Origin of the sequence: Microbacterium sp. JC 701 (assembly GCF_021026215.1) — a bacterium.
Taxonomy (GTDB): Bacteria; Actinomycetota; Actinomycetes; order Actinomycetales; family Microbacteriaceae; genus Microbacterium; species Microbacterium algihabitans.
Window position 1 is genome coordinate 565,786 of record NZ_JAJNCV010000001.1, and the last position, 55,518, is coordinate 621,303.

Annotated in this window: 56 protein-coding genes and 1 pseudogene (2 of these 57 cut by a window edge); 32 read left to right on the plus strand and 25 right to left on the minus strand. The window is 71.2% G+C overall.

Annotated features, from left to right (window positions below):
- From LPW41_RS02735 to LPW41_RS02760, 6 genes are all read left to right on the plus strand, one after another.
- A protein-coding gene (locus LPW41_RS02735; protein WP_230704052.1) for a BCCT family transporter crosses the window boundary here: on the plus strand, positions 1-931 show its 3' portion. 824 nt of this gene lie to the left of the window's left edge; the window shows 931 of its 1,755 coding nt (coding positions 825-1,755); its start codon lies beyond the left edge, outside the window; the stop codon is at positions 929-931.
- A gap of 224 nt (positions 932-1,155) precedes the next feature.
- Positions 1,156-1,779, plus strand: coding sequence for a PadR family transcriptional regulator (locus LPW41_RS02740; RefSeq protein ID WP_144830315.1), 624 nt, complete (start codon positions 1,156-1,158; stop codon positions 1,777-1,779).
- Entirely contained in the window at positions 1,776-3,338 is a 1,563-nt protein-coding gene (locus LPW41_RS02745) for an MFS transporter (RefSeq protein WP_144830312.1), read from the plus strand. Before LPW41_RS02740 ends, LPW41_RS02745 begins: the two co-directional genes overlap by 4 nt.
- A gap of 495 nt (positions 3,339-3,833) precedes the next feature.
- Positions 3,834-4,475, plus strand: coding sequence for a hypothetical protein (locus LPW41_RS02750; protein ID WP_230704053.1), 642 nt, complete (start codon positions 3,834-3,836; stop codon positions 4,473-4,475).
- Positions 4,476-4,485: 10 nt separating this feature from the next.
- Positions 4,486-5,115: a TetR/AcrR family transcriptional regulator gene (locus LPW41_RS02755; RefSeq protein ID WP_186325431.1), complete on the plus strand. Its 630-nt coding sequence runs from the start codon at positions 4,486-4,488 to the stop codon at positions 5,113-5,115.
- Between the two features lie 34 nt (positions 5,116-5,149).
- Positions 5,150-6,436 carry a glycosyltransferase gene (locus LPW41_RS02760; RefSeq protein ID WP_230704054.1) on the plus strand — a complete coding sequence of 429 codons (1,287 nt, stop codon included), beginning with the start codon at positions 5,150-5,152 and terminating at the stop codon, positions 6,434-6,436.
- A 264-nt stretch (positions 6,437-6,700) separates the two neighbouring features.
- Here the strand turns inward: LPW41_RS02760 and LPW41_RS02765 are convergent, their stop codons facing one another.
- From LPW41_RS02765 to LPW41_RS02775, 3 genes are all read right to left on the minus strand, one after another.
- Positions 6,701-7,117, minus strand: a complete 417-nt coding sequence (locus LPW41_RS02765; protein WP_230704055.1) for a GNAT family N-acetyltransferase — start codon at positions 7,115-7,117, stop codon at positions 6,701-6,703.
- Positions 7,118-7,215: 98 nt separating this feature from the next.
- Positions 7,216-7,809 (minus strand): class I SAM-dependent methyltransferase, encoded by a 594-nt coding sequence (locus tag LPW41_RS02770; RefSeq protein ID WP_230704056.1) that lies wholly within the window; start codon positions 7,807-7,809, stop codon positions 7,216-7,218.
- Between the two features lie 9 nt (positions 7,810-7,818).
- Positions 7,819-8,160, minus strand: coding sequence for a hypothetical protein (locus tag LPW41_RS02775; RefSeq protein WP_230704057.1), 342 nt, complete (start codon positions 8,158-8,160; stop codon positions 7,819-7,821).
- Between the two features lie 179 nt (positions 8,161-8,339).
- Here LPW41_RS02775 and LPW41_RS16750 point away from each other — a divergent pair, with 179 nt between their 5' ends.
- Positions 8,340-9,524: an ice-binding family protein gene (locus LPW41_RS16750; RefSeq protein ID WP_269074010.1), complete on the plus strand. Its 1,185-nt coding sequence runs from the start codon at positions 8,340-8,342 to the stop codon at positions 9,522-9,524.
- Positions 9,525-9,643: 119 nt separating this feature from the next.
- Here LPW41_RS16750 and purD read toward each other — a convergent pair whose 3' ends face one another.
- Positions 9,644-10,915, minus strand: a complete 1,272-nt coding sequence (purD, locus tag LPW41_RS02785; RefSeq protein WP_230704058.1) for a phosphoribosylamine--glycine ligase — start codon at positions 10,913-10,915, stop codon at positions 9,644-9,646.
- 287 nt (positions 10,916-11,202) lie between these two features.
- Here purD and LPW41_RS02790 point away from each other — a divergent pair, with 287 nt between their 5' ends.
- Entirely contained in the window at positions 11,203-11,559 is a 357-nt protein-coding gene (locus tag LPW41_RS02790; RefSeq protein ID WP_144830284.1) for a sterol carrier family protein, read from the plus strand.
- Positions 11,560-11,679: 120 nt separating this feature from the next.
- Here the strand turns inward: LPW41_RS02790 and LPW41_RS02795 are convergent, their stop codons facing one another.
- The 6 genes from LPW41_RS02795 to LPW41_RS02820 all read right to left on the minus strand — a co-directional run bounded on the left by LPW41_RS02795 (position 11,680) and on the right by LPW41_RS02820 (position 18,733).
- Complete coding sequence (locus tag LPW41_RS02795; protein ID WP_230704059.1) at positions 11,680-12,612, minus strand: sugar kinase; 933 nt, start codon at positions 12,610-12,612, stop codon at positions 11,680-11,682.
- Complete coding sequence (locus LPW41_RS02800) at positions 12,609-13,259, minus strand: bifunctional 4-hydroxy-2-oxoglutarate aldolase/2-dehydro-3-deoxy-phosphogluconate aldolase (RefSeq protein WP_144830277.1); 651 nt, start codon at positions 13,257-13,259, stop codon at positions 12,609-12,611. The genes LPW41_RS02795 and LPW41_RS02800 overlap by 4 nt, the downstream gene beginning before the upstream one ends.
- Positions 13,249-14,475 (minus strand): D-mannonate dehydratase ManD, encoded by a 1,227-nt coding sequence (manD, locus tag LPW41_RS02805; RefSeq protein WP_230704060.1) that lies wholly within the window; start codon positions 14,473-14,475, stop codon positions 13,249-13,251. Before manD ends, LPW41_RS02800 begins: the two co-directional genes overlap by 11 nt.
- Positions 14,476-14,718: 243 nt before the next feature.
- Entirely contained in the window at positions 14,719-16,119 is a 1,401-nt protein-coding gene (locus LPW41_RS02810) for an MFS transporter (RefSeq protein ID WP_144830271.1), read from the minus strand.
- A gap of 69 nt (positions 16,120-16,188) precedes the next feature.
- The gene (locus tag LPW41_RS02815) at positions 16,189-17,193 is read right to left on the minus strand and encodes an L-idonate 5-dehydrogenase (protein ID WP_144830268.1); all 1,005 of its coding nucleotides are present in this window, start codon (positions 17,191-17,193) and stop codon (positions 16,189-16,191) included.
- 43 nt (positions 17,194-17,236) lie between these two features.
- Entirely contained in the window at positions 17,237-18,733 is a 1,497-nt protein-coding gene (locus LPW41_RS02820) for a mannitol dehydrogenase family protein (RefSeq protein WP_230704061.1), read from the minus strand.
- A gap of 148 nt (positions 18,734-18,881) precedes the next feature.
- Between LPW41_RS02820 and LPW41_RS02825 the strand changes: the two genes are divergently transcribed.
- Positions 18,882-19,850 carry a LacI family DNA-binding transcriptional regulator gene (locus LPW41_RS02825; protein ID WP_144830263.1) on the plus strand — a complete coding sequence of 323 codons (969 nt, stop codon included), beginning with the start codon at positions 18,882-18,884 and terminating at the stop codon, positions 19,848-19,850.
- A 144-nt stretch (positions 19,851-19,994) separates the two neighbouring features.
- The gene (locus LPW41_RS02830; RefSeq protein ID WP_230704062.1) at positions 19,995-20,330 is read left to right on the plus strand and encodes a potassium transporter Trk; all 336 of its coding nucleotides are present in this window, start codon (positions 19,995-19,997) and stop codon (positions 20,328-20,330) included.
- Between the two features lie 6 nt (positions 20,331-20,336).
- Here the strand turns inward: LPW41_RS02830 and LPW41_RS02835 are convergent, their stop codons facing one another.
- Positions 20,337-20,948: a zinc-binding alcohol dehydrogenase gene (locus tag LPW41_RS02835; RefSeq protein WP_230704063.1), complete on the minus strand. Its 612-nt coding sequence runs from the start codon at positions 20,946-20,948 to the stop codon at positions 20,337-20,339.
- Positions 20,949-21,041: 93 nt separating this feature from the next.
- Here LPW41_RS02835 and purM point away from each other — a divergent pair, with 93 nt between their 5' ends.
- From purM to LPW41_RS02850, 3 genes are read left to right on the plus strand one after another with little or no spacing between them, the layout of a single operon-like run.
- Entirely contained in the window at positions 21,042-22,184 is a 1,143-nt protein-coding gene (purM, locus tag LPW41_RS02840; RefSeq protein ID WP_144830254.1) for a phosphoribosylformylglycinamidine cyclo-ligase, read from the plus strand.
- Positions 22,185-22,190: 6 nt separating this feature from the next.
- Complete coding sequence (gene purF, locus LPW41_RS02845; RefSeq protein ID WP_144830250.1) at positions 22,191-23,666, plus strand: amidophosphoribosyltransferase; 1,476 nt, start codon at positions 22,191-22,193, stop codon at positions 23,664-23,666.
- Positions 23,663-24,880, plus strand: coding sequence for a CynX/NimT family MFS transporter (locus LPW41_RS02850; RefSeq protein ID WP_230704064.1), 1,218 nt, complete (start codon positions 23,663-23,665; stop codon positions 24,878-24,880). Before purF ends, LPW41_RS02850 begins: the two co-directional genes overlap by 4 nt.
- A 134-nt stretch (positions 24,881-25,014) precedes the next feature.
- Here the strand turns inward: LPW41_RS02850 and LPW41_RS02855 are convergent, their stop codons facing one another.
- Positions 25,015-25,197, minus strand: coding sequence for a DUF3073 domain-containing protein (locus LPW41_RS02855; RefSeq protein WP_056225789.1), 183 nt, complete (start codon positions 25,195-25,197; stop codon positions 25,015-25,017).
- Between the two features lie 159 nt (positions 25,198-25,356).
- Here LPW41_RS02855 and LPW41_RS02860 point away from each other — a divergent pair, with 159 nt between their 5' ends.
- Positions 25,357-25,872, plus strand: a complete 516-nt coding sequence (locus tag LPW41_RS02860) for a universal stress protein (protein ID WP_144830244.1) — start codon at positions 25,357-25,359, stop codon at positions 25,870-25,872.
- 4 nt (positions 25,873-25,876) lie between these two features.
- Here the strand turns inward: LPW41_RS02860 and LPW41_RS02865 are convergent, their stop codons facing one another.
- The 3 genes from LPW41_RS02865 to LPW41_RS02875 all read right to left on the minus strand — a co-directional run bounded on the left by LPW41_RS02865 (position 25,877) and on the right by LPW41_RS02875 (position 28,099).
- Entirely contained in the window at positions 25,877-26,482 is a 606-nt protein-coding gene (locus LPW41_RS02865) for a PadR family transcriptional regulator (protein ID WP_144830239.1), read from the minus strand.
- Complete coding sequence (locus tag LPW41_RS02870) at positions 26,482-27,327, minus strand: DUF4097 family beta strand repeat-containing protein (RefSeq protein ID WP_230704065.1); 846 nt, start codon at positions 27,325-27,327, stop codon at positions 26,482-26,484. Before LPW41_RS02870 ends, LPW41_RS02865 begins: the two co-directional genes overlap by 1 nt.
- Before the next feature lie 607 nt (positions 27,328-27,934).
- Positions 27,935-28,099: a hypothetical protein gene (locus LPW41_RS02875; protein WP_186325427.1), complete on the minus strand. Its 165-nt coding sequence runs from the start codon at positions 28,097-28,099 to the stop codon at positions 27,935-27,937.
- Between the two features lie 193 nt (positions 28,100-28,292).
- Between LPW41_RS02875 and LPW41_RS02880 the strand changes: the two genes are divergently transcribed.
- The 7 genes from LPW41_RS02880 (at position 28,293) to LPW41_RS02910 (ending at position 34,109) form a co-directional block, all read left to right on the plus strand.
- Positions 28,293-28,562 carry a Rho termination factor N-terminal domain-containing protein gene (locus tag LPW41_RS02880; RefSeq protein WP_144830232.1) on the plus strand — a complete coding sequence of 90 codons (270 nt, stop codon included), beginning with the start codon at positions 28,293-28,295 and terminating at the stop codon, positions 28,560-28,562.
- Between the two features lie 3 nt (positions 28,563-28,565).
- Positions 28,566-29,531, plus strand: coding sequence for a DNA topoisomerase IB (locus LPW41_RS02885; RefSeq protein ID WP_144830229.1), 966 nt, complete (start codon positions 28,566-28,568; stop codon positions 29,529-29,531).
- A 239-nt stretch (positions 29,532-29,770) separates the two neighbouring features.
- Positions 29,771-30,586, plus strand: a complete 816-nt coding sequence (locus LPW41_RS02890) for a hypothetical protein (RefSeq protein ID WP_230704066.1) — start codon at positions 29,771-29,773, stop codon at positions 30,584-30,586.
- A 15-nt stretch (positions 30,587-30,601) separates the two neighbouring features.
- Positions 30,602-30,967, plus strand: a complete 366-nt coding sequence (locus LPW41_RS02895) for a CrcB family protein (protein ID WP_144831935.1) — start codon at positions 30,602-30,604, stop codon at positions 30,965-30,967.
- Between the two features lie 91 nt (positions 30,968-31,058).
- A complete protein-coding gene (locus LPW41_RS02900) occupies positions 31,059-31,988 on the plus strand; it encodes a carbohydrate kinase family protein (protein ID WP_230704067.1) in 930 nt (309 codons plus the stop codon).
- Complete coding sequence (locus LPW41_RS02905) at positions 31,985-32,641, plus strand: class II aldolase/adducin family protein (RefSeq protein WP_154096838.1); 657 nt, start codon at positions 31,985-31,987, stop codon at positions 32,639-32,641. Before LPW41_RS02900 ends, LPW41_RS02905 begins: the two co-directional genes overlap by 4 nt.
- Positions 32,642-32,651: 10 nt before the next feature.
- On the plus strand, positions 32,652-34,109 hold the full coding sequence (locus LPW41_RS02910; protein WP_230704068.1) for an aldehyde dehydrogenase family protein: 1,458 nt from the start codon (positions 32,652-32,654) through the stop codon (positions 34,107-34,109).
- Positions 34,110-34,154: 45 nt separating this feature from the next.
- Here the strand turns inward: LPW41_RS02910 and LPW41_RS02915 are convergent, their stop codons facing one another.
- From LPW41_RS02915 to LPW41_RS02925, 3 genes are all read right to left on the minus strand, one after another.
- The gene (locus tag LPW41_RS02915; protein WP_230704069.1) at positions 34,155-35,411 is read right to left on the minus strand and encodes an MFS transporter; all 1,257 of its coding nucleotides are present in this window, start codon (positions 35,409-35,411) and stop codon (positions 34,155-34,157) included.
- A 17-nt stretch (positions 35,412-35,428) separates the two neighbouring features.
- A complete protein-coding gene (locus LPW41_RS02920) occupies positions 35,429-36,499 on the minus strand; it encodes an alpha/beta hydrolase (RefSeq protein ID WP_230704070.1) in 1,071 nt (356 codons plus the stop codon).
- 143 nt (positions 36,500-36,642) lie between these two features.
- Positions 36,643-37,278 carry a TetR/AcrR family transcriptional regulator gene (locus LPW41_RS02925; RefSeq protein ID WP_154096835.1) on the minus strand — a complete coding sequence of 212 codons (636 nt, stop codon included), beginning with the start codon at positions 37,276-37,278 and terminating at the stop codon, positions 36,643-36,645.
- 56 nt (positions 37,279-37,334) lie between these two features.
- Here LPW41_RS02925 and LPW41_RS02930 point away from each other — a divergent pair, with 56 nt between their 5' ends.
- From LPW41_RS02930 to LPW41_RS02955, 6 genes are all read left to right on the plus strand, one after another.
- Positions 37,335-38,753, plus strand: coding sequence for a flavin monoamine oxidase family protein (locus tag LPW41_RS02930; RefSeq protein WP_230704071.1), 1,419 nt, complete (start codon positions 37,335-37,337; stop codon positions 38,751-38,753).
- On the plus strand, positions 38,753-39,196 hold the full coding sequence (locus LPW41_RS02935) for a hypothetical protein (protein WP_154096833.1): 444 nt from the start codon (positions 38,753-38,755) through the stop codon (positions 39,194-39,196). Before LPW41_RS02930 ends, LPW41_RS02935 begins: the two co-directional genes overlap by 1 nt.
- A gap of 3 nt (positions 39,197-39,199) precedes the next feature.
- Entirely contained in the window at positions 39,200-40,090 is an 891-nt protein-coding gene (locus LPW41_RS02940; RefSeq protein ID WP_230704072.1) for an alpha/beta hydrolase fold domain-containing protein, read from the plus strand.
- 61 nt (positions 40,091-40,151) lie between these two features.
- A complete protein-coding gene (locus LPW41_RS02945; RefSeq protein WP_144830202.1) occupies positions 40,152-40,376 on the plus strand; it encodes a hypothetical protein in 225 nt (74 codons plus the stop codon).
- Positions 40,377-40,407: 31 nt separating this feature from the next.
- The gene (gene crcB / locus LPW41_RS02950; protein WP_144830199.1) at positions 40,408-40,773 is read left to right on the plus strand and encodes a fluoride efflux transporter CrcB; all 366 of its coding nucleotides are present in this window, start codon (positions 40,408-40,410) and stop codon (positions 40,771-40,773) included.
- An 80-nt stretch (positions 40,774-40,853) separates the two neighbouring features.
- The gene (locus tag LPW41_RS02955; protein WP_230704073.1) at positions 40,854-44,015 is read left to right on the plus strand and encodes an efflux RND transporter permease subunit; all 3,162 of its coding nucleotides are present in this window, start codon (positions 40,854-40,856) and stop codon (positions 44,013-44,015) included.
- 487 nt (positions 44,016-44,502) lie between these two features.
- Here LPW41_RS02955 and LPW41_RS17155 read toward each other — a convergent pair.
- The 3 genes and pseudogenes from LPW41_RS17155 to LPW41_RS02965 form a co-directional block, all read right to left on the minus strand.
- Positions 44,503-45,126 (minus strand): annotated as a pseudogene (locus LPW41_RS17155) (DUF998 domain-containing protein); the annotation flags it as partial.
- Positions 45,127-45,369: 243 nt separating this feature from the next.
- On the minus strand, positions 45,370-46,275 hold the full coding sequence (locus LPW41_RS02960) for an aldose 1-epimerase family protein (protein ID WP_230704074.1): 906 nt from the start codon (positions 46,273-46,275) through the stop codon (positions 45,370-45,372).
- Positions 46,272-46,904, minus strand: a complete 633-nt coding sequence (locus LPW41_RS02965; protein ID WP_144830191.1) for an antibiotic biosynthesis monooxygenase — start codon at positions 46,902-46,904, stop codon at positions 46,272-46,274. The genes LPW41_RS02960 and LPW41_RS02965 overlap by 4 nt, the downstream gene beginning before the upstream one ends.
- A gap of 402 nt (positions 46,905-47,306) precedes the next feature.
- Here LPW41_RS02965 and LPW41_RS02970 point away from each other — a divergent pair, with 402 nt between their 5' ends.
- Positions 47,307-49,649, plus strand: a complete 2,343-nt coding sequence (locus LPW41_RS02970) for a DEAD/DEAH box helicase (RefSeq protein ID WP_230704075.1) — start codon at positions 47,307-47,309, stop codon at positions 49,647-49,649.
- 72 nt (positions 49,650-49,721) lie between these two features.
- Here LPW41_RS02970 and LPW41_RS02975 read toward each other — a convergent pair whose 3' ends face one another.
- Positions 49,722-50,828, minus strand: a complete 1,107-nt coding sequence (locus LPW41_RS02975; protein ID WP_230704076.1) for an Rv2578c family radical SAM protein — start codon at positions 50,826-50,828, stop codon at positions 49,722-49,724.
- Positions 50,829-50,959: 131 nt separating this feature from the next.
- Between LPW41_RS02975 and LPW41_RS02980 the strand changes: the two genes are divergently transcribed.
- Together LPW41_RS02980 and LPW41_RS02985 are read left to right on the plus strand one after the other, a co-directional pair.
- Complete coding sequence (locus tag LPW41_RS02980; RefSeq protein ID WP_154096826.1) at positions 50,960-51,652, plus strand: hypothetical protein; 693 nt, start codon at positions 50,960-50,962, stop codon at positions 51,650-51,652.
- A 72-nt stretch (positions 51,653-51,724) separates the two neighbouring features.
- On the plus strand, positions 51,725-52,918 hold the full coding sequence (locus LPW41_RS02985; RefSeq protein ID WP_230704077.1) for a M15 family metallopeptidase: 1,194 nt from the start codon (positions 51,725-51,727) through the stop codon (positions 52,916-52,918).
- Positions 52,919-52,920: 2 nt separating this feature from the next.
- Here the strand turns inward: LPW41_RS02985 and LPW41_RS02990 are convergent, their stop codons facing one another.
- The 3 genes from LPW41_RS02990 to LPW41_RS03000 are packed head-to-tail and all read right to left on the minus strand — an operon-like array spanning position 52,921 to position 54,902.
- Complete coding sequence (locus tag LPW41_RS02990) at positions 52,921-53,943, minus strand: pirin family protein (protein WP_230704078.1); 1,023 nt, start codon at positions 53,941-53,943, stop codon at positions 52,921-52,923.
- The gene (locus LPW41_RS02995; protein ID WP_368858422.1) at positions 53,940-54,344 is read right to left on the minus strand and encodes a GNAT family N-acetyltransferase; all 405 of its coding nucleotides are present in this window, start codon (positions 54,342-54,344) and stop codon (positions 53,940-53,942) included. The genes LPW41_RS02990 and LPW41_RS02995 overlap by 4 nt, the downstream gene beginning before the upstream one ends.
- Before the next feature lie 39 nt (positions 54,345-54,383).
- Positions 54,384-54,902 carry a CGNR zinc finger domain-containing protein gene (locus tag LPW41_RS03000; protein WP_144830170.1) on the minus strand — a complete coding sequence of 173 codons (519 nt, stop codon included), beginning with the start codon at positions 54,900-54,902 and terminating at the stop codon, positions 54,384-54,386.
- Positions 54,903-54,927: 25 nt separating this feature from the next.
- Here LPW41_RS03000 and LPW41_RS03005 point away from each other — a divergent pair, with 25 nt between their 5' ends.
- A complete protein-coding gene (locus LPW41_RS03005) occupies positions 54,928-55,158 on the plus strand; it encodes a hypothetical protein (RefSeq protein ID WP_144830167.1) in 231 nt (76 codons plus the stop codon).
- A gap of 29 nt (positions 55,159-55,187) precedes the next feature.
- A protein-coding gene (locus LPW41_RS03010) for an FHA domain-containing protein (RefSeq protein WP_230704080.1) crosses the window boundary here: on the plus strand, positions 55,188-55,518 show its start. 953 nt of this gene lie beyond the right edge of the window; only the first 331 of its 1,284 coding nucleotides appear in the window; the start codon lies at positions 55,188-55,190; the stop codon falls past the right edge of the window.

Genomic DNA, 55,518 nt, shown 5'->3' on the forward strand with positions numbered 1-55,518 from the left:
CAATCTCGTGCTCGCGGGGTTGCTCATGCTGTTCCTGCTGTTCGTCGGCCCCACCGAGTTCCTCCTGCGAGATGTCGTGCAGTCGATCGGCAACTACATCCAGAATTTCGTGAGCCTGTCCTTCACCACCAGCGCGTACTCCGGTGACGAGGGCGTGGCCTGGCAGGGCACCTGGACCGCGTTCTACTGGGGCTGGTGGATCTCGTGGGCTCCCTTCGTCGGCATCTTCATCGCGCGCATCTCGCGCGGTCGCACCGTGCGCGAGTTCGTTGTCGGCGTCATTCTCGTGCCCACGCTCGTCGGCATCCTGTGGTTCACCGTGCTCGGCGGAACCGCGATCTACGGCGAGCTCACCGGCACGGTCGAACTGGTCGGCGCCGACGGGTCGGTGAACGTCTCGACGGCGCTGTTCCAGATGCTGCAGAGCGTTCCCGGATCGGTGGTGATCTCGGTGGGCTTCCTCATCCTCATCGGGATCTTCTTCGTCACCTCGGCCGACTCCGGCGCTCTGGTGATGGGGATGATCGCCACCGGCGGCGAAGAGGAGCCCAAGCGCTGGGTGCGCGTGTTCTTCACGCTCGCCACCTCGCTCATCGCCTTCGCCCTGCTGCTGGCGGGTGGGCTCACGGCGCTGCAGACCGCGGCGATCAGCATCGCCCTGCCTTTCAGCGTCGTGCTGCTCGCGATCTGCTGGGCCACCGTCGTGGCGTTCCGTCGTGAGATGAAGGCCTATGACAAGGCCGAGCGGGCGCAGCTGCGCGATTCGATCGGCGAGCACTACGGCCTCGAGGTCGAGGAGCCCAACCAGCGCGGGATCTTCGGCATCCCCGCCCGTTGGCGCCAGCGACGCGCGGTTTCGGCGCAGGCCGAGGCACGCGAGGAGGCGCGAGCGGAGGCCGAGACGGTCTCGGGCGACTCGCCGCCGGCCTGAGTCCCGGCATCCGGAACCCCTCCCGAACACGCCGCGTCCGCACCGGGCGCGGCGTGTTCTGCGTCGGGCGCAAGCCCTCCGCGCCGACGACCACCCGGGCGTTGACTGTGCGCGGCGGCGAGGGCGGTGCGATACGCGATGTTCACCCGCGCGAGTTCGCCTCAAGCGCCGCAACAGCGTATAGTCCACGTGGACTAGTCGACACGGACCATGGAGGGGGACGGATGCCGGAGCCCAGCCGCCTCACCCCGGTCGCCGTGATGATCCTCGCGACGCTGCGCGAAGGTGACATGCACACCTACGAGCTCGTTCGGCTGCTCAAGGAGCGTCGGGACGACCGCCTCGTGCCCCTGCAGAAGGGCACGATCTACCACACCGTCGCGCGCCTCGAGCGGGACGGTCTGCTGGCCGAAGTGGGCGTCGACCGCGACGGCAATCGTCCCGAACGCACCACGTACACGATCCGGGATGCCGGGCATCGGGCCGTCGAAGAATGGGTGCGCGCCGAGCTGCCCCAGATCGACCGACCGAGCGACTTCCGCGTCGCGCTGTCGGAGGCCCACAATCTCGACCGCGCCGAGGTGATCGACCTGCTGGACGCCCGCCGCGCCCTGCTCCTCGACTCTCTCGACGAACACCGCGCCGGCCTCGTGAACGCGGCCGAGCGCGAGACCCCCGAACAATTCCTCGTCGAGCTGCAGCGGCAATCCGCTCTGCTCGACGCCGAACTCGCGTGGCAGGACTCCCTGCGTGCGCGCCTCGCCGATCGCTCCCTCGCCTGGGGCATCGCCGAAATCCCCGAACACATCAAGAAGAAGCATCGCGTCTCAAAGGAGACCACCCCATGACCGACTCCCGCGCCGCCTCCGCGGCCTCCACTCGCACCGGGTCGCACAAGACCACCGAACGCAGCCCCTGGCCGGCCCTCTGGGCCCTGGTCATCGGGTTCTTCATGATCCTGGTCGACACCACGATCGTCTCGGTGGCGAACCCCGCCATCAAGGCGGCGCTCGACCCGAACACCAGCAACCTCGACAACGTCGTGTGGGTCACCAGCGCCTACCTGCTCACCTATGCGGTCCCCCTGCTGATCACCGGACGCCTCGGCGACCGCTTCGGACCCAAGAACATCTACCTGACGGGTCTCGCGATCTTCACGATCGCCTCGCTCGCGTGCGGACTCGCCCCCTCGCTCGAAATGCTCATCGTCGCCCGCGCCGTGCAGGGCCTCGGCGCCGCGCTCATGACGCCGCAGACCATGGCCGTCATCACGCGCACCTTCCCGCCGCAGAACCGCGGTGCGGCCATGGGCCTGTGGGGTGCCACCGCCGGTGTCGCGACCCTCGTCGGCCCGCTCGCGGGCGGCCTGCTCGTCGACGGCCTCGGGTGGGAGTGGATCTTCTTCATCAACATCCCGGTCGGCATCATCGGCTTCATCGCCGCGGTGATCCTCGTGCCGCAGCTGCCGAAGACCGCTCACAAGTTCGACATCCTCGGGGTGATCCTCAGCGCCGTGGGCCTCTTCCTCATCGTCTTCGGCCTGCAGGAGGGCGAGCACTACTCCTGGGCGACGTGGATCTGGGTCATGGTCGCCGCCGGTGTCGTCGTGATGGGCGTGTTCATCTGGACGCAGGCGCGCAGCAAGGGCGAGCCCCTCGTGCCCCTCGACCTGTTCCGCGAGCGCAACTTCTCTGTCGCCAACCTCGCGATCGCGACCGTCGGCTTCACCGTGACGAGCATGGCCCTGCCGCAGATGTTCTACCTGCAGCTCGCGCGGGGTCTCACCCCCACCGAGTCGGCGCTGCTGCTCATCCCTCTCGCGATCCTCTCGGGGGTGCTGGCACCCTTCGCCGGCAAGCTCCTCGACCGCACCGACCCGCGCTTCCTGCTCGTGCCGGGCCTGCTGCTGGTCGGCGGATCGCTGGGCCTCTACCTCGCGCTGATCCTCAACGACGCGCCGATCTGGGCCTTCCTCATCCCCTCGGCCCTCATGGGCGTCGGCAACGCCGGAATGTGGGGCCCGCTCGCCACCACTGCGACGCGCAACCTGCCGCCGCGTCAGGCGGGCGCCGGCGCCGGCATCTACAACACCACCCGCACCGTCGGATCGGTGATCGGCTCGGCATCCATCGCCGCGTTCATGCAGGCGCGCCTCGAAGCGAACCTGCCCGGTGCCGCCGACGCGTCGGCGAGCTTCGGCTCGGGTGCGCTGCCGCCGCAGGTGGTCGCGGGCTTCTCGACGGCCATGGGTGAGTCGCTGATCCTTCCGATCTGCGTCATCGCCGTCGGTCTCGTCGCGGTGCTGTTCATGAAGCGCCCCTCGGTGATCCGCCCGCACGGCGCCCCGCGCGATGCGGCACCCGCGCAGCAGGCGGCCCAGGCCGCCCCGGCGGCCGCGGGGGAGTAACCCTTCCGTGGCAACGCCGTCGTCCCCTCGTTCGGGGGCGGCGGCGTTTCGCGTTCATCGGGAGGGATGCTCGCGGATGCCGCGGACTCGATCCTGCGCCCGGGGAAGAAGGTCCTGAACGCGTTGTCCCGGGAGCAGGTTCTCCACATCGCCGGGATCGCCTCGACGCACGTGGTTCGATCGCGCCAGCGTCGCAATCGGGGTGGTGACGCACGAGGGCGGGATGCCTTCCGGTGCGGGTATGGCCGTGACGCTAGCGGCGCTGTTTCGCCGCTACCACTTCGCTACGGTGTGGCCGTAATGAAAACGCGTGAGCGAGGTGGGAGCGGGCGACTTCTGGACAGGATCCGACGACGATCCCACCTTTCGCCGGGTTGGCATGGCGACGACTACTCCTTTCCCTCCCGAGGATTGACCTATACGTGGGTATAGTCATTTCTCGATCGGACCCCTCGTCCCGCTTCCACGCCTTGCCACTCATTGAAGGAGTCACCCGTGACCGCTCCCGCCCCCGCTGTCCGACCGTCCTCGCTTGCCGCCACCGTCCGCCCCTCGTGGCCCCGGGCCGCCGGCATCCTGATCCTCACCGGGGGTGTGCTGTTGACCGCTGCCACCGCTCTCGAGATCGGAACCGACGTCTCGACGGAACCCGGCCCGGCCACCGCCTTCTGGGTGCTTTTCCTCGCCAGTACCCTCGCGCACGTCGCGGCGATGTTCCCGCTCGCCCTCGGGCGTGGTGATGGACGGGGGGCCGTCGGCTCGTCCGTCGCCGGAAAGCTCGCGCTGCTCGGATTCGGGGCGTTCTTCCTCGCGAACCAGAGCCTGTACCTGCTGGCCGGGTACCTGCTGCCGATCTCGGAACCCGTTGACGGCGCGACAGCGTTCCTGTTCGGGATGAGTGCCGTCCAGGGTCTTTTGCTGACGATCGGGGGCATCATGATCGTCCGCGCACGTGTGCTCACGGGCGCGGCGCGGTGGGCGATCCTCGTGCTCTCGCTCGTCGGCTTCGCCCTCGGTGCGGTGATCAACGCCAGCTCCGTCGAGGCGCTCACGAACACCATGTACTTCGTGTCCACCGGCGCGCAGATCATCGCGGGGCTCCTCATCGCCCGGGCAGGCATCACCGCAGCGAAGTAGCGTGTGGGACGTGCCTCGCAGCTATCAGTCCCCCAAGCGGCAGGCCGACGCCGCCGCCACGCGCGCGAACATCATCGAGACGGCGGCCCGGCTCTTCGTGCGCGACGGCTACGTCGCCACATCCATCAAGGCGATCGCCGCCGAGGCGGGGGTGTCGATCCCGACGGTGCACCTCAACGGACCCAAGCACGCCCTGCTCATCGCCGCCTTCGAGCGCACGTTCGCCGGCGACGAGGGGCGGCATCCGCTCACCGAGCGTCCCGAGCTCGTCGCCATCATGAGCGAGCCCGACACGGACACGGCAATCGCGCTGTATGTCGACTTCCTCATCGAGGCGAACAAGCGCTCCGCGGCCATCGTGCGGGCGATGCTCGCCGCCGCAGACGGCGACCCCGAGGTGCGTGCCGCCTATCTCGACCTCGAGATGCGGCGCCACCGTGACATGACGATCGCGGCCGGCTGGTTCCTGCAGCGCGATCGCATCCGCATCGACCAGCTCGCTCTCGCCGCCGACGTCCTCGGCCTGATCACCGGCCCCGACCCGTGGACGCACTTCATCGTCGCCCGCGGGTGGGATGTCGCGGCCTACCGGTCGTGGCTCACCGCACAACTCACCCGCCTCGCCGACAATCTCGCGTGAGCCCTCGGCGGGGCCGTCCTCGAAAGACAGAGACATGACCTCCTCCGCCCTGATCTGCAGCATGCCCGCCGTCGGGCATGTCGGTCCCCTGCTCGTCGTCGCCGCCGAACTCCAGCGACGCGGGTGGGATGTGCGCCTGCTCACGGGCGCCCGCTATCGAGCGATGGTCGAGGCCACCGGCATCCGGTTCCTGTCCCTCCCGCCCGAAGCGGACACGCTCGACGACATCGGCATGGACGGCGACGAACGCGAACGCGGGCTCGCCACGATCAACCGCGGGGTCGAGCGCGCTTTCGTCGAGCCCGCGGCCCCGGCGGCGTCGGTGCTCGAGCGCATCCTGCGCGACGAGCCGGCCGACGTCGTGCTGCACGACATGACCTTTCTCGGGGTGCAGACGCTGTTCGCCCGGCCGCGCTCGCAACGGCCGCTCACCGTCATGTGCGGCATCACCGCGGCCGGTTTCTCGAGCCGTGACGCGCCGCCTTACGGGCTCGGCCTCACGCCGTTGCGTCAGCCCCTGCTCAATCGTCTGCGCAACCGGGCCTTGGGGGTGACGGCCAAGGCCGTCTTGCGCCCCGTGCACCGCAGCCTCGATCGGTTCCTCGCAGATGTCGGCGCGCCACGCTTGAACGGCGCGTTCTTCATGGACGTCCTCTCGCGCAGCGACCTTCTCGCGCACTTCACGGTCGAGGAGTTCGAATACCCGCGCAGCGATGCCCCCACGCACCTGCGCTTCTACGGCCCGATGCCCGCGGCGTCCGCTCGTCCCACCCCGGCGCCGGATTGGTTCGACGACCTCGATCCACGCCTCCCGCTCGTGCACGTCACGCAGGGCACCGTCGCCAACACCGACTACAGCGAGGTCATCCTCCCGACCCTCACCGCGCTCGCCGACCTGCCCGTGCAGGTCGCCGTCACCACCGGCGGCCGGCCGGTCGACACTCTTCCTCCCCTGCCCGCGAACGCCTTCGCCGCGAGCTACCTCCCCTATGACGAACTCCTCGCCCGGACGAGCGTCCTCGTGACCAACGGCGGATACGGCGGTCTGCATCACGCCATGCGCCACGGTGTGCCGATCGTCATCGCCGGGGACTCCGAAGACAAGGTCGAGACCTCCGCTCGCGTGCACTACGCCGGTGTGGGAGTGAACCTCCGCACGGGTCGCCCGACCCCGGATGCCGTGCGCTCGGCGGTTCGGCGGATCCTCGCCGACCCGCGCTACGCGGCGAACGCCCGCCGGATCGGGCAGGCGATTGCCGTTGCGCCGGGCGCTGCGGGCCTCGTCGACGATGTCGAGGCTCTGCTCTCGCCTCGATCCTGACCGCGCATCGCCGCAGCCACGCATCCGCAGAGCGCTGTGCCGAGTCGCGGCACCCGGCCGACGCGGAAATTGGGGGCGCGTCGGCCGGGCGGTCTCGGAGTCCGCACAAGCGGCACATGGGTAAGACGGGGTGACGGGCAGTTTCGTCACGCCGGGTTCGTGATCCGATCGCGCGGGGCGCTCCGGAGGGAATTCGGCGAGGGGAGGACGGATGCCGCGGCGGCGGTCCTCCGCTCGCCGAAACTCCTCCGCTCGGGTGGCGTGTCAGGTCGAGAACTCGCTGGCGCCGAAGTGCGAACGCACCATTCGCCGTTCCATCAGCCCCGTGCCTTCATCGAGCTGCGGATCGCCGAACGAAACGAACCCGTGGCGCCGATAGAAGCGTCTGGCACGCTCGTTGACGTCGAAGACCAGGAGGTGTGCGTCCTCCCGGCCGATCGCCTCACGGAGGAGCTGAACCGCAAGACCCGTTCCACGGACATCGGTGCGGAGGTAGAAAGAACACAGCTCCGTCGAGGGCAGCCCGTAGTGCAGAGGCGTCCCCTTCGAGGTGCTCGCCACCCCCACGATCTCGCTCCCGATTCGCGCGAGAGTCACGTCGCGTTCGCCGGTCGAGATTCGTTCCGTCCACCGTGACGTGCGGTCGGTCGAAGTCGCCGCGAGCATCTCCTCGGCGATCAACCCGCTGTACGTCTGGTCCCACACCATCGTCTGGAATGCGGCGACGGCTGGGGCGTCTGCGGCGGTGGCACGCGCGAATTGCCACGACCCGAACTCGCTCACGCGGCCCGCCGCTCGCAGGTGATCGCACCGACGGGGCGCTCGCCGCGGGTCGAGCGCGTGTGCGTCTCGGTCACGTCGAACCCGGCGGCATCGAGGCGGTCGGCGAGAGCCTCGACCGGCCAGCGCCACGCGGGGGCGACGGCGTGGGCGAACGGCTCGAGAGTCGCGCCGACGAAGAAGCCGAGCAGCAGCGTGCCGCCCGGCCGCAGCACCCGCGCGCACTCGCGCAGCGGGGTGCCGATGTCGGCCGGCGCGTGGTGGATGGTCGAGAACCACGACACGACGCCGGCCAGGGCGGCATCCGGAATCTCGAGGTCGTCGATGCTGCCCAGATCGAACCGGATGCCGGGATGCGCCGCCCGCGCGTGCGTCACGAACCGCGGCGCGAGGTCGACGCCCCGCACGTCGAGGCCGCGTCCGGCGAGGTGCGCGGTCCAGTGTCCCGGGCCGCAGCCGGCGTCGAGGACCGGTCCCTCCACCGCTCGTGCCCACGTGTCGACGATGCCGCGGTCGACGGGGTGCACGGCATCCATCGACCCGAGGGCGGCGATGTACTCGTCGGCCCGGGCGTCGTATGCGGTCGAACTCATCGGTCGAGGCTACGGCGTGATCTCGTCGACGAAGCCGCGGGCCTCGGCGATCAGGGCGGCCCATCGGTCGGGTCCGGCCTCGACCGTCACCTCGGCCCATTCGCGCATCGGTCGCCCCCGCATGACCATCGGCTCGGCATCGCCGGCGGCGGCGAGGTCGCCGACCCGCTTCTCGGGCAGCTTCACGACCAGCGAGCCGTTGTGCACGACGAAGGCGTAGACCTTCGTGCGGATGCGGAGTCCTTCAGTGCCGAACATTCGCCCGATGTCGACGCCGGGCAACGCGCATTCGCGCTCGGCGATCGGGTCGAAGATTGCTCGACCGCGTTCCATGGCGTCCCTGTCGACCATGGCCCATACGTTAGCGGCGCACGTGCCGACGATGCACGCAGGGGCGGTGAACCTGGCAGTTGGTCGCCAATAGCTCCGAATAATCCTATGAGCCAGCTGAGTGCAACATACTTCGAGAACCGGAGATCATGCGTCGTCGACGTTCGCTTATGCCTCTTCGTCATCAGACAGGGGCCACTATGGCCACGTCCCGCAACATCCGCCCTCTCACCCTGGCCATCACCGGTGTGGGCCTCGCTGCACTCCTGGGGGCCGGGTTGATCTCCCAGGCCTCCGCCGCCACCGTCGCCGACGGCCCCATCGACCTCGGCACGGCGATCGACTACGGCGTCTTGGGCGCCAGCGCCGTCACCAACACCGGCCCCACGGTCGTCAACGGCGACCTCGGGATCGCTCCCGGCACATCGATCACCGGCTTCGGCGGTCTGCCCAACGGTGTCGTCAACGGAACGGTGCACCAGACCGACGCCGTGGCCGTGCAAGCGCAGCGCGACGCGCTGACGGCATACGGCACCGCCGCTTCGCTCACACCGACCCGCACCGGGCTCGCCGAGCTCAACACCCTGTCGCTGTCGCCGGGCGTCTACTCGGGCGGGGCGCTCTCGCTGGCCGACACCGGCACCCTGACACTCACGGGTGGCGAGGACTCGGTCTGGGTCTTTCAAGCCGAATCCACTCTGATCATCGGATCGTCGAGTCGCATCGCCATCACCGGCGGAGCGACGGCGTGCAACGTGTTCTGGCAGGTGGGCAGCTCGGCCACCCTCGGAACCGCGGCCGATTTCCAGGGGACCGTCGTCGCCGACCAGTCGGTCACCGTGACCACCGCGGCTCAGGTCGAGGGGCGAGTCATCGCGCTGAACGGAGCTGTGACGCTCGACACCAACACGATCTCCGCCGCCGAGGACTGCCCTCCGCCCGGAACGCCGTCCGAGCCGAGCCCGTCGCCGTCTGAGCCGGGTGCGAGCCCTTCGCCGTCGCCCTCCAGCCCGGGTGCGAGCCCGTCGCCTTCGCCCTCGAGCCCGGGTGCCGGTCCTTCGCCGTCGCCGTCTAACCCGGGTGCTGGTCCGTCGCCGTCGCCGTCGAACCCGGGTGCGAGCCCCTCGCCGTCTGCGCCGGCTGCGAGCCCGTCCCCGTCCACCCCGGGTGCGAGCCCCTCGCCGTCACCGTCTCAGCCCGTCGCGAGCCCCTCGGCGTCGCCGTCGGTGCCTCCCACCTGGTCGCAGCCGAACACCCCGAGCAGCCCGAGTGGACTCGCCGTGACCGGTACCGATGCCACCGTCGCGCTGGCGCTCGCGGTCGGTCTTCTCGTGGCCGGCCTGACCACCGTGTTCATCGTCCGTCGCCGAGCGCGTCGCTCCTGAGCCTCTGAACCGAGACCCCCGGCCCTTGCGGTCGGGGGTCTTCGTCGTGTCGGCGGTCGACCGCTCGTCGGGCTCGGTCGCGCTCTCGAGGGCCGCGATGCGAGTCCCCGCGGGGGCGCTCAGCTCTGGGCGACCCGCGCTGCGATGTCGGTGCGGAACTGTCCGCCCTCGAGGCCGATGCGCTCGAGCCCCGCGTAGGCCGCCTCACGCGCCTCGGCGAAGGTCGTGCCGGTCGCGACCACGCTCAGCACGCGCCCGCCGGTGGCGACGAGCTCGCCGTCACGCAGGGCCGTGGCCGCGTGAGCGACGTGCACTCCGTCGACCTCTTCGGCCGCGTCGATCCCGGTCAGCACGCGACCGGTGAGGGGCGCCTCGGGGTACCCCTCGCTCGCGAGCACCACCGTCACGGCGGTCGCCTCGGCGAAAGCGGGACGCGGCTGATCCTCGAGCGTGCCCGAGGCCGCCGCCAGCAGAAGGCGGGACAGGGGGTCGATCAGACGCGGCAGCACGACCTGCGTCTCGGGGTCGCCGAAACGGGCGTTGAACTCGATGACCTTCACGCCCTGCTCGGTCAGGATGAGCCCGGCGTAGAGGAGTCCGATGAAGGGGGTGCCCTCGGCATCCATCTGCCGGATCACGGGCTCGGCGATCTCGCGCGTCACGAGGGCGACGAACTCGTCTTCGCCACCGAAGCGCTCGTCGAGCCACGGCAGCGGAGAGTACGCGCCCATGCCGCCCGTGTTGGGCCCTTCGTCGCCGTCGCGGAGGCGCTTGAAGTCCTGCGCGGGGCTGAGCGGGGCGACGCGGTCGCCGTCGCTCAGGAAGAAGAGCGAAACCTCGGGGCCCGAGAGGAACTCCTCGATCAGCACGGCGCCGCTCGGCAGGTAGCTCTCGGCGTGGGCGAGGGCGGCGGCGCGGTCGGAGGTCACGATGACGCCCTTGCCCGCGGCCAGCCCGTCGGCCTTGACGACGTAGGGGGCGCCGAACCGGTCGAGGGCGGCTTCGACGGTGGCGCTGTCGTGCGCGCGCACGGCTCCTCCGGTGGGCACGCCCGCGGCATCCATGATGCGCTTCGCGTAGGTCTTCGACCCCTCGAGCTGGGCGGCCGCCTTGCCCGGGCCGAACACGGGGATGCCGTGCGCGCGCAGCGGGTCGGCGACACCGGCGACGAGAGGTGCCTCGGGGCCGACGACGACGAGGTCGATCGCCTCGCTCTTGGCGAACTCGAGCACGGCCGTCGGGTTCATCGGGTCGAGGTCGACCAGGTGAGCCTCGCGGGCGATCCCGGCGTTGCCGGGGGCGGCGAAGATGGCGTGCGAGGCCTCCTCCGAACGCAGGGCGAGGATGATGGCGTGCTCGCGCGCGCCCGAACCGAGGACCAGGATTCTCACGCGGTCAGCCTATCGAGCGCGGGTCCGTGCCTTCGCGCCGCGATGCGGAAGGCGCGCACGCTCAGCGATCTGCGTAACCTCAGCCCGCGGCGGTGGGATGCCACGGAGGTTGTGCGAATCGCTGAGCTCGTGCGCGGGTGTCGGCGTGGGGAAGGCGTCACACCCTCCGTCATCTGCGCAGCCTCAGCCCGCGGCGGTGGGATGCGACTGAGGTTGTGCGAATCGCCGAGGTTCGCGCGCGCCGCGAGACGCAGACCCCCCCCTGCTCCGCGGGTAGCGTGGATGCCATGCCTCCCCGCCGCATCGAGACCGGAGACGGCCGCGCAGCGCTCGCCGCGGTGGCCGCCGGAGACGCCCCGCGCCCGGCGACCGCCACGGCCGTGCGCTACCTGCTGCAGCTGCTCGTCGAAAAGGCCCCGGGCAACTCGGTCGAGATGCGCGTGCCGCCCTTCGGCGCGGTGCAGGTGATCGAGGGCCCCCGGCACACGCGCGGCACTCCGCCCAACGTGGTCGAGACCGATGCGGCGACGTGGATCGCCGTGGCGACGGGGCAAGAGCATTGGGCGGATGCCGTGACCGCGGGCCGCATCGTCGCCTCGGGCGTGCGCGCCGACATCAGCGCGCTGCTGCCGCTGCGGCCGTAGCCCGGGTCGCGGCATCCGCGGCTCTCCGCCGGGTGCACGATCCGCTCGAGATTCCCCGAACGAGCTGCGCAGGATCGCGTGATCTCGAGCGGTGGTCGGGGCAGCGCCGGTCCGACCGCGTCAGCGCCGGACCGGGTCGCCGCCGCCGGTGAGGAAGCGCTTGAGGTCGCGGCGCGTGGGCGCGGCTTCCCAGTCGCCGGGCACGAGACAGGCCATCGCGCCGCAGGCGTTGGCGCGGACCAACGTGTCGGCCACGTCGAGGCCCTCGAGGTAAGCGCTGAGGTAGCCCGCGACGAACGCGTCGCCCGCGCCCACGGTGTCGAGAGGGTCGATGACGAAGCCCGGAGCCTCGGTGGCACCGGTCGCCGTGAAGGCGGCGGCCCCACCCGGGCCGCGCTTGACCACCACGTGCTGCACGCCGCAATCGAGGAGCGACTCCGCGGCATCCGGGCTCATCAGGGCGAACTCCTCGACCCCGCCGAAGACGAGGGTCGACAGCGCCGCGATCTCGCGGAGGATCGGTCCCGCGACCGCGGGGGACGCCAGGGCGGAGCGGTAGTTGACGTCGAAGCTGACCGCGACGCCGGCCGCGCGGGCGCGCTCGACGGCCGAGAGCACGGCGGCGCGAGCGGTGTCGGACAGCAGGGGCGTGATGCCCGTGATGTGCAACAGGTCGGCGTCTTCGATCCATCCCGCCGGAACGTCGTCGGGCGCGAGGCGTGACCCCGCCGAACCGCGGCGGTAGTAGTGCACGGCGGTGGATGCCGCGGACGGGCGCTCCTTGAGCATCAGGCCGGTCGGCGCCTCGGCGTCGACGATCGCGTGCACATCGAGTCCTTCGCCCCGCAGCTCCCGCGCGATGCGCTCGCCGAGCGGGTCGTCGCCGACGCGGCCGAGCCACGCGGCATCGACGCCCAAGCGGCGCAGGCCCACGGCGACGTTGGTCTCCGCGCCACCGATGCCGAGCGCCAGGCCCGCGGCGTGCCGGAGCGAGCCGACCTCGGTCGTGCGGGCGAGCGCCATCGTCTCGCCGAGGGTGACGACGCGGGTCACGCGCTCCGCCCCGCGAGCAGGTCCGACCCCGCGCACACCGCGACGAACCGCTCGGCCCGCTCGCGGAGCGCGCCCAGGTCGCCGCCGCGGAACGCGTCGCCGAGCAGCGGACCGCCGACGCTGACCGCCACGGCGCCCGCCGCGAGCCAGGCGGCCGCGCTGTCGGCATCCACCCCTCCCGAGGGGACGACGGCGATGTCGGGGAACGGTCCGCGCAGATCCTTCAGGTAGCCGGGGCCGACCTGACCGGCCGGGAACACCTTAACCGCCGAGGCGCCCGCCGACCACGAGGCGAACAGCTCGGTGGGGGTGAGGCCACCGGGGATGATCGGCATGCCCGCGGCGACCGCGTGCTCGACCAGAGCGGTCGAGGTGATCGGGGTGACGACGTAGTCGGCGCCGACGGCGATCGCGCGCTCGAGCTGGTCGAGGTTCGCGACCGTGCCGATGCCGAGGTCGCCGTCGAACGACGAACGCAGGTCGGCGAAGGCGTCGAAGGTGCCGGGCGTGGTGAGCGTCAGCTCGACGCTCTGCACCCCCGCCTCGGCGAGCGAGGCCAGCACGGGCGCGTAGTCCGACGCGGCGGATGCCCGGGCGACCACGACGAGCTTCGACGAAACGGTGCGGGCGGGAAGCTCACCAGTCATGGACGGTCCCATCGAGAAGGCGGTTCACGGGCAGGTACGCCTTCGTGTACTCGAACGCGCCGGCGGCCTCTTCGTCGAGCTCGACGCCGAGGCCGGGCTGGTCGCCCGGGTGCAGGAAGCCCTTGTCGAAGGTGAACGAGGTCTGGAACACCTCGAGCGTCTGCTCGTTGTGCGGCATGTACTCCTGGATGCCGAAGTTGTGGATCGCGAGATCGAGGTGCAGGGCCGCCGCCATGCCGACGGGGGAGATGTCGGTGGGACCGTGGATGCCGGAGCGGATGCCGTAGATCGCGGCGAAGTCGAGGAGCTTCTTCATCGCGGTGATGCCACCGGTGTGGGTCACGGCCGAGCGCACGTAGTCGATCAGGCGCTCGGTGATGAGCGTCTGGTAGTCGTACACGGTGTTGAACACCTCGCCGATCGCGAGCGGCGTGGTCGAGTGCTGGCGGATGAGCCGCAGCGCCGTCTGGTCTTCGCCGGGAGTGGCGTCTTCGAGCCAGAACAGGTCGTAGGGCTCGACGTCCTTCGCGAAACGCGCGGCTTCGATCGGCGACATGCGGTGGTGGCCGTCGTGCAGGATGCGCAGGTCGGTGCCGAACTCCTCGCGGATCTTCGAGAAGACCCCGGGCATGTGGTTGAGGTACTGGCGGGTGTCCCAGGTCTCTTCGGCGGGGCGGTCGCCCGAGCGCTTCGCGGGCTCGTAGTCGTACCGCACGCCCGGGCCCGCGGCCGAGACGCCGTAGATCTGCCCGAGGCCGGGGACGCCGGTCTGCACGCGCACGGCGGTGAAGCCGAGCTCGCGGTATCCGGTGATCGCGTTCGAGAGGGCCTCGAAGTCGGTGCCCGAGGCGTGGGCGTAGACGCGCACGCCGTCGCGGCTCGCGCCTCCGAGCAGCTGGTACAGCGGCATCCCGGCCTTCTTGGCCTTGATGTCCCACAGCGCCATGTCGACCGCGGCGATCGCGGCCATGGTCACCGGTCCGCGGCGCCAGTACGCCCCGCGGTAGAGGTACTGCCAGGTGTCTTCGATGCGGTCCTCGTCGCGGCCGATGAGCATCGAGGCGAGGTGGTCGGAGAGGTACGACGCCACAGACAGCTCGCGGCCGTTGACGGTGGCATCCCCCCATCCGACGACACCGTCGCTCGTGGTGATCTTCAGGGTGACGAAGTTGCGGCCGGGGCTGGTGACGGTGACGTCGACGGAGGCGATGCTCATGTGCGGACTTTCTGGCGGAGGGGAGGTGGCGGGTCGAAGCGGGGCGCGATTCGTGGCCCCGGGGCGCTGGATGTGGCAGCGACGCACCCGCAGGGGCGTCAGAGCTGGCCCCGGGGCGTCGAACGTGGACCCGGGGCCACGCTGGGCGCCCCGGGAGGACGCGCGGGAGGGGAGCGATGCCGGGCGGGTCCGCCGTCACGAACCCGCCCGGGTGCGGGGCCGCCCGAGAGCGACCCCGCGGGATCACATCGCGGGGCGGGGATCCCGCAGATCGCGACCGGTCCACTCGGGGGCCACGATCGCGGCGACCAGGGCCGACGCGGTGAAGATGCCCATGAGCACCATGATCGGGACGATGCTGCCGGTGGCGGCGGCCACCCAGGCCGCGGCGACGACGGGGCCGATACCGGTGGCGATGATCGCGGCGACCTCGCGGACGACGGCGGTGAGGGTGTAGCGGTTGCGGGCGCCGAAGATCTCGGGGATCGAGATGTTCTCCATCGACGCCAGGCCCAGCACCGAGATGTTGTGGATCAGGGCGTAGCCGACGAAGATCGCGCCCACCTCGCGGGAGTTGATCATCAGCAGCGCCGGCACGATCAGCAGCAGCGACAGCGCCGACATGACGATGTACATGCGGCGGCGGCCGAACTTGTCGCCGAGGAAGCCGACGAGCGGGATCGTGAGGAAGCCGATCAGCGACGAGACGATGACGATCTCGGGACCGACCTCCTTCGAGATCGCGAGGGTGATCGTGATGAACGAGATGAGGTACGTCTGCACGATGCCGGAGTTGCCGGCCTGGCCGAAGCGCAGGAAGAACGACACGAGAACGGCCTTGAGCGGCTTCTTCTGCAGCGACTCGAGCGTGCGGATGTCGTTGGTCTCGGTGGCGACCTTGTGCAGCTCGGCGCGCGAGAGCGCCTTGCCGTCGACGACGTCGGTGCGCTCCTCGAAGACCGGGCTCTCCTTGAGGTTGAAGCGCACCCACAGGGCGAAGAGCATGATGATCGCGCTGCCGATGAAGGGGATGCGCCAGCCCCAGGCGATGACGTCGCTCTCCATCATCACGGCGAGCAGGATCGCCCAGATGCCCGAGGCGAACAGCGTTCCGCAGTTGGTGCCGAGCGCGACGAGCGAGGCGACGACGCCGCGGCGGTTGTCGGGGGCGTACTCGGCGAGCATGACGCCCGCGCCCGAGATCTCGGCGCCGGCGCCGAAGCCCTGGGCGAGGCGGAGCACCACGAGGAGGATCGGGGCCAGGATGCCGACCTGCTCGTAGGTGGGCAGCACGCCGATGAGGGTGGTCGCCGCGCCCATGAGCAGGATCGTGTAGAACAGCACCTGCTTGCGGCCGATCTTGTCGCCGATGCGGGCGAAGAAGAAGGCGCCGACCGGGCGGGCGACATAGCCCACGCCGTAGGTCGCCATCGCGAGCACGACGGCCATCGCGGCGTCGCCGCCGGCGAAGAAGATCTGGCTGAACACGAGGGCCGCGGCGAGCGAGTACAGCTGAAAGTCCATGAATTCCAGGGCGGTGCCGAGCCAGCCCGAGACGGCGGCGCGGGCGAGGTCGCCGACGGACCGTGTGGCGACGGGCGGCGACGTCGAGGCGTCGACGCCGGGGGCGGATGAGCTGCTCATCGGATTACTCCTTCGTAGGTGATGCGTAGCGGAATCGCTGGGGTGTCGGGGGATGTTCGAGGGGCTTGCTCACAGAGCGAGCAGGACTTTGGCGGATGCCGAGGAGTCCCGTGCAACGGCGAACGCGCTGACCGCGTCGGCGGCGGGGACGACGTGCGACACGACGGTGTCGAGCGCGTCGGTCGAGGCGAGCATCGCGATGGCGTCGTCGATCTCGCTCGAGAAGCGGAAGGCTCCGCGCAGCGTCAGCTCCTTCGCGAGCATCGGGGCGAGGTTCACCCCGAGCTCGGCATCCGGGAGCATGCCCACCTGCACGACGGTGCCGGCGCGGCGGGCGGCGCGGACGGCCTGCGTGAGGGCCACTCCGACGCCGGAGCACTCGAAGACCACGTCGAACGACTCGTTCTCGATCGTGTCGGTGCCCACGAGGAAGGTTTCGCCCGCACCGAGGGCGCGGGCGCGCTCGAGCGGTTCGGGGCGCACGTCGCTCGCGCCGACCAGCTCGGCTCCCGCGTGCACGGCGGCCGCCGCGACGAGCAGTCCGATGGGGCCGGAGCCGATGACGAGCGCGCGTTTGCCGGAGAGGTCGCCCGCGAGGCTCACCGCGTGGATGGCGACGGCGAGGGGCTCGGCGAGGGCGGCGCGCTCGAGCGACAGCCCCTCGGGCAGGACGCGGATCATGTGCTCTTCGACCACGAGCAGCTCGGCGGCTCCGCCCTGTCGGTGCGGGAAGCCCGCGGCGCTACCGAGGTAGTCGCCGCCCGCACGCAGGTGCGGGCGCTCCTCGAGGCCCGGCACCGAAGGGCCGAAGCGCGCGGGGTGCACGGTGACGGGCGTGCCCGGCGCGAGCCGACCCGAGGGGTCGAGGTCGACCTCGGCCGACAGCTCGTGACCGGGGGTCAGGGGCTCGCGCACCGCGTACTCGCCGTTCTTGCCGTGGAAGTAGTAGTGCAGGTCCGACCCGCAGATGCCGACGTAGCGCACGCGCAGCCGCACCTCGCCGTCGCCCGGTTCGGGGGCGGGGCGGTCTTCCCAGCGGATGTCTTCCGCGGCGTGGATCGCGAGAAGCTTCATCGCGTCTCCTTCGAGTCTGTGCGCCCGGGTGGGCGCGGATGGGTCAGGGGGCGGTGGGGGCGAGGGTGCCGGATGCCGAGAGGCTCTCGGCGATCGCACTGTCGACGCCCCGCTCGACGATCGTGTCGAGCAGGTCGCCCACGCGGTCGACGAAGGCGGTGCGGTGCGCGAGGTCTTCGCCGAACAACTGGAGATCGACGATCGCGCGGGCGGCGAGGTCGCGGCCGCCGCGGGTGGCGACGGCGGTGAGGCGCTCGCGCGCCGGGTCGGTCATCGCCGCGGCGTGGGGGCCGGGGTCGAAGCCCGCGGGCGGGGCGATGCAGGCGAGGTATGCGGCCACCGTGAGGGCGATCAGGTGCGGGAACTCCCCCCGCTCGAACGCCTGGGCGACCGGGCCGGGGATGCGCTGGCCGAGCTTGACCGACCCGTCGGAGCCGACCTGGCTCGTGCGGTGTCCGAGCGCGCTGTTGCCCCAGCGGGCGAACAGGTCGCGCTCGTACGCCGCGATGTCGACGCCCCGCGGAGCGGTGACCGAGGGCTCGTACTCGCCCCGCAGGATCGCGGTGGCGGCGGCTTCGACGTCGGCCAGGGCGATGGCATCCGGGATCGTGGGAACCCCGCGCAGGGCGCCGAGGTAGGCGATCAGCGAGTGCGTGCCGTTGAGCAGGCGCACCTTGAGCAGCTCGTACGCGCCCACCTCGTCGGTGAACACCGCGCCGCCGGCCTCCCACGCCGGGCGGCCGCCCGCGAAGCGGTCTTCGATCGCCCACATCGTGAAGGGCTCGGCCGGCACGGGGACCTCGTCGCGCACGCCGAGGAGAGCGGCCACGCGGTCGGTCAGCTCGGGGGTGGTCGAGGGCACGATGCGGTCGACCATGCTCGAGGGGAAGGTCACGGCGCGGTCCAGGTAGGCCAGGGCGTCGGCCGACTCGGCATCCGGAAGCTCCTGCAGGAAGGCCCGCACGAGCTTCTCGGTGTGCGAGCCGTTCGACAGCAGGTTGTCGCAGCTGAGGATCGCGATCGGCTCTCCGCCCGCCGCGGCCCGGCGCTGCAGGCCGCGCGCGAGCTGGCCGATGGTCGAGCGGGGGGCGCCCCCGCGCAGGTCGGCGGCGACGATCGGGTCGGCGACGTCGAGGCGCTGGGTGGCGTTGGAGTAGCTGTAGCCGTTCTCGGTCACCGTGAGCGTCGCGATGCGGATGCGCGGGTCGGCGAGGTCGGCGACCACGCGGGCCGGGTCGTCGGCGGCGACGTACGAGTCGGTGTGCACCCCGGGGATGTCGAGGGTCGTGCCCGCGGGCGAGACCGTCGCGACGGAGTAGAGGTGGTCCTGCGCGTGCAGGGCGTCGACGACCCGGCGCGAGCGCGAGGCGACGCCGACGATGCCCCAGTCGCCGCCCTCGGCGCGCATCGCGGCCGCGGTGTAGACGGCCTGGTGGGCGCGGTGGAAGCTGCCGAGTCCGAGGTGCAGGATGCCGGCGCCCGAGGGGGCGGAGGGGATTGCCGTGGGGAGGCTCGCGCCGCGGCGCAGGATCGCGCTCATGCGCGGGCTCCCGTCGGGGCGGCGGGGCTCGACCGGGTGAGATCGTCGATGATCGGCATGAAAGCAGTGTGCAGTGTTTGTACAAACTTGTCAACAGTTTTCAGGTCGGCATGCACGATGATGGAACGACGGCAGAGAGACGGTGGTGATGGCGGCGAACCTGACCGAGGTGGCACGGCACGCGGGTGTGTCGATCGCCACGGCGTCGCGCGCCTTCGGCGAGCCCGACCGCCTCGCCCCCGCGACCCTCGAGCGAGTGCGCCGCGCCGCGGCCGAGCTCGGCTACGCCACGCCGCAGGCGGCCGTCGGCACCCGAACGATCGCGGTGGTGGTGCCGGATGCCGCGAACCCCGTCTACGCGACCCTGCTCAAGGCGATCCAGGGGCAGGCGTGGCACGGCCGGCATCGCATCGTGCTGTTCGACGCGGACGAAGACCTGCGCCGCGAGCGCGAGGCGATCGAGCTCGGATGCCGCACCGACGGACTGCTGCTGTGCTCCCCGCGCCTTCCCGAGCGCGAAGTGCTCTCGCTCGTGGCCGACACCCCCCACGTCATCGTCAACCGCGTGATCGACGGCGCCGTGTGCGTCGTGATGGACGCCGAGCGCGGGCCGACCCAGGCGGTCGAGCACCTCTCCGCCCTCGGCCACCATCACGTCGCGTACGCCTCCGGCCCGCACGGATCGTGGGCCGACGAACAGCGTGCCGACGCCGTGGCGCGCGCGTGCGAGCGCTTCGGCATCCGCCTCACCCGTCTGAGCAACCACGCTGCCTCGATCCAGGGCGGGCGAGCGGGAGCCGCGGCGGCCGTCGCCAGCGGCGCCACCGCGGTCATCGCCTACAACGACCTCGTCGCCCTCGGGCTCGAAGCCGGCATGGCCGAGCTCGGGCGCGTGTGCCCCGACGACGTCAGCCTCGTGGGCATCGACGACATCGAGCTCGCCGGAGCCGTCACGCCGAGCCTCACCACGGTGCGGATGCCGATCGCCCGCGCCGGGGCCCTCGCCGTCGACCTGCTGCTGCAGGCGATGTCGGGCGCGGCGTCGATCGGCGAGACCGTGCTGCCCTCGCAGCTCATCGTGCGCGGCTCGACGGCCCCGCCCTCCGCCGCGCGCTGATCCGCGGCGGCGTCCCTCGCCGGGCGGAACCGCCGAATCGCCGACGCCGCGCGAATGCGGTCTCGGCGAAGGGGTGCGTCCTCGGCATCCGCCCCCGCGCGAACCCACGACCCGCTGCGCGCCCGGCGGTGGGACAATGGGCCTATGGCCGAGCAGCCCGCCCCCGAACGACCGGTGTACGTCCGCGACGACATCGAGACCGTGACCGTCCGCCGCGCGCCGAAGTACGGCGTCTTCCTGGCCGCGGGTGCCTTCCTCGGCATCCTGGCCGCCCTCATCCTCACGTTCGCGATCGACGGCTCCAACCTCAGCCCCTACACGCAGGTCGTGTACTCCGAGCTGCAGGTCTTCGGCTTCACCGCGCTGATCTGCGTCGTCGTCGGTGTCGTGCTCGCCGCGGTCGTCGCCCTCATCTTCGAGCGCACGCTCGGCGGCCGCACCCGCCAGGTGATGGTCGACCACGAACAGTACGAGGTCTGACCCGCGTCACGCCAGTTCGGCGATGATCGGGTGGATCGCCGTGTCGAACGCGGCGACGTCGCCGCGCAGGCCGTCGGTCACCGCGACCGTGAGCGAGCCGATCCACCACACGCCCCGCTGGGCGAGCGGGAGCACCTGCACGTTGAGTTCGAACGAGTGCGCGCGTCGCCCCACGATGCGCTCGTGCGCCGCGATCGCGCTGGCGTAGGCGCGGTACGACACCCCGGGGCGCGCCGCCGCCTCGCGGGAGTATCGGTCGTGCGACAGGCGCGCGAACTCGACGGCGTCGTCGGCGTGGTCGTCGATCGCCGCCCGCAGTGCCTCGGCTCGCCCCTCGGGGAGGGTCACGAGAGTGTCGAAGCCGTCGATGAGCTCGAGGGGGACGGGGGAGGGGTGCACCTGCGGTTCGACGGTCATGGCCCAGTACTCCCGCCACTCGCGTTCGAGCCGGGCCTGCGCGTCGTCCGACCTCGACACCGTGAGAGGCGTGGGCACGCGGCGCAGCGCCGGGAGCTCTTCGGGGGCCCGGATGCCGATGACCTGACGCAGATAGAGCGCGACGAGCACCGATTGCGCCGCGTCTTCGCGGATCACCCACTCCGGCTGCCCGCCCGTCATGGCGTCATTGTAGGGATTCGCACCGCCTGTGCGACCGGGCCTTGCGTCGACGCGCGGACACCCGCGCGTGTCGAGCCCGGGTAGTCTGTTGCGGTGGCTTCCGCTCCCCACGAAAACCCATACTCCGCCGCAGGCGTCGATACCGCCGCCGGAGATCTCGCCGTCGAACTGATGAAGTCGGCCGTGCGCCGCACGCACGGGCCCGAGGTGCTCGGCGGGGTCGGCGGATTCGCCGGTCTCTTCGACGCCTCCGCCCTGCGCGACTACGCGCGGCCCCTGCTCGCGACCAGCACCGACGGCGTCGGCACCAAGGTCGCGATCGCGCAGGCCATCGACAAGCACGACACGATCGGCGAAGACCTCGTCGGCATGGTCGTCGACGACATCGTCGTGGTCGGTGCGCGTCCGCTGTTCATGACCGACTACATCGCGTGCGGCAAGGTCGTGCCTCAGCGCATCGCCGACATCGTCGCGGGCATCGCGCGCGGCTGCGCGATGACCGGCACCGCGCTGGTGGGCGGCGAGACCGCCGAGCACCCCGGCCTGCTGGGCATCGACGACTACGACGTCGCGGGAGCGGCGACCGGTGTGGTCGAGGCCGACCGCATCCTCGGCGCCGACCGCGTGCGCAGCGGTGACGTCGTGCTCGCGCTGGCCTCCAGCGGCCTGCACTCCAACGGCTACTCGCTCGTGCGTCACATCATCACGGGCGCGGGCATCGCGTACGGCTCGGCCTCGGCCGAGCTCGGCGGCACCTGGGGCGAGGCACTGCTCGAGCCCACGCGCCTGTACACCTCGCCGCTGCTGCGCCTGCTCGACGACGGCGCGGTGGGCACCGGCATCCACTCCCTCAGCCACGTCACGGGCGGCGGCATCGCCGCCAACCTCGCGCGCGTGCTGCCGCAAGACAGCTGGGTCGACGTCGACCGCTCGACGTGGAGCCCGTCGCCGGTGTTCCGCGTGCTCGCCGACATGGGCGGCCTCGAGCTCACGGCCACCGAGGGCACCTGGAACCTCGGCATCGGCTTCCTCGCGGTCGTCGCCCCCGAGGTGGCCGAGGCCGCGATCGCGGCACTGCAGGCGGAGGGCATCGCCACGTGGCAGGTCGGCGTCGTGCGCGACGGCGCCCGCCCCGAGGGCGAGTACGAACAGGGCGCCAAGGGCGTCGACGGCGGCGCCGTGCGCTTGGTCGGAACGTATGCGGATGCCGGCACGCCGGCGAACGGAGCCAGCTAACACCTCATGTGCGGCATCGTCGGCATGGCCGGGCAGGGCCCGGTCAACCAGGAGATCTACGACGCGCTCCTCCTGCTCCAGCATCGGGGACAGGATTCCACGGGCATGGCCACGGCCGAGTCCAGCGGCGTGTTCCACATCCACAAGGCCCGCGGCCAGGTGCGCGAGGCGTTCCGCACCCGCGACATGCGCGCCCTGCTCGGCGACATCGGTCTCGGGCACGTGCGCTACGCCACCAAGGGCACCGCGTCGAACGAAGAAGAGGCCCAGCCCTTCTACGTCAACGCGCCCTACGGCATCGTGCTGGTGCACAACGGCAACCTGACGAACACGCGCGAGCTCACGGGCGAGCTGTTCCACAAAGACCGCCGGCACCTGAACACCAGCAGCGACACCGAGCTGCTCGTGAACATCCTCGGCTCCGAACTGCAGTCCGAGATCACCGGCCCCGACCTCGACCCCGCACAGGTGTTCCGCGCGGTGGCGCGCGTGCACGAGCGCGTCGAGGGGTCGTACGCCTCGATCGCCCTCATCGCCGGCTACGGCCTGCTCGCGTTCCGCGACCCCTTCGGCATCCGCCCCCTCATCCTCGGCAAGCGTCCCGCAGCGCAGGTGCCGGGCGGCGAGCCGCGCGACGAGTACATCGTGGCCTCGGAGTCGTTGGTGCTCGAGAACGCCGGCTTCGAGGTCGTGCGCGACCTGCTGCCCGGCGAGGCGGTGTTCATCACCCTCGACGGGACGCTGCATTCCCAGCAGTGCGCCGAGAACCCCACGCTCGCGCCGTGCTCGTTCGAGTACGTCTACCTCGCCCGCCCCGACTCGGTCATGAACGGCATCTCGGTGTACGAGACGCGCCTGCGCATGGGCGAGCGCCTGGCCGACACCGTGGCGAAGTACACCCCGGCCGGGACCATCGACGTGGTCATGCCGATCCCCGACTCCGCGCGTCCGGCCGCGATGCAGGTGGCCCGCAAACTCGGCATCGAGTACCGCGAGGGCTTCTATAAGAACCGCTACGTCGGCCGCACCTTCATCATGCCGGGGCAGGCGGTGCGCAAGAAGAGCGTGCGCCAGAAGCTCAACGCCATGTCGACCGAGTTCCAGGGCAAGAACGTGCTCCTCGTCGACGACTCGATCGTGCGCGGCACGACGAGCCGCGAGATCATCCAGATGGCGCGGGATGCCGGGGCCAAGAGCGTGACGTTCGCCTCGGCGGCACCGCCGGTGCGCTACCCCCATGTGTACGGCATCAACATGCCCTCGCGTCACGAGCTCGTCGCCCACGGCCGGACGATCCCCGAGATCGCCGAAGAGCTCGGCTGCGACTACCTGGTCTACCAGGAGGTCGACGACCTCAAGGCGGCCATCATGGAGGGCACCGACCTCACCGACCTCGACATGAGCTGCTTCGACGGTCGCTACGTGACGGGGACCGTGTCGGAGGAGTACCTCGCCTGGGTCGAGGGCAGCCAGGAGTCTTGACCCGCCGCAGCGCGGGAACCATCGCCCTCGCCGCCACGGCGATCGTGCTGCTGGCGTTGACGCTGCGCATCGCGGTGGCGTCGTTGTCTCCTCTGCTCGATGCGATCGGTCGCGACTTCGCGCTGCCCACGGCGGTGGTCGGTCTGATCGGCATGGCGCCCCCGGTCGCGTTCGCGCTGTCGGGCATGGTGACGCCCGCGATCGAGCGACGGGTCGGGCTCGAGCGCACGGTGCTGATCGCGGCGATCGTGGCGGCCGCGATGCTCGCCGCGCGGGCGGCCGCGGGCAACGCGTTGACGCTGCTGGCGGCGACGGCCGGGGTGTTCGCGGCCGTCGGGGTGGCGAACGTGCTCATCCCCACCGTGGTGAAGAAGTACTTCCCCGAGCGCATCGGCCTGATGACGACCGTCTACAGCACGACGATGGCGGTGGCGACCTTCACGCCGCCGCTGGTCGCGGTGCCGCTGGCGGGAGCCGTGGGATGGCGCGGGTCGTTCGTGGTGTGGGCGGTGGTCGCGGTCGCGGCGGTGCTGCCGTGGGTGGCGTTGAGCCTGCGTGCCCGCGCGTCGCGCATCGACGCCGTCGACGAGCCGCGGACGGCGGTGCTCTCGCGCCTCGTGCGCGTGCCGCAAACGTGGGCGCTGGTGGTCACGTTCGCCGTCAACTCCTCGGTGGCGTACGGCATGTTCGCGTGGCTTCCGCCGCTGCTGATCGATGTGGCGGGAGTGGATGCCGCGGAGGCCGGCGGACTGCTCGCGCTCTTCTCGTTCATGGGTCTGCCCGTGTCGCTGCTCGTCCCCCTGTTGGTGGCGCGCCTCGGGCGCACGACCCCGTTCTACGTCGTCGCGGTGGTGACCGGCGTCGTCGGAGTGACCGGATTGCTCGTCGCCCCCGGTGCCGCGACCGTGCTGTGGGTCGTGCTCATCGGCATCCCGCCGCTGCTCTTCCCGCTCACCCTCGTGCTGTTCGGCCTGCGGACGCGCCAGCACGAGACGACCGTGGCGCTGAGCGGGTTCGTGCAGAGCGTGGGATACGCCATCGCGGCCCTCATGCCCCTCGCGCTCGGCCTCACGCACGAGATCACCGGGGGCTGGACCACCGGCTTGATCGTGCTCGGCGCGGTCATCGCGTGCGCGGCCCCCGCGGGGATCATCATGGCGCGCAGCGAGAGCGTCGAGGACGCGTGGGAGCGCCGCACCGGCCGCACGTGGTGAGCCGTTCGACGCACACGAACGAAGGGCGGTGACGAGAAACGTCACCGCCCTTCGGCGTATCTGTTCATCGGGGTACGACGATCACCGCTCGGGACCGATACGGCCTCGCGAGGGGAAAGACGAACGCGAAGGCGTCAGGCCTTCTCGTTGTCGTACTCGTCGCTGTACTGGTCGGCCCACTTGTCGACGTACGCGTCTTCACCCGGAGCGGGTGCACCCAGTTCGCGCTCGAGAGCCGAGTAGTTCACCGAATAGGTGTCGTACTTCAGCTCACGGGCGATCTTGGTGTTCTTCGCCTTCTGACGGCCACGCCCCATGCGAGACCCCCTCACGATCGACGTCGAGGGCCGCTTGAGAGCCCTGCGTATTGCGGTTCCGGACCGAGCCGGTAAGAGTAACACCCAGGATATCACGGCGCATTCCGGCCGAGCCGTCGTGGGCTCGCGGGGGAGCGCCCCGTCGCGACAGGAGCCGTCATGACCGATCAGCCCCGCCCCGAGACCGCGACCGGCGCGGTCATCGCCGGTGTCGTCCCCGGGCAGTCGCCGCGGGTCGTGCGCGAAGCGGCCCGGTACGCCGCACTGTCGAAGGCGCCGCTGATCGTGGCGCACGTCGACACCACGCGCTTCGTCGCGTTCGAAGACCCCGACGGCTACGTGCACTCCTCGACCGTCGACGTCGCGGGCGCCGCCGCCAAGGCCGCGCTCGACGAGGTGCGTCGCGCGGCGGGCGAAGCGCTGGCCGGCCGCGACCTCGACTGGAGCGTCCGGCAGGTGATCGGCGACCCCGCCCTCGCCCTCATCCAGCTCGCTGACGAGGTCGACGCCGGGCTGCTCGTGGTGGGCACTCGCAAGCGCGGGATCGGCGAGTCGTTCCGGGAGTTCCTCACCGGTTCGGTCGCCGCGCGGCTCAGTCATCGCCAGCGCCGGCCGGTTCTCGTCGTCCCGCTCGGAGAACCGGCCGCCGCCGATGAGGAGCTGCCCTGGGAGTGAGGCGTCAGCCGCGCATCGCGCGGGTCACGGCCTCGGACGCGTCGCGCAGTGCCGACTCGATCTCGTCGACTCCGGATGCCGCGAGCTCGCCGCCCCGCGCGACGTGGGCGCGCAGTTCGCTGCGCACGCGTCCGCGGAACTCGTTGATCGCCGCGTCGGCGCGCGAGAGCTGCTCGCGACTGCGGGAGCGGGGATCGTCGGCGGGCACCGACTGCGCCTGCTCGCGCTCCTCGCGGGATGCCGCGGCGAGATCGGCGCGCAGACTCCGCATGGCGTCGCGGACGCTTCCGCGCACCTCGTCGGCGATGAGCCGCACGCTGTCGGCGAGGCCGGCCTGGATGCCCTCGAGATCGCCCGAACGCGATGCGACCTCGGCGCGACCGGCATCCGTGATCTCGTACACGGTCTTGCGGCCGTCGACCGACTTGGTGACCAGGCCCTCTTCCTCCAGCTTCGACAAGCGGGGGTAGATGGTGCCGGCCGAGGGGGAGTAGGTGCCGCCCGTGCGCTCGGACAACGCCTGCATGAGGTCGTAGCCGTGGCGCGGGGCCTCATCGAGCAGGCTCAGGATGTACAGGCGAAGATCGCCGTGCGAGAAGACGGGGCTCATCACCACTCCTCCTCTCCGGCGAGTTCCTCGGGACGAAGACCGGAGATGCCGCGGCGCAGCACGGTGATCTCGCCCGAGACGGTGTTGGCACGGACGTCGACGAACTGACCCGCGAGGGCGCCGGTCGAGCCGGTGTAGTTGGTCGGGCCCTTGCCCGAGCGCACCTGGCCGTCGATCTGCACGCGGCCGCTGACCGACCGCGACACGTAGTTGGCGGGCAGCGAGCGGTCGAGGCGGATTGTGCCGGTGCCGCTCACCGAGTTCAGCGAGATGGACTGCGTCGGTCCCATCGAGTCGACGAGCATGGCACCCGAGACCGTGTCGATCGAGGCCTTGGTGATGCGGCCGGTCGCGGCGACGTCACCCGAGACGCTGTTGGCGCTGAGGGCACCGTCGAGCTCGCGCACCTGCACGTCGCCGGAGACGGCGTTGAGGTCGACGTCGCCGACGAGGCCGTCGACGATGATGTCACCCGAGACGGTGTTCAGGCGCACGTCGGTGCGCAGCCCCGAGACCAGTGCGCTCGCGCTGACCACGCCGAGGGTGAGGGCGACGTTGCGGGGGACCGCGACGCTGACCTCGGCCTTCGGGCCGCCGGCGCCGAAGTTTCGGAAGACCTCGAGGAAGTTGTCCCACCGCAGCTGCGGGTGGTCGATCTCGAGGCGGCCGTCGACCATCTCGATGCGCAGGTCTTTCACCGTGACGCCGTGCACTTCGATGCGTGCCTCGGGTTCGTCGTGGGCGATGACGTCGACCTGGCCGCCGACGAGTCCGATCTTGAGCTCGCGCAGCGCGCCGACGTCGATGACGCGGGTCTCGCCGGGGTGGACGATCCATTTCTCCATGGTTGATGCTCCTCACTCGCGATATATCGCGTTAAGTCGAGTATCGCGATATATCGCGAGTGCGTCAACCCCCGCCAGGGATGAGTGGGCTGTGAGGTCGCCGACAGTGAGGTCCCTGAGCCTGTCGAAGGGACCGGGACGCGCGGGTGCCCGAGCGCACGGGGAGGTCCCTGAGCTTGTCGAAGGGACCGGGGCGCGCGGGGGTCCGGTGGCTTCGACAAGCTCAGCCACCTCTGTACGGCCGGTGGCCTCGACAGGCTCAGCCACCTCTGTGCGGCCGGTGGCTTCGACAGGCTCAGCCACCTCTGTACGGCCGGTGGCTTCGACAAGCTCAGCCACCTCTGTACGGCCGGTGGCTTCGACAGGCTCAGCCACCTCTGTACGGCCGGTGGCTTCGACAGGCTTAGCCACCTCTGTACGGCCGGGGACTTCGACGGGCTCAGCCACCTCGGCAGGAGGGGGGTCCCGCGGGGTTCCGGTGGCTTCAACAGGCTCAGCCACCTCTCCTTCTGAAACGACGAATGCCGCGCCCTCGGTGAGGACGCGGCATCCGGAACGGGTGGTACCCGCGTGGTCGTGGGGCGCCCTTGAGGCGCCGGCGCGACGATCAGACGGGCTTGCGACCGCTGATGAGGCGGAACAGCAGCACGATCAGCGCGATGAGGCCGACGATGATGGCGACCCACAGCAGGAAGCTGGCCGCCTGGCTGAGGCCGCTGACGATCGCGATGACGATCGCGGCGATGATGATGATGATCAGGAAGATGTTCATGGGGGGCTCCTTGCTCGCCGCCTCGTGGGCGGCACCTGGCGAGTGGGTTTTGCCCAGCGTGTCACTGTGGGCGCCGCCCGCCCCCGGGCTTGACGCCCCTCGAAATCGGCTGATAGCCGGGCTGTTGTCAACCCCGCGGACCGCGGCGCGAGCGCGGTCGTACGGTCGAGCCATCCGTCGGAAGGAGCCGATCATGCCCCAGGGGCGAGGATCCAACAGCCTGAAAGATCCCGATCTGTATGAGGAGCTGCGCACGCAGGGCGACTCGAAGGAGAAGGCCGCGCGCATCTCGAACGCGGCTGCGGCGCAGGGCCGCGGCACGGTGGGCGCCAAGGGCGGGCACGCCGAGGACTACGAAGACCGCACGGTCGCCGAGCTGAAGCAGCGCGCGAAAGAACTCGGCATCTCCGGGTACTCGGGCAAGAAGAAGGCGGAGCTCATCGACCTGCTCCGCTCGCACTGATCCATGGCGCGACTGATCCGCGTCCGGCCCTATGAGGATCCGGGCTATCGGCGCGTGCGCTCCGGTTCGGGGTTCCGCTTCGTCGACCACACCGGGGCCTCGGTGCCCGAGCGCGAAGCGGAGCGCGCTCGCGGTCTGGTCATTCCGCCCGCGTGGCGCGAGGTGTGGATCGCGAAGGAGCCGAATGCGCACATCCAGGCCGTCGGCACCGACGAGGCCGGGCGGCGGCAGTACACCTATCACGCGGACTGGTCGAAGAGGCAGGACAAGGGCAAGTTCGCCCGCGCCCTGCAACTGGCCGAGGCGTTGCCGCGGGCGCGCTCCCGGGTGACGCAGTCGCTCCGACGGGCCGAGGCCGATCGCGAACGCGTGCTGGCGGTGTCGTTCCGCTTCCTCGACCTCGTGGCGCCGCGCGTCGGCAACGCGCGCTACTTCGTCACCAACGGCAGCCGCGGCCTGACGACCCTGCAGCGCCGGGATGCGACCGTCGAGGGCGACCTCATCCGTCTGTCGTTCCCCGCCAAGAGCGGCAAGCGGGCGGAGCTGTCTCTGCGCGACGCGGAGCTCGCCGCCATCGTCGAAGAGCTCGCGCTCGGGCGCCCCCGGGCGGCACTGCTGACCTTCAAGCGGGGTCGGCGGCGCGTGCCACTGACCCCCGGCGACGTCAACGGGTACGTGCGCTCGCTCACGGGCGGGCCGTTCAGCGCGAAGGACTTCCGGACGCTGCGCGGAACGATCCTCGCGGCGGAGTCCCTCGCGAAGGTCGGCGCCGTCGGTGGCAAGAACGAGCGCAAGAAGGCCGAGGTCGCCGCTGTCCGCGCGACCGCAGAGGCCCTGGGCAACACCCCCGCCGTGGCGCGGGCGAGCTACATCGACCCGCGTGTCTTCTCGCTGTATCGCAAGGGCCGCACGATGGAGCTCGGCGGCTCGAAGGACGCCGCGATCCGGCGACTGATTCTGGGGGAGTGAGAGTGGGCTCGACCCCGGACACTCCCACCAGTCCGCGCGTTTCCCTGTCCCGGGGCGGGGCCGCCGGGCAGGTGGAGGCTCCGACGCGTCTCTTCGGTCTGCTGACGCCGGAGGCCCGCGCGCTGTACCGTATGGTCCCCGGTGCCCAGGAGCTGTTTCGACCGACCGGCGCTTCGCGGGGGGTCCTGCGGCGGGGACTCCGTCAGGACGACGCCTTCCGAAACCTTCTGCGCGCCGCCGTGCAGAACTCCGCTGAGCCGCGCGGGTGGCGGCGCGACGAGTGGACCGACGAAGAGGTCGCTCGACTGGCCGCGGATCCGCGGGTTCTCGCGACAGCCCGGGCCATGTCGAAGAGCACGGCGCCCCGCGGCTGGAAAGCGACGTGGAAGAAGCGTCGGCAGCGTGAGACGGCGGTGCTCGCGGTCATCGCGTATTCGTTTGCGGCCGTCGCCATCGCGTTCGTGACCGGCATCACCTGGCTCGCGCTCATCGGCGCGGCGGGGGTGCTCGCGACGGTGGCGTACGGGATCCGGCGACGATACGTCGAGGGCCGACCCGGTGGCGCGCCCCACCCCTCGGCCGCGGACGACAGCGCTCCGCCACCGGAGGACGGGATCGACCGGCCTCTCTTCGTCGTCGAGCGCGCGCCTTCGCAGCACCTGATCGCCCGCGGCACGGGTCTCGTCTTCCTCGCGGGAGCGGGCGTCCTCGCCGTCACGGAGATCGTTCATGGTGGGCCACTCGCCGTCGTAGGAGTCATCGTGTGGCTGAGCACCCTCGGCGGCCTCGGTGCGGTCATCTTCCTCTGGGCGCTCTCGGCCGGGCGCGCGCGCATCGTCGGCTACGACGATCACCTTCTCGTGCGCCCGGGGCTCCGCCGGTCGCGGAGGGTCGCGGCATCCGAGATCGCATCGTTCTCGTGGCGGTCAGGCGGACGGCTTCGCGGCACCGATGTGCGGGGTCGCACGTTGTTCACGACGATGAGCGTCTTCGACGACTTCCCGGATCTGGTCGCGTGGCTCGAGGCGAGGGTTCCGCAGCCGCCGCGGGCGTAGGGTGGCGCGGTGAGCATGTGGCGTGACGTCGTCCTCGTCGCCGTGGGCGGCGCGATCGGCACTGCCGCGCGCGCGGGGCTGACGCTCGCGTTCGGCGACGACCTGGGGCCTGCTCTCGTACCGATCGTCAACGTCGTGGGGGCGTTCGCGATCGGCATCCTGTTCGGGTGGAGAGCCCGGATGCCGGAGTCGTCGCGCGCCCAGCGGGTGCAGCTGTTCGTCGGTACGGGAGTGCTGGGCGGCTTCACGACCTACAGCTCGCTCGCCGTCGAGTCGGCGGATCTCGGGCTGCTGTGGTGGGGTGTGGCGACGGTCATCGTGGGGACCGCGGCGGCCTGGGTGGGCGTGTTGCTCGGTCGGGGTGGGCGCGCCCGCGTCTGACGCTTGTCGAACCGGTCGAGAAAGTGGTACAAATGTGCCACTTACCGACGTGGGTTCGCCGCGCCGGTGACCCGACCCCGGAGGTTCGACGATGAACGCCGCCCCCCAGATCGTCACGCTCGGCGCCCACGTGCTCGACACGATCGTGCAACCCGTCGACGAGATTCCCGAGGGGCAGGGGTCGCTGCTCGTCGATGAGATCGTCATGTCGGCCGCCGGGCCCGCCGGGGGCACCGCGCTCGTGCTGACCAAGCTCGGCGCGCGAGTCGTCACGAGCGGCGCCGTGGGAGAGGACGTCGCCGGACGCGTGCTCGTCGGTCTGCTGCGCGACGCGGGCGTCGATGTGACCCACCTCATCACGGGTGAGCTGCCCACCTCGGCATCCGTGCTGCCCATCCGCTCCGATGGATCGCGACCCGCCCTGCACGTGGTCGGGGCCAACGCGCTCGCGGCCGACGTCGTGCCCTGGGAGGCGCTCGCCGCCGCCGCGCACGTGCACGTCGGCGCTCCCGAGCTGCTCGGGCCCGAGAACGTCGTCGAGATCCTCGAGTACGCCCATGCTCACGGAGCGACCACCTCGCTCGACTTCCTCATCGGCGGCGAACCCGCCTTCTACGCCCTCATCGAGCCGCTGCTGCCGCACACCGACTACGTGCTGCCCAACGCCGAACAGGCGATGGGGTGGACCGGCGCCGCCGACCTGGTCGCCGCCGCCCGCGCCCTGCACGCGGCCGGAGCCCGCGTCGTCGCGGTGACCGACGGGGGCGGCGACGTCGTGGTGGTCGAGGAGGATGCCGTCGCGTTCGTCCCGATCGTCCCCGCCGAGCCGGTCGACACCAGCGGCGGCGGCGACGCCTTCTCGGCGGGCTTCGTGTACGCCAAGCTCCGCGGGCAGTCCTCTCGCGACGCCGCGCGCTTCGGTTCGGCCACGGCGTCGCAGGTGGTCGCGGGAGTGGGCACCGACCACGGCGTGTACGACGCGGCATCCATCGACGCCCTCCTCTCGGCGGCGGCGCGATGACGGCCGCGACCGTGGGGGATGTGCGCGAGGCCGTGGCGAGCGCGTGCCGCTCTCTCGCCGCACAGGGGCTCGTCAAGGGCACCGCGGGCAACGTGAGCGTGCGGGTCGAGGGCGGCATCGCCATCACCGCGACCGGGGTCGTGTTCGCCGAGGCCGTCGCCGACGACGTGGTGGTCGTCGACGCCGACCGGCGCGTGGTGACGGGCGCGCTCGCCCCCAGCTCCGAACTCGATCTGCACCGGGCGGCCTACACCGACGACGCCGTGGGTGCCGTCGTGCACACCCACGCGCCGGCGGCGGTGGCGGTGTCGCTGGTGTCCGACCGCCTGCCGTGCGTGCACTACCAGCAGATCGCCCTGGGCGGCGAGATCGAGGTCGTGCCGTTCTCGGTGTTCGGCTCGGCCGAGCTCGCCGCCGACACCGGTGCCGCCCTCGCCGGGGCCAACGCCGCGATCCTCGCCCACCACGGGGCCGTGACCACGGGAGGCGACCTCGCCGATGCGGTGGCGAACACCGCGGTGCTCGAGTGGGCGTGCGACATCTACCTCCGCGCCCGCGCGGCCGGCGACCCGGCCGAGCTCACCCCCGAGCAGCAGGCCGCGGTGATCGCCGCGGCCGTGGCGACGGGGTACGGACAGAAGCACGAGGTGTGAGATGGATGCCATGACCACCACGACCTTTTCGTCGACGAGCCCGCTCGACGGCAGCGTCGTCGACACGTTCCCGGTGCACAGCCCGGACGACGTCGACGCGGCGGTCGATCGTGCCCGCCGCGCGGCGGCGTCGTGGCGGGCCCTCGGCTTCGCCGGGCGGCGCCGCGTGCTGCGGGCCTGGCGCCGCGACATCGTGGCGCACCTCGACGACCTCATCTCGCTCGTACGCGCCGAGACGGGCAAGCCTCGGGGCGACGCGCGCCTCGAGATCATGCTCACGCTCGACCACCTCGCGTGGGCGGCCACGCACGCCCCGCGCATCCTGCGCCGACGGCGGGTCGGATCGGGCGTGCTCATGCTCAACCAGCACGCGAGCGTGGGATACGTGCCCTACGGCGTCGTGGGGGTGATCGGGCCGTGGAACTACCCGGTCTTCACGCCCATGGGCTCCCTCGCGTATGCGCTCGCCGCGGGGAATGCCGTCGTGTTCAAGCCGAGCGAGTACACCCCCGGCGTCGGCGCCTGGCTGCAGCGGGCGTTCGTGCGCGCCGGCGGGGCGGCCGACGTGTTCGCGGTGGTGACCGGGTTCGGGCCCACCGGCGCCGCCCTGTGCCGAGCAGGCGTCGACAAGGTGGCCTTCACCGGATCCACCGCGACGGGCAAGGCCGTCATGGCCGCGTGCGCGGAGACCCTGACCCCGGTCGTCATCGAGGCCGGCGGCAAAGACGCCCTCCTCGTCGATGAAGACGCCGATCTCGCGGCGGCGGCCGAAGCGGCCGTGTGGGGTGCGTACTCGAACGCGGGGCAGACCTGCATCGGCATCGAGCGCGTCTACGCCCACGCGAAGGTGTACGACCGGTTCGTCGAGGCCGTCGCCGAGCGCACGCGCGAACTGCGCGCCGGAACCGGCGACGACGCCACGCTCGGTCCGCTCACCATGCCGCGCCAGGCCGACGTCGTGCGTGCGCACGTCGCCGACGCGCTCGCGCGGGGCGCGACGCCGCGCGTGGGCTCCGTCCCGGGCGCGGGCACGACCGTGCAGCCGGTGCTGCTCACCGACGTCGACGAGCGGTCATCGGCCGTGCGGGACGAGACCTTCGGCCCCACCCTGGTCGTCAACCGCGTGGCATCCATGGACGAAGCCATCGAGAAGGCCAACGCCGTGCGGTACGGGCTCTCGGGCGCGGTGTTCTCGAAGCGTCGCGGCCGCGAGCTCGCGCTGCGCCTGCGCGGCGGAATGATCGCGATCAACTCGGTCATCTCGTTCGCCGCGATCCCCGCCCTGCCGTTCGGCGGCGTGGGCGATTCGGGCTTCGGGCGCATCCACGGGACGGACGGCCTCCGCGAGTTCGCGTACCCGAAGGCGCTGACGCGTCAGCGGTTCCCGCTGCTGACGCTCACGACCATGCGCCGCACCGCCACGGTCGACCACATCGTGGAGCGGATCATCCGGGCGCTCTACGGCTGAACCCCGAAGGTGCGGATGCCGCGGGCTCCCGGCATCCGTCGACGATCACCGCACCGAGCGCACCCGCATGATGATGACCGAGCCCAGCAGACCCGCCAGGCCGCTGGCGAGGAAGAGGCCCGCGAACCCGCCGAAGAGCACGACCGCCCCGGCCCCGAGCAGCGGACCGAAGGCCTGCGGACCGGCGAGGGCGATGTTCATGATCCCGACGTCTTTGCCGCGCGTCTCGGCCGAGGGGAGCACCTGCGTCGCGAGGGCCTGATCGACCGCGAAGAAGCACCCCTGGCCGAGGCCGAGCAGCACGGCGCCGATCACGGCGGTCGATTCGGCCGGGGCGACGGCCAGCAGCAGAGCCGAGACGGCCTGCGCCACCCCCGAGGCGAGCACGAACACGCGACGGCGCTGCACGACGTCGCTGAGCTTGCCGAGGGCGACAGATGCCACGATCGTGACGACCATGTAGATCACCGTCGTGAAGACGAGGAAGCCGGTCGGGTCGGCCACGCGCAGCGCGAAGGTGAAGAAGTACAGCAGCATCGTCGTGGCGATGGCGTTGCCGAGGTTGATGAGCACGCGGCTCGCGACCGTCCACGCGAAGTCGGGGTGACGCCGGGGGTCGACCCAGATCGAGGAGAGGATCGTGCGGGCGGTGAGGGGGCCGAGCAGCGCCGCCTCGGCGTCGGTCAGCGGCACGTCGCGCAGCACGAGCAGGAACGGCACCGCGAGGGCGAGATTGCACGCGGCCAGGGCGAGGTAGCCCGAGGCGGTGGTGGTGAAAACCGCGGTCACCAGCACGATCCCGAGCAGGATGCCGAGAGCGTTCGGGGCCGAGATCCAGCCCGAGACGAGTCCGCGCTGACCGGCCGGCACGCTGTCGGCCATCACCGCGGTGAGGGCGGCCGAGGCCATGCAGAAGCCGAGCATCACCGCGGTCCACATGACGACGGTGCCGAGCGTCTCGGTCTGGATGCCGAGGAGGGCGAGTCCGACCGACGCGACCACGACCCCGCCGAAGATCCAGGGTCGTCGCCGGCCGAAGCGGGAGCGCGTACGATCGCTCAGCGCACCGACGATCGGATACGCGACCACCACGAAGGTCCCCGCGACCGCGCTGACCAGGCCGTAGGCGACCAGCGAGACCAGCCAGTCGTCCGACGCGTGCTGGGCCGCGATCTGCAGGGGCAGCAGCACCTGCACCGGCACGAGCTGGGCCATCCACAGCCCGAGCCAGACGCCGGCGAACGCCGCGATCCACCCCGCCCGCACGGGGCGCGTCGGTTCGGCGTAGGCCGTGGGCGTCACGAGCGGAGCGTCGGGGATCACCGGCGGCCGCCCGTCCGCGCGGCCGAGAGCGTGTCGAGGGCCCACCGCCCGGCATCCGCCACCGCCTCCCGGGCGTCGCGCAGCGCTCCGCACGCGTTGAAGAAGCCATGGATCTGGTCGGTGTGCGTCACGAGCCGCGTGGGCACGCCCGCGGCCTCGAGGCGCTCGGCGTACGCGACCCCCTCGTCGCGCAGCACGTCGAAACCCGACACGGCGACGTAGGCGGGAGCGAGGCCTGCGAGGTCGGCGGCTCGCAGGGGAGAGACCAGGGGATCCTCCGCGCGGCCGCCGCCGCTGAGATAGTGCGCGGCATACCAGTGCATCTGCGCCGCGGTGAGGAAGAACCCGTCGCGGAACAGCTCGTACGACCGGTGTTCCCGAGACAGGTCGGTCACGGGGCAGAACAGGATCTGGAAGGCGGGGGCGCCGCCGGCATCGTCGCGCGTCACCGCCGCCACGACCGCCGCCATGTTGCCGCCCGCGCTCTCGCCGCCGACGCCGACGGTCTCGGCGGTCCCGCCGAACCGCGCCGCGTTGTCGCGCACCCACCGGAACGCGTCGACGCCGTCGTGCAGCCCCGCGGGGAAGGGTGACTCGGGCGCCAGGCGGTAGCCGACCGAGACCACCGTCAGGCCCGAGGTCTTCGCGAGCGTGCGGCACGTGGCATCCGCGCTGTCGACCGATCCGAGAACCCAGCCCCCGCCGTGGAAGTAGACGATGGTTCCGGATGCCGCCACGTCGGTGCGCGCGCGGTAGACGCGGCCCGGCACGGTGCCCGCTCGCATCGGGATCTCGATGTCGGAGCGCTCGGCCAGGCGGATGCCGCTGGCGAAGGTCCACGCCTCGAGCTCGATGTGCGCGCGGGCCTCGTCGAGCGGGAGGCGCTCGAAGTGCGCCCCGGGGGAGTCGTTCATCACGCGTAGCGATGCCTGCACCGCGGGGTGCAGGGTGTGGCCGTCGACCACGACGGGGCGGCCGTTCGCGACGCGGAGCGCGGCGCGCGGGAGTGAGCCCAGGGCGCGCGCGCCCCAGCGGAGCAGGTGGTCCTGGGGACGGGGTCGGATCATCGCGGAGCCCTTCTGTCGATCACGGCATCGGGATCGACTATCGGGTCACTTTATTGCACACACGTACCGTTTTGTGTGACGAAGACGTGAATTCGCTCGCGAGGAGCAACGATGCGCGCGAGAAACCTGTACGTTTGTGCCAACTAAGCGGGCGAGTGATCCCCTTCGCCGAGTGACGACGTCGCGGCGAGGGTCACGAACCCCACGATGGCGGCGCGCAGGGCGTGCGCCAGGGACTGGAACTGGACCTCTTCGGAACGGGCGATGCGATGCAGGGCGAAACCGTCGATCAGCGCGACGACCGCAGCGGCGGCGTGCGGATCGGTCACGCCGTTGGTCTGCAGCACGGCCGCGGCGAGCGCCCGCGTCTCGTCGAGGATCTGCGCGACGTGCACGCGCAGCGCCGGATGCCGCGACGCGAACAGGTAGATCTCGAACTGCGCGACCGTGTGGTCCTGCGACTGGCTGCGCACGATCTCGACGAACTCGTCGATCGCCGCCCCCGGACTGTTCGCGCCCGAGACGAGCACGGAGCGGAACTGCTCGAGTCGCTCGAGCTCGGCGGCCATGGCGTGCGCGACGGCCTCGCCGATCATGTCGTCGAGCGAGGCGAAGAAGTAGGTCGTCGACGAGTGCGGCACGCCCGCCGCGGCGGCCACCGCCCTGTGCGTGACGGCGGCGATGCCCCCCTCGGCGATGATCGCGATCGTGGCGTCCAGCAGCAGCTCGCGACGCGCGCGGCCGCGGGCCCGCATCGATCGACTCGTCGTCTCGCTCACGCTGTCCTCCTCGCCGGCCGCACCGGTCGGTGTCGCACCAGAAACGGAGCAAGCCTATGACCGCACCCTCGAGAGCCGTGGACGAGTCGGCCGCTGCCGACGTCGATGTCGTCGTGATCGGCGCGGGCCTGTCGGGTCTGACCGCCGCTCATCGCCTGCGTCAGTTCGGGGCGCGCGTCGCCGTGTTCGAGGCCGCGTCGCGCGTCGGCGGGCGCGTGGCGTCGGCGCGGGTGGGCGGCGTGCACGTCGACCTCGGGGGCACCTTCGTCGGTCCCGGGCAGGATCGCATCGTCGCCCTCGCCGACGAGGTGGGGGTCTCGCGCTTCCCGACATACACGGCGGGGCAGAACGTCATCCGCTGGCGCGGTCAGCATCGCCGCTACCGCGGCACCGTGCCGCCGGTGGGGGCGAGCCTTCTCGACGTCGGGCGCGTGCAGCTGACGCTCGACCGCCTCGCCCGGTCGGTGCCCTGCGGCGACCCCGCGTCCGCGCCGCAGGCCGCGCAGTGGGACGCCGAGAGCCTCGGTTCGTGGCTGCGCCGCTCGCACGCCTCCGCCGCCGCTCGCGACCTCATCGCGATCGCCGGGCGCACGACGTGGGGCTGCGAGCCCGACGAGATCTCGTTCCTGCACGCCCTGCACTACATCCACCAGGCGGGTGGGCTGTCGGCGATGCTCGACACCGCCGGCGGCGCGCAGGAGGAGCACTTCGTCGAGGGCTCGCACGAGATCGCCGTGCGTCTCGCCGCGGGTCTCGGCGACGCGCTGCGCCTCGACTCTCCCGTGCGTCGCGTCGAGGCGGAGGGTGACGAGGTGCGGGTGTCGACCGATCGCGAGACGGTCCGTGCGCGGACGGTGATCGTCGCCGTGCCGCCGTCGCTGCGCACACGCATCGAGTTCTCGCCCGCGCTGCCGCCCGTGCAGACGCAGATGTCGCAGCGCTGGCCCGCGGGAGTGCTGTCGAAGGCCTACGCGGTGTACGACCGTCCGTTCTGGCGCGACCACGACCTGTCGGGTCAGGGGGTGTCCGACACCGGCCCTGCCTTCATCACCTTCGACGCCGGTCCCGCCGGCCCCGACGCTCCCGGCGTTCTGCTCGGCTTCATCGGGGGTGTCTACGCCCGTGAGTGGGACGACCTGCCCCTCGCCGAACGCCGTGCCCGCGCCCTGTCGTCGTTCGCCGACCTGTTCGGACCGACGGCGCTGGATGCCACGGGCTACATCGATCAGCGCTGGGGTGCCGAGCCGTGGGTCGCCGGCGGCCCCACCGCCGCCCCCGGGCCGGGAGCGGTCGTGCCCTACGCGTCCGCCCTCGCCACCCCGGTCGGCCGCGTGCTGTGGGCGGGCACCGAGACCGCGAGCCGGTGGACCGGCTTCATGGACGGCGCGGTGCGCGCGGGGGAGCGCGCCGCGCTGCAGGCCCGCGCCCTGCTCTCCGACCCCTCGACCGACGACGAACAGACGGGAGCCCTGTGATGACCTGGCGCCGCGAATACACGCACCTGACGACCGCCTCCGCCGAGGCGGTGTGGAAGAGGTGGACGACCCCGGCCGACTGGGCCGTCGACGATCCCGACCTGCGCGAGGCCGTCTTCGCGGCGCCGCCGCGCGTGGGCTCGACCGGTCGCGTGCTCAACCACGGGACTCCCGCGCAGCGCTTCACCTTCACCGAGCTGCAGCCGGGTGTCGCGATGAATTTCCGCATCGGTCTGCCCGGGGCGGTGCTGTCGTTCCCGCACCGCATGCGCCAGACGCCGAACGGCCTGTCGGTGACGCACGCCGTGGAGATCTCGGGTCCCCTCGCCGGGGTGTTCGGTCCGCTGGTCGGGCGCAAGATCGCCGCGGGTCTGCCGGCGGTGGTGCGCCTGGTGACGACGAACGCGCTCGCCGACATGGCCGCCGACGCGCGCGAGGGCTAGCGCGTGTCGGTGTCGATGACGCTCACGGCGGGGGCCATGTGGGTGAGTGCGCGGTCGATCCGGCGGGCGCTCGCACGCGACGATTACCTCGACACCCTCGACCCCGATCGGTGGCCCGCGGAGCCGCCCGCGCGCCTTCGCCGGTCGGGTCGCGTGGTCGTCTCGCGCGAGGGCGACCTGCCGGTCTACCGCTACGAGCCGGCGGCGCGCACTCCGGGGCTCGAGCTGATGTACCTGCCCGGTGGGGGACTCGTGAACCCGCTCGTGGCCGAGCACTGGTGGATCGTCGAGCGTCTCGCCCGGGCGACGGGGGCGGCGATCACAGTGGTCTGTTATCCGCTGGCGCCCGAGCGCGGCGCAGACCACACCCTGGCCGTGATCGATGCGCAGTACGAGCGCCTCGCGGCGCGGGCCTCGAGGCTCTGGGTGGCCGGAGACTCGGCGGGCGGCGCTCTCGCCGTCGGTCTGGCCCTGCGCGCCTCTCGTCGCCGCGACGCCCTCGTGCTGTTCTCGCCCTGGCTCGACCTGGGCCTCGAGAACCCCGCGATCGCCCGGCGGGCGCGTCGCGATCCCTCGTTGCGGGTGCCCGGACTCCGCGCGGGAGCGGCTGCCTGGGCGGGCGAACGGGGGCTGGACGACCCGGCGATCGATCCCGCGCGCATGGATCCGACCGGTCTGCCCCCGACTCTGTTGTTCCAGGGCGGCCGTGACATCTTCTTCGACGACGCGGTGGCGTTCACTCGGCGGGCGGATGCCGTCGGAGCGCCGGTGCGCCTGATCACGGCGCCGGCCGGGTTCCACGTCTACGTCGGGGCGTTCTGGACGCCCGAATCTCGCTCGGCGTTCGCCGAGGTGGGTGCTCTGGCCCACGCGACACAGTCGGCGATGACATAACGGTACATATGTGCAACAATCTGCCGAGGGGTGCGACGATGCGCCCACCCACGGAGGAAAAATGGCCGCTCGATACGACCTCGCCAAGATCAAGCTCGGCAAGCTGATGACCGATCCGGATGCCGAGGGCATCATCCTCGACGTCATCCCCGACCTCAAGGCCAGCCCGACCTACCTCGTGGCGCGCACCCTCACCGCGAGCGCCGCCCTCAAGCTCGCCGAAGCGCAGATCGGGGCCGACAAGGCGGCCGAGCTGCGGCGGCGGGTGGAGGCCCTCGAAGCCTGACCGGGCCACGGCGACCGCGTAGATTGGCGGCGTGACACCCCTCCTCTTCCTCGCCGTCGCCGTCGCCGGTGGCATCGGGGCGGCCCTGCGCTACGTCCTCGACGTGCTCATCCGCCGGCGAACGGGTGAGGGGTTCCCCTGGGGGATCCTCGTGGTGAACCTCACGGGAGCCCTGGTCCTCGGCATCCTGAGCGCCCTTCCCGCCGACGAGACGTGGCGCTGGATCCTGGGGACCGGCCTGCTCGGCGGGTACACCACCTTCAGTGCGGTGGCCGTGACGACCGCGCTCCTGGCCGAGGAAGGGCGCACGCGCGCCTCGTTGTCGTACGCCGTCGTCTCATTCGTGGGATCGGTGCTCGCCGCCGCGCTCGGATTGACGGTGGGCTCGCTGTTCTAGAGCGGACCGCCCTCGGAAACCCCATGGGATACTGAGGTTCGATACACACCTGTATCGAATGTGATCTCGGAGGGTCCTTCGTGTCGTACCTGGCCGTTCTCAGCCTGAAGAACCGCGCCCTCATCGCCCTCGTCACGATCGTCGCCGCGATCTTCGGCGGTCTCGCGTTGACGAGCCTCAAGCAAGAGCTCATCCCCTCGATCGAGTTCCCGCAGCTCGCCGTCGTCACGACCTACCCGGGTGCGTCGCCCGAGGTCGTCGAGACAGACGTGTCGACGCCGATCGAGAACGCGATCCGCGGGGTGGAGGGGCTCGAGTCCACCACCGCCACCAGCACCACGAACTCGTCGATCGTGTCGGCGTCGTTCACCTACGGCACCGACCTGGCGGCCGCGCAGCAGAAGATCCTCGCCGCGATCGCCCGCATCAACGACCAGCTGCCCGACTCCGCCGACACGACGGTGGCGTCGGCGAGCATCGACGACTTCCCCGTCATCCAGCTCGCCGTGACGGGCTTCACCGACGCGCAGGCGACGCAGGCGACCCTCCAGACGAGCGTGGTTCCCGACCTCGAAGACGTCGCGGGCGTCAACGGCGCGCAGATCGTCGGCGGCACCGGCGAGCGGGTGACGATCACTCCGGATGCCACCCGCCTGAGCGAACGCGGGTTCAGTCAGCAGGCCATCACCGACGCGCTCGACGCGAACGGCGTGCTCTTCCCGGGCGGCTCGCTCACCGAGAACGACCAGACCCTCACCGTGCAGACGGGCTCGAAGCTCACCAGCGTCGACGAGATCTCGGCTCTCCCGCTCGTTCCGACCGACGCCGCGCAGATCGCGGCCGGCCAGACCACGATCGCCGACGTGGCCGACGTCGCCCTGCAGACCGACCCGGTGACGACGCTGTCGCGCGTCGACGGCAAGCCGGCGCTGACCATCGCGGTGACGAAGCTGCCCGCAGCCAACACCGTCGACGTCTCGCGCGGAGTGCTCGCGGCGCTGCCCGCCCTCGAATCACAGCTGGGTGAGGGGGCGACCTTCACCGTCGTCTTCGACCAGGCGCCCTTCGTCGAGCAGTCCATCGAGGCCCTCGCGCAAGAGGGTCTTCTCGGCCTCGTCTTCGCGGTCGTGGTGATCCTCGTCTTCCTCATGTCGGTGCGTTCGACGCTCGTCACCGCCATCTCGATCCCCACGAGCGTGCTGATCACCTTCGTCGGCCTCCAGGCGTTCGGCTACTCGCTGAACATCCTGACCCTCGGAGCTCTGACCATCGCGATCGGCCGTGTCGTCGACGACTCGATCGTGGTGATCGAGAACATCAAGCGCCACTACGTCGGCGACGCCGACAAGATCCCCACCATCGTGCGCGCGGTGCGCGAGGTGGCCGCGGCCATCACGGCATCCACCATCACCTCCGTCGCGGTGTTCCTGCCGATCGCCTTCGTCGGCGACGTCACCGGAGAGCTGTTCCGCCCGTTCTCGCTCACCGTGACCATCGCGATGGCCGCCTCGCTGCTCGTCTCGCTGACGATCGTGCCCGTGCTGGCGTCGTGGTTCCTGAAGCCCGGCAAGGTCATCCGCGACGACAACGGCGACCCGGTCGATCCCGAGGCCGCCGACGCCCCGCCGTCGCGGCTGCAGAAGGCCTACGTCCCGATCCTCACGTGGACGCTGAAGCACTCGGCGGTCACCCTCGGGGTGGCGGTGCTCATCCTCGGCGGCACCCTCGCCACGTTCCCCCTGCTCAAGACCGATTTCCTCGGCGATTCGGGTCAGAACACCTTCACCGTCACGCAGAAGATCGGCTCGGCACCCAGCCTCGACGCCGAAGACGCCGCGGCCCAGAAGGTCGAGGCCGTGCTGCTCGACACCCCGGGCGTGCAGACCGTGCAGACCTCGATCGGCTCGAGCGGCTCGGCGCTGCGCGACGCCTTCTCGGGCGGCGGCTCGGGCATCACGTACTCGATCACCTCCGAGTCCGGAGCCGACCAGGTCGAGCTCCGCGAGCGCGTGCGCACCGAGCTCGAACAGCTCACCGACGCCGGTGAGATCGAGGTCGCGGCATCCGGGGGCGGCTTCGGCTCCACCGACATCACCGTCGACGTGACCGCCGCCGACGGCTCGTCGCTGCAGCAGGCCAGCGATGCCGTCGTGTCGCAGCTGCAGGGTCGCGAGGGCGTGGGCCAGGTCACCAGCAGCCTGTCGGCCTCGCTGCCCTTCGTGTCGGTGCGTGTCGACCGCGCCGCGGCCGCGGAACGCGGTCTGTCGGAGCGCGCGGTCGGCGCCCTCGTCTCCGGGGCGCAGCAGCCCCGTCAGGCGGGCACCGTCGAGCTCGACGGCCGCGGAGTGACCGTGTACCTCGCCACCGCGAATCCTCCGCAGACGATCGACGACCTGCGCGCTCTCGAGATCCCGAGCGCGAGCGGAGCGGTGCGCCTCGACCAGATCGCGACCGTCGAAGAGAGCCAGACGGCGCCCTCCATCACGACCGCGCGCGGCCTTCGCACCGCGACGATCACCGTGACGCCGACCTCCGACGACCTCGGCAGCTCCTCGGCGACCGTGCGCGACGCGCTCGCCGACGTGCAGCTGCCCGAGGGCGCTACGGCCGAGGTGGGTGGTGTGGTCACCAGCCAGCAGGATGCCTTCGGCCAGCTCGGCCTCGCCCTTCTCGCGGCGATCCTCATCGTCTACGTCGTGATGGTGGCGACCTTCAAGTCGCTGCGCCAGCCGCTCGAGCTGCTCGTGTCGGTGCCGTTCGCGGCGACCGGAGCGATCCTCATGCTCCTGATCACGGGCGTGCCGCTCGGGGTCGCGGGAATGATCGGCGCGCTGATGCTCGTCGGCATCGTCGTGACCAACGCGATCGTGCTGATCGACCTCGTCAACCAGTACCGGGCGCGGGGTCTCAGCGTGTTCGAGGCCACGATCGTCGGCGGAGCGCGACGTCTGCGGCCGATCCTCATGACGGCTCTCGCGGCGATCTTCGCGCTCGTGCCGATGGCGCTCGGCATCACCGGCCACGGCGGGTTCATCTCGCAGCCGCTCGCGGTCGTGGTGATCGGCGGACTCGTGTCGTCGACGTTCCTGACGCTGCTGGTGCTGCCGACGCTCTACAACCTCATCGAAGGAGCGAGCGAGCGCCGCCGTCAGCGCCGCGCGGAGCGAGAGTCCGTGCAGAGCGCGCCGACGGCCCACGACGACCACCCGTTGAGCCGACGCGAGCTGCGCGAGAAGCACTGATCGCAAGCGGGCGAGAGGCGGCGGGGCCCCGAGCGGCGACGTGCGTCCGCGCGGCCGTGGAAGCCTCACCCGCGTTGGCCGTGAGGTGCCGCGCGGCGACGTGAGTCGACGGGCGACCGTCGACACCGCGGCGCGGCGCGGTGCGGGTGTTCGCCGAGGTGAGGACGGTTCCGGATGCCACGACTCCGGTGCGGTCGCTCGTCGGCAGCGAGCGCTCGGTGCGCGCGAGCACCGTCAGGAAGCGCTCGAGGGGCGAGGCGGACAGGGGCGTCCTCACAATGCGACGCGTCTGCGCCGGGCGGGGGAGTGCGCGGGCGGTGCCGAGCGGGCGCAGCGAGGCGCGCGAGCGCGCGGCGACCACCGAGCGGCTCCGGCGGCGCGGGGCGACGTGGGCGACGGCGGGGGCCGCGGTATCCGCCACTTCCTCCACGACATCGCGCGTGGTCTTGGCGGACGCACTCGCGAGGATCTGCGTGAACATGCCCGACCACGCGAACATCGCCGCGCACGAGATCGTCTCGAAGAGGGCGAGGTTGATCGTGGCCGACACGAACAGCGAGATCGAGGCGATCAGCCACACGAGTGCGATGCCCGTGCCGATCGCCATGCGCTTGCCGAGGCGGTTGAGCATCAGCGGAGCGCTGAGCAGCAGCACAAGGAAGCCGAGCACCATGGAGCCGGCGACCTTGTCGTGCAGGTCTTTGTCGGTGTTGAGGGGAATGCAGCCGACCAGGGCGAGATTCACACCGACGCAGTTGAGGCAGAGGAAAGCAACGGTTGCCGCACCGCGGCGCACGGGACCGCGACCAAGACGCGCGATGTCACGACGCACGCAGAAGGCGAAGACCACCACGATCATTCCGCTGACCTTGAGCGTGGTGTTGAAGAATGCGCTGGAAAGATCGCCGAAGATGCCGAGCTGGCTGAAGTGCAGCTGCCACCACAGCGGGTCGCTCGTGGTCGCGATCGCGAGCAGCAGGCCGCCGACCAGCGTGGTCAGTGCGGCAGCGCCGACGTGAAGCGAGGACAACGCCGCGAGTCGACGCGTGAGGCCGGTCAGACGCGGCACCGAGACAGAAACGGGGACGGCGAAGCGGAGCGCGGTGCTCATGATGGGGGATCTTTCCTTCAGACGGAACGGGGATCCCCCCTCATCGCGGGACCCTCGGCCCCCGTCGGCTCGTTCGGGTAGAAGGCAAGGGGAAACCTTGGTCCTCTGCCTCCCCCGGCCTTGACGGAAATCCGTCACCGCTCATGGTAACGTTCGCGCCGCCTTCGTAGGAAAGCCCTTGCCTGGGATTTTCCCTGGTCATATGGCTAATTCTTTGTCCCCCATTTGGGGGACAAGAATGCGTCACGCGGTGAAGCGCACGCCCCATTCCCGGCGCATCGACGACCCGGGTTCGAGCTTTTCGAGGTCGGTTCCCGTGGCGAAGGCGTTGGCGGGGGCCGTCATCGGCTCGATCGCGACGGCGAGCGGGTGACCCGGATACCGGTCGGTCGTGAACACCTGGGCCCAGCGGAAGCCCTCGTCCTGCCAGAGCTCGAGACGGCGCCCGTCGGGAGCGGTGAGCGTGTGGCGCGCGCGTCCCTCGGCGTCGCGCTCCAACCCGCGGTAGCCGTTGTCGAGGCCGGCGTCGCCCAGGCGCTTGCCCGCGCGCAGATCGGTGGCGGCATCGACCGGCACCTCGGCGACGGGGATGTTGCGCTCGTCGACCACGAGCGTCGAGGTACCAGTGGAGTGCACCACGAGATCGGCCGTCGGCACGCCCCCGATCTGCAGGTAGGGGTGCACGCCGAGCGCCACCGGCGCCGTTCGTGCTCCGACGTTCTCGATGTCGTGAGTGACGTGCAGCCCGTCGTCGCGCAGGTCGAAGGTCACGCGCGTGCGCAGGTGGAAGGGATACCCGGTCTGGGGCACGACGTCGGCCCCGAGCACGAGCCGGGCGTCGGTGTGCTCGATCGCCTGGTACATCCCGAACCGCAGCAGTCCGTGGCTGGCGTTGCCGAACTTCGGCTCGCTGATGGCCAGCTGCAAATCTTCGCCCTCGAAGGTGTACTTGCCGTCTCGGATGCGGTTCGGCCACGGCACGAGCACGACCCCGGATGCCGCGGGCGTCGGGGCGTCGTCGGGGTAGCTCGGCACGAGATCGACCTCGTCGACGGTGAGCGCGCGCAGCGCTGCCCCCACCTGGGTGATCTCGGCCGACGAGTGCTCGCCGCGCAGGCGGAAGCGGAATCCGGTGGGGTCGGCGGTCATGACTGTGCCTTTCGCGATCGGCGGGGGCGCTGCAACCAGGGCTGCAGCATGCGGGTGACCCACGGGAGCACCGCGTAGGTCATGACGGGGGTGAGCATGAGGGTCGTCGCGAGCACGCGCAGCACGAGCGGCACCTCGGCGAAGCCCGGAATGAAGCCCAGCAGCCATGACGCCAGCAGATTGGTGGGGAAGAAGCCGACCCAGATCGTCACCGCCTGCTTCCAGCGCGGGGGAGCCGGGGGCACGGGCTGCTGGATCGGCTGGGTTCCGGCATCCGTCACCGTCGCCGCTTCGAGGATCGAGCCGTGCGGGGCGTCGAACCAGCCCTCGATCCCCGTGCGCCGCTCGCTGCGCTCCTCGCGCGCGAACGGGCGGCCCGAGTCGAGCCACCACTGCCGCTGCGGGGAGCTCTCCCACTCCTCGAGCGTCGTGATGTCGCGGAAGCGGTACAGCATGTACCAGAGGTCGCTGTCTTCGCCCGCGCGCACCCAGCCCGAGCCGAGGAAGCCCGGAAAAGCGGTCGCGAGGTCGGTGCCGGCCTGCATCCAGGAGGTCGCTTCGGCGGTGCGCGTCGGGTCGATGCGCCGCTCGATCGCCACCGTGATGGGGTGGGCGTCGGTGTCTGCCATGCGTCTATCTTCCGTCAGCGCAACCCTGAGTCCCTCTCTCCCCGAGATTGTCCCGGTCCCGACCACCCCTGTCCCTCTCTCGACCACCCTCGTCCCACTTTCGGTGGGGTGATGTCCCAGGTATGGCTGTGTGATGCGTCACGAAAGCGCCATAAGTGGGACATGGGTCATCCGAGGGGCATGGATGCCATTCCCAGGCGCCACCTGTAACGTGGTGCGGTCGGCTCTGGACACCGCGCGTGATGCGCGGATGGGTTTGTAGTCCAAGGGGCCGATGGACAGGACGCGATCGCGGCCTCGACCATCACTAGTGAATTGGCCCCCGGCCGACGAGAGTCCGGGTTTCGCACCGCCACGAGCGGTGTCGCTGTTTCGCGCGAACAGAACCCAGGAAGTTTCTCCATGCCCAAGAACAAGAAGCCCGCCGGCGGCCGCGCCGCCAAAAACTTCGAGCCCCGCTACGGCGCCAAGACTTCGTTCCAGGACCGCAAGCGTCGTCCCGGTACCGAAGGCCCCGCCAAGCCCGGCAGCAAGAGCCCCAACCACCGCGGCTACCGCCCCGAGTCGGAGGTCACCCCCGACAAGGGGCGTTGGAACGCCGCCGACCGCGCCGGCCGCACCGAGGCCCGCAACATCCGCACCTCGGCTCGCGACGACCGTCCGGCCCGTTCGTTCGACGATCGCCCCGCGCGTTCGTTCGACCGCAATGACCGTCCCGCGCGTTCGTTCGACCGTGACGAGCGTCCCCGTCGTGACGCCGGTGAGCGTCCCTCGCGTTCGTTCGACCGCAGCGACCGCCCCGCGCGTTCGTTCGACGAGCGTCCCGCCCGCTCCTTCGACCGTGAAGAGCGTCCCCGTCGTGACGCCGGTGAGCGTCCCGCGCGTTCGTTCGACCGCAGCGACCGCCCCGCGCGTTCGTTCGACGAGCGTCCCGCCCGCTCCTTCGACCGCAACGAGCGTCCGGCTCGGTCGTTCGACCGCACCGAGCGTCCTGCGCGTTCGTTCGATCGTGACGAGCGTCCCCGTCGCGACGCCGCTGACCGTCCGGCCCGTTCGTTCGACCGCAACGACCGTCCCGCCCGCTCCTTCGACCGCACCGAGCGTCCCGCGCGTTCGTTCGATCGCGATGAGCGTCCCCGTCGCGATGCCGGTGAGCGTCCCGCCCGGTCGTTCGACCGCAGCGAGCGTCCGGCCCGTTCGTTCGAGGACCGTCCGGCTCGCTCGTTCGACCGCACCGAGCGCCCCGCGCGTTCGTTCGATCGTGACGAGCGTCCCCGTCGCGACGCCGGTGAGCGTCCCGCTCGCTCGTTCGACCGCAGCGACCGCCCGGCCCGCTCCTTCGACGAGCGCCCCCGCCGAAACGACGGCCCGAGCCGTAACGACGGCCCGAGCCGCAGCGACTGGGGCCACGCGCCCGGAGGCTCCGCTCGACGCGACAGCGGCGGGTGGAGTGGGCGTGGGGAGAACAACACCCCGAAGCGCTCCGCCGAGCACGAGCAGCGCGTCGACGTCGTGCACGAGCGCCTGCAGGCCGAGGCCGTTGACGCCGCGACCGTGACCGGTGCCGGCTTCGCCGAGCTGGGTCTGGGCGACAACCTCGTCCGCGCCCTCGCCGGTCTCGGTGCGGCGAGCCCCTTCCCGATCCAGGCGGCCACCGTCGCTCCGATCCTCGAGGGACGCGACGTCCTCGCCCGCGGCCGCACCGGCTCGGGCAAGACCATCGCCTTCGGCGCACCGCTGGTCGAGAGCATCCTGCGTTCGCAGGCGGGTCAGCGTCGTGAGTTCGCTCGCGCCCCCAAGGCGATCATCCTCGCCCCCACGCGCGAGCTCGCCCTGCAGATCGACCGCACCGTGCAGGCGCTCGCGCGCAGCGTTGGCCTGTTCACCACCCAGGTCTACGGCGGCGTGCCCCAGGCGCGTCAGGTCGGTGCGCTCAAGAAGGGCGTCGACATCGTCATCGGCACCCCGGGTCGCATCGAAGACCTGCTGAACCAGGGCAAGCTCGACCTCTCGCAGGTGCAGGTCGCCGTCCTCGACGAGGCCGATCACATGTGCGAGCTCGGCTTCCTCGAGCCCGTGCAGCGCATCCTCCGCGCGACCAAGAAGGGCAGCCAGAAGCTGCTCTTCTCGGCCACGCTCGACCGCGAGGTGGCGGCCCTGGTCGACGAGTTCCTCGTCGAGCCGGCCGTCTACGAGGTCGCCGGTGAAGACCAGGACTCGAGCACCATCGAGCACCGCGTTCTCGTCATCGAGCACCGCGACAAGGCGCAGATCCTCGACTCGCTCGTCGACCGCGCCGGCAAGACGCTCGTCTTCGCCCGCACCCGCGCCTATGCCGAGATGCTCGCCGAGCAGTTCGACGACGCCGGGATCTCGGCCGTCGCCCTGCACGGTGACCTCAACCAGCAGAAGCGCACGCGCAACCTCGAGAAGCTCACCTCGGGTCGCGTGAACGTGCTCGTCGCAACCGACGTCGCCGCCCGCGGCATCCACGTCGACGACATCGACCTGGTCATCCAGGCCGACGCCCCTGACGAGTACAAGACGTACCTGCACCGCTCGGGCCGCACCGGTCGCGCCGGTCGCGCCGGCACCGTGGTCACGCTGATCACGCGCCAGCGTCGTCGTCGCATGACCGAGCTGCTCGACCGCGCCGAGATCGAGGCTCCTTTCGAAGAAACCGCGCTCGGCGACGACGTGCTCGAGGAGCTCTCGGGCCGTCAGCTCTCGAACGTCGACGCGTAATCGTCGTCAGGGAGGCCCTCGTCCGCATCGCGCGGACGGGGGCCTTCGTCGTTCGCCGGTCACGTCGCAACCTCAGAACAGCGTGGGCTCGCTCGCCGGCGCGACACGGGGGCGGGCGGATGCCGGGACCCCGGTCGACCTGATGGGTCCGAGGCTGCTCGCCGGCGTCGGCGTGCGTGCCGCGAGGCCGGGCTGCGGTCGACCGCGCGGGTGGTCGTCTTCGTCCCACCCGTCGAGGCGGTGCATGCGCAGGAGCGGTCGCATGCGTTTGCCGAGCCAGGTGCGGTAGGCCTTCGGGGCGGAGGTCGACACACCGGGGTACAGCCCCCGGTACGACGACACGAGGTGCGGGTGCTCGCGTTCGAGCCACTCGAAGAACCACTGCTTCGCCCCGGGGCGCAGGTGCAGCGCCCCGTAGACGACGCGCGCCGCACCCGCGGCGCGGATGCGCGCCAGGGCGTGATCGAGCGCGGCGATCGAGTCGGTGAGGTGCGGGATGATCGGCATGAGGAACACCGTCACGCGGAACCCCGCCTCGGTCGCCGCGCGCACCGTGTCGAGGCGCGCCTCGGCGCTGGGGGTGCCCGGCTCGATCGAGTGCTGCAGCGTGTCGTCGAACACCGCGATCGACATCGCCAGCGACACCTTCACCTGTTGCGCCGCCTCGGTGAGCAGGGGCAGGTCGCGTCGGAGCAACGTGCCCTTCGTGAGGATCGAGAACGGCGTGCCGTTGTCGGTCAGGGCGCCGACGATGTCGGGCATGAGGCGGTAGCGCCCCTCGGCGCGTTGGTAGGGATCGGTGTTCGTCCCGAGCATGACGGGCTCGCGGGCCCACGACCCGCGCCGCAGCTCTGTGCGCAGCACGTCGGCGACGTTGACCTTGACCACGATCTGCGAATCGAAATCGGCCCCGTAATCGAGGTCGAGGTATTCATGCGTTTTCCTAGCAAAGCAATATGAACACGCATGAGTGCATCCGCGATAGGGATTCACCGTCCAATCGAATGGCATCGCCGAAACCCCGGGAACGCGATTCAATGCGCTTTTGCACAGCACCTCGTGGAAGGTCATGCCCGCGAACTCCGGCGTCGTGACCGAGCGCACGAGGCCGTCCATGCGCTCCATGCCCGGGAGGGCTCCCGAGTCGTCGACGCCGAGTTGTTGACCTTGCCACCGCATACTCACATTCGAACACATGTTCGACACGAGGGCAAGCCCCGGCATCCGATAATCGCTCCCATGCTCGAATGCCCTCGCGATAATGTGACAGGCGTCGCTGGTTCGTCTGCCGCGATGGGAACGAGGGGCGCATGGAGACCGTGCGACACGTGCGAGGCCACGCGCTGCTGACGGCGGCCGGGCGCCGCCTCGAGCCCCTGCATCCGTCGTGGGTCGAACGTCACCCCGCGGCCGCAGGATGGATCTGGCTCGCGGCGATGGCCGTGCTGATCGTCGTCGTCGACCTCGCGGACGGCCCGGAGCCCCTGCGGGTGGCCGTGTCGTTGAGCGCCGCGCTGCCCTCGCTGGGCGCGACGCTGCTCGTGCTGTCGCAGACGCCCCGTGCGCACCTGGAGTCCGAACCGTCGATCCTCGGTCACTTCTTCGCGCGCTTCTTCGCCCTGCTCGGGGCGCTCATCCTGTGGATCGGATCCGTCGTGCTCGGTGCGGCCGTCGCGGTGCAGCTGACCGAGGATTCCCGCTCGAACACCGAAGCGGCGTGGGAGGAAGCTCTCGAGATCTTCGGCGCCGTCGTGCCCTTCATCGTCGCGGTGCTGTGGGCCGTGCTCATCTTCCGCTGCGTCGGGTACATCGCGCGCTTGCGCGGGTGGGCGCCGGTGCCGACACGGCACCGCATCCCCGAGCAGTTCTTCGCCGAGTCGCCGCGCACCCGGCGCGTGGTGGTCGGGCTCGCGCATCCCGCCCTGCTGCTCGTCGCCGGCACGCTCAGCATCGTCCTCGTGTTCGTCGCGGCGGGCGAAGTCGCCTTCAGCGACGCGCTGTGAGGGCCGCGGGGGCGTCCACCAGGTGAGGCGGGGTCGACCGGTCCGCGGTCCCGGGAGACAATGGGACCAGTCATGTCCCCCGATTCCGAGCTCTCTCCCCGCCGCGCCGCGCGCGCGGAAGCCGAGCGACTCGCGACGGCGGCGCTCTCCGTGCCTGTCGCCCCGGCCGCGCCCGAGACCTCTGCGTCACCGACGCGCCGCACTCTCCGCGAGGCCGGATCGAACGCGGCACCGCTTCGCCGTCGTTCGTTCGCGCCGGTCGAGGCCTCGCCCTCCTCGTCCGAAGGCGGCCGACTCCGTGCCGCGACCGAGTGGTTCTCCGCTCTGCCGACGGCCCGCCGTCGCCGGCTCGCGGTCGTCGCCGGAGCGCTCGCGGTGGTCGTCGCCACCGCGACCGTGGCCGCCGGTTTGGCGATGGGGGCGGGGGCGGATGCCACGGCTTCGACGAGCGCCAACGACGCTACCGTGACGGCGGCGATCGCCGGTCCCCCCGCTGTCCCCTCCGAGGGGCTCCCCGTGCCCGCGGTGTCAGCGGTGGCGGCAACGGCCACGCCGTGCGACGACCCGGCCGTCACGACGGCGCTCTCTGCGGGCGACGACGCCGCCGCCATCGCCGCGGCCGGCGGAGGCAGCGCCTTCCGTGAGGCCGTGGCATCCGGGATCGCGCCCTGCGTATCGCTCTCCGACCCGAACCGCGAATGGGTCGTCGTCAACAAGCAGCGGCCGCTTGAGCCCGTCGACTACTACCCGGGCGACCTCATCATGCCCGCGAACGTCCGCGCCCTCGAAGACTCCGCACTGCGCACGCCGGCGGCGAACGCGCTCACCGCGATGGTGAAGGCCGCCTCCGACGCGGGAGCCGGCGAGATCGGCTACCTGAGCGCGTTCCGCTCGTACACGACCCAGAAGTCCACGTACGCCGGCCGCGTGCGCGTCAGCGGGGTGGAGGGTGCCGATCGCGAGAGCGCCCGACCCGGCTACAGCGAGCATCAGTCGGGTCTGGCCGTCGACATCGTGCCCTGCAACGGTTCGTGCCGCACTCTCGACGACGTCGCCGCGTCGGCTCAGGGCGCGTGGGTGCGCGAGCATTCGTGGGAGTTCGGCTTCGTCACGCGGTACGCGGAGGGTCGCGAAGCGGTCAGCGGATACGAGCCCGAAGCGTGGCACCTGCGCTACATCGGTCCTGAACTCGCTCGCGCCTACCACGAGGGCGGCTTCACCACCCTGGAGGAGTTCTTCGGACTCCCGGCGGCGCCGACGTACTGAGTTCAGCCCCGCCGCCTCCGCGGTGTGAGACGCACGCCTGGCAGGGGCGGCGCCGGAATGCGCTCGGGGCCGTGGTCGATCACGGTCCCGAAGCGCGGCGCCTGTGCTTCCCACGCCTCGCGGGCCTCGACGATCTCGTCGTGCGAACGGCCCACGAAGTTCCACCACATGACGATGTCGGCCTCGAACGGCTCTCCGCCCAGCAGGAACACGCGGGCACCCCCGTCGCTGCGCAGCTCGACATGGTCGCGGCCCCGGCCGAGGTAGATCAAGCGGGTGTGGTCGACGGATGCCGTGGACCCCGGCTCGGCAGGAGTGCCGGGGCGTCGCGCGGCGTCGGCGTTCACGGCATCCGCCCCCGTTTCGACCTCGGCAGTGCCCGTCATGCCGTACAGGGCGTACTCCCACTCGGGGCGCAGGGGGACACGCACGGTGACGCCGGCCGGCAGACGGAGTTCGGCGCCCACGATCGGGGTGTGCACCGTCGCGGGTGAGACGACCTCGCCGAGCGCGCCCATCACCACGACCGCATCGGCCCCCTCGCCGAGGTCGAGCACCGGCAGGTCCTCGTGACGCTCGAACGCGGGCTCCCCGTGCCGCCGCGACTCGGGCAACGCCACCCAGAGCTGCAGGGCGTCGAGGGGGATGGGCCCCTCGCCGACCGAGTACTCGGAGTGCGCGATCCCCGCGCCGCTGGTCATGAGGTTCAGGGCGCCCGGGCGCACGACGACGTCACTGCCCACGGCATCGCGATGCCGGACCTCGCCGATGATCGGCCAGGTCACCGTCTGCAGTCCGATGTGCGGGTGCGGCTCGACGCGCATGAGCGTGTCCTGCGGGCCGAAGCGGTCGAGGAAGCACCAGGCGCCGACCATCGGCAGCGAGCGGTGGGGGAGGGTGCGGTGCACTTCCATGCCGCGCACGCCGCCCAGCGGCACCTCTCGTGCCTCGACGATCAACGCGCGGGGGCCGTCGCAGTCGATCGGACCCTCGGATGCCGGGGGAGCGACGTCGAGTCGGGTCACGACCGGTCGCCGCCTCCGGCCGCGTCGGTGTCGCCCTGCTCGGGCTGGTCGACGGACAGGCCGGGCACGTCGTGCTCGCTCAGGTAGTGCGCGACGAAGGGGCACGAGGGGATGATCGTGTCGCCGCGGCGAGCGAGGTCGGAGAGCGCCTCACTCGCGAGGGTCGAGCCCAGGCCGCGACCCTTGAACGCCGGGTCGACCTCGGTGTGGGGCAGCTCGGTGCGGTCGCCGCTCGCGGGGCGGAACTCCATGAAGCCCCCGAGCCCGTCGCCCACGTGGATCTCGTAGCGGCCCGCCTCGTCGTTGCGGGTCACGGTCAGTTCGTCGGCCATGGAATCTCCTTCATCGGTGTCCACAGCAACGTATGCGCTGGCATGGATGTTCCGCCATCCCCACGTCATGGCGGAAGTCGTGGGTTAGGGGGGCGTCGAGCCCTCGCCCTACCCGAGGCGCGAGCGGTGCCTCCGCACGGCGGCGCGGTTGGCGCAGCGCACCGAGCAGTAGCGCTGACGGCCGTTGCGGGTGACGTCGACGACGACGTTCGTGCACGGGTCGGCGGCGCAGCGGCCGAGGCGGTTCATGCCGCGCGTGACGAGGTGCAGAGAGGTGCCCACCGAGATGACGGCGGCGAGCACGCGGGGGAGCGCCTCGTCGCTGTCGCGGTAGTGCAGGTGCCACCCCTCGCCGTCGTGGTCGGTGAGGCGCGGGTAGGCGGTGACCGCGGCCATCTGCGCGTTCAGCAGCGCGGCGCGCGCGGCGGGGTCTGTCTCGTCGACCACGCGGAGCCACTCGTCGATGACCGCGCGGGTGCGTTCGTGATCTCCGGATGCCACGGGGAAGGTCATCGTCATCCCCATCTCGCGCGTACGCTCCTCGATGCCGGCGCGATCGGCGGGCCAGTCGTTCGCGAGCGACGCGGCCAGCAGGACCGCGTACTCCCCGTAAGGGTTGAGATGCATAACGGCATTACATCACGCTGGGATCATGACCGCCTCAGACCTGCTCGCCCTCGCCGTCTCGGCATCCGCCCCTCACGAACACGGCTGGATCACCGAGTCGGCGCACTCGACCAGTCAGGGTCGGGTGCGGTACGTCCGCTGCTCCGCGTGCGGGGCGCGGCGCGTCGACCTCGAGGCCGCGAGCGTCGTCGTTCCCCTCGCGGTGTCGCGGATCTCGCCCCCTGCCGGCGAGGTGGGAGGCCACCCCGCACGGTAGCGTCGAGTCAGACCGTCGACGGAGGACGCATGGATGCTCTGAGCCTGATCGCCGTGACCGCGGGAGCGGTGCTGGTGCTGGCCCTCGTGCTGCACGTCTGGTACGCCATCGGCCTGTCTCGCGTGTTCGCGGGCCGCGGGGGCGAGCCCTGGCGGGCGTGGATCCCGCTGCTGAACGAGGCCGAGATCTTCCGCCTCGGCCGGCAGGACCCGGTGCGGGCCGTACTGCTGCTCGTCCCGGGCGTCAACGTCTACGGGCTCGTGCTCAAGGCGCGCGCGGCGCACCGTCTCGGCGAGCCGACCGGTCGCGGGGCGGGCACGACGGCCCTCGCGCTGGTGTTCCCTCCCGTGTGGGCGGGCG

Bases quoted from the DNA above. Each gene is read 5' to 3' on its own strand.
- LPW41_RS02740 (WP_144830315.1), top strand. From the start codon at position 1,156: ATGCCGGAGCCCAGCCGCCTCACCCCGGTCGCCGTGATGATCCTCGCG.
- LPW41_RS02745 (WP_144830312.1), top strand. From the start codon at position 1,776: ATGACCGACTCCCGCGCCGCCTCCGCGGCCTCCACTCGCACCGGGTCG.
- LPW41_RS02760 (WP_230704054.1), top strand. From the start codon at position 5,150: ATGACCTCCTCCGCCCTGATCTGCAGCATGCCCGCCGTCGGGCATGTC.
- LPW41_RS02770 (WP_230704056.1), bottom strand. From the start codon at position 7,809: ATGAGTTCGACCGCATACGACGCCCGGGCCGACGAGTACATCGCCGCC.
- LPW41_RS02775 (WP_230704057.1), bottom strand. From the start codon at position 8,160: ATGGTCGACAGGGACGCCATGGAACGCGGTCGAGCAATCTTCGACCCG.
- LPW41_RS16750 (WP_269074010.1), top strand. From the start codon at position 8,340: ATGGCCACGTCCCGCAACATCCGCCCTCTCACCCTGGCCATCACCGGT.
- LPW41_RS02790 (WP_144830284.1), top strand. From the start codon at position 11,203: ATGCCTCCCCGCCGCATCGAGACCGGAGACGGCCGCGCAGCGCTCGCC.
- LPW41_RS02800 (WP_144830277.1), bottom strand. From the start codon at position 13,259: ATGACTGGTGAGCTTCCCGCCCGCACCGTTTCGTCGAAGCTCGTCGTG.
- manD (WP_230704060.1), bottom strand. From the start codon at position 14,475: ATGAGCATCGCCTCCGTCGACGTCACCGTCACCAGCCCCGGCCGCAAC.
- LPW41_RS02810 (WP_144830271.1), bottom strand. From the start codon at position 16,119: ATGAGCAGCTCATCCGCCCCCGGCGTCGACGCCTCGACGTCGCCGCCC.
- LPW41_RS02815 (WP_144830268.1), bottom strand. From the start codon at position 17,193: ATGAAGCTTCTCGCGATCCACGCCGCGGAAGACATCCGCTGGGAAGAC.
- LPW41_RS02820 (WP_230704061.1), bottom strand. From the start codon at position 18,733: ATGAGCGCGATCCTGCGCCGCGGCGCGAGCCTCCCCACGGCAATCCCC.
- LPW41_RS02825 (WP_144830263.1), top strand. From the start codon at position 18,882: ATGGCGGCGAACCTGACCGAGGTGGCACGGCACGCGGGTGTGTCGATC.
- LPW41_RS02830 (WP_230704062.1), top strand. From the start codon at position 19,995: ATGGCCGAGCAGCCCGCCCCCGAACGACCGGTGTACGTCCGCGACGAC.
- LPW41_RS02835 (WP_230704063.1), bottom strand. From the start codon at position 20,948: ATGACGGGCGGGCAGCCGGAGTGGGTGATCCGCGAAGACGCGGCGCAA.
- purF (WP_144830250.1), top strand. From the start codon at position 22,191: ATGTGCGGCATCGTCGGCATGGCCGGGCAGGGCCCGGTCAACCAGGAG.
- LPW41_RS02855 (WP_056225789.1), bottom strand. From the start codon at position 25,197: ATGGGGCGTGGCCGTCAGAAGGCGAAGAACACCAAGATCGCCCGTGAG.
- LPW41_RS02860 (WP_144830244.1), top strand. From the start codon at position 25,357: ATGACCGATCAGCCCCGCCCCGAGACCGCGACCGGCGCGGTCATCGCC.
- LPW41_RS02865 (WP_144830239.1), bottom strand. From the start codon at position 26,482: ATGAGCCCCGTCTTCTCGCACGGCGATCTTCGCCTGTACATCCTGAGC.
- LPW41_RS02870 (WP_230704065.1), bottom strand. From the start codon at position 27,327: ATGGAGAAATGGATCGTCCACCCCGGCGAGACCCGCGTCATCGACGTC.
- LPW41_RS02875 (WP_186325427.1), bottom strand. From the start codon at position 28,099: ATGAACATCTTCCTGATCATCATCATCATCGCCGCGATCGTCATCGCG.
- LPW41_RS02880 (WP_144830232.1), top strand. From the start codon at position 28,293: ATGCCCCAGGGGCGAGGATCCAACAGCCTGAAAGATCCCGATCTGTAT.
- LPW41_RS02885 (WP_144830229.1), top strand. From the start codon at position 28,566: ATGGCGCGACTGATCCGCGTCCGGCCCTATGAGGATCCGGGCTATCGG.
- LPW41_RS02895 (WP_144831935.1), top strand. From the start codon at position 30,602: ATGTGGCGTGACGTCGTCCTCGTCGCCGTGGGCGGCGCGATCGGCACT.
- LPW41_RS02900 (WP_230704067.1), top strand. From the start codon at position 31,059: ATGAACGCCGCCCCCCAGATCGTCACGCTCGGCGCCCACGTGCTCGAC.
- LPW41_RS02905 (WP_154096838.1), top strand. From the start codon at position 31,985: ATGACGGCCGCGACCGTGGGGGATGTGCGCGAGGCCGTGGCGAGCGCG.
- LPW41_RS02910 (WP_230704068.1), top strand. From the start codon at position 32,652: ATGACCACCACGACCTTTTCGTCGACGAGCCCGCTCGACGGCAGCGTC.
- LPW41_RS02920 (WP_230704070.1), bottom strand. From the start codon at position 36,499: ATGATCCGACCCCGTCCCCAGGACCACCTGCTCCGCTGGGGCGCGCGC.
- LPW41_RS02930 (WP_230704071.1), top strand. From the start codon at position 37,335: ATGACCGCACCCTCGAGAGCCGTGGACGAGTCGGCCGCTGCCGACGTC.
- LPW41_RS02935 (WP_154096833.1), top strand. From the start codon at position 38,753: ATGACCTGGCGCCGCGAATACACGCACCTGACGACCGCCTCCGCCGAG.
- LPW41_RS02945 (WP_144830202.1), top strand. From the start codon at position 40,152: ATGGCCGCTCGATACGACCTCGCCAAGATCAAGCTCGGCAAGCTGATG.
- LPW41_RS02960 (WP_230704074.1), bottom strand. From the start codon at position 46,275: ATGACCGCCGACCCCACCGGATTCCGCTTCCGCCTGCGCGGCGAGCAC.
- LPW41_RS02965 (WP_144830191.1), bottom strand. From the start codon at position 46,904: ATGGCAGACACCGACGCCCACCCCATCACGGTGGCGATCGAGCGGCGC.
- LPW41_RS02970 (WP_230704075.1), top strand. From the start codon at position 47,307: ATGCCCAAGAACAAGAAGCCCGCCGGCGGCCGCGCCGCCAAAAACTTC.
- LPW41_RS02975 (WP_230704076.1), bottom strand. From the start codon at position 50,828: ATGCGGTGGCAAGGTCAACAACTCGGCGTCGACGACTCGGGAGCCCTC.
- LPW41_RS02980 (WP_154096826.1), top strand. From the start codon at position 50,960: ATGGAGACCGTGCGACACGTGCGAGGCCACGCGCTGCTGACGGCGGCC.
- LPW41_RS02985 (WP_230704077.1), top strand. From the start codon at position 51,725: ATGTCCCCCGATTCCGAGCTCTCTCCCCGCCGCGCCGCGCGCGCGGAA.
- LPW41_RS02995 (WP_368858422.1), bottom strand. From the start codon at position 54,344: ATGACGTGGGGATGGCGGAACATCCATGCCAGCGCATACGTTGCTGTG.
- LPW41_RS03000 (WP_144830170.1), bottom strand. From the start codon at position 54,902: ATGCATCTCAACCCTTACGGGGAGTACGCGGTCCTGCTGGCCGCGTCG.
- LPW41_RS03005 (WP_144830167.1), top strand. From the start codon at position 54,928: ATGACCGCCTCAGACCTGCTCGCCCTCGCCGTCTCGGCATCCGCCCCT.